Source organism: Mesonia ostreae, from assembly GCF_031845265.1.
In the GTDB taxonomy this organism is placed as follows: Bacteria; Bacteroidota; Bacteroidia; order Flavobacteriales; family Flavobacteriaceae; genus Mesonia; species Mesonia ostreae.
Genome location: NZ_JAVRBG010000004.1, coordinates 223,382 through 281,052 on the forward strand (window position 1 = coordinate 223,382; position 57,671 = coordinate 281,052).

General features: G+C 34.7%; 43 protein-coding genes and 1 tRNA gene (2 of these 44 running past the window's edge). 14 read left to right on the forward strand and 30 right to left on the reverse strand.

Annotation, left to right across the window (positions count from 1 at the left end):
* From lpxB to RLT85_RS05915, 3 genes are all read left to right on the forward strand, one after another.
* A protein-coding gene (gene lpxB, locus RLT85_RS05905; protein ID WP_311401110.1) for a lipid-A-disaccharide synthase crosses the window boundary here: on the forward strand, positions 1-811 show its 3' portion. The gene continues 314 nt to the left of window position 1, outside the view; 811 of the gene's 1,125 nt are visible here — the last part of the coding sequence; its start codon lies beyond the left edge, outside the window; its stop codon occupies positions 809-811.
* Complete coding sequence (locus RLT85_RS05910; RefSeq protein WP_311401111.1) at positions 804-1,304, forward strand: C40 family peptidase; 501 nt, start codon at positions 804-806, stop codon at positions 1,302-1,304. Before lpxB ends, RLT85_RS05910 begins: the two co-directional genes overlap by 8 nt.
* A 154-nt stretch (positions 1,305-1,458) precedes the next feature.
* Positions 1,459-3,384, forward strand: coding sequence for a ComEC/Rec2 family competence protein (locus RLT85_RS05915; protein WP_311401112.1), 1,926 nt, complete (start codon positions 1,459-1,461; stop codon positions 3,382-3,384).
* A gap of 28 nt (positions 3,385-3,412) precedes the next feature.
* On the opposite strand, the gene RLT85_RS05920 is transcribed toward RLT85_RS05915, so the two are convergent.
* Genes RLT85_RS05920 through RLT85_RS05935 form a run of 4 tightly spaced genes read right to left on the reverse strand, consistent with a single transcriptional unit; the run spans position 3,413 to position 9,809 of the window.
* Entirely contained in the window at positions 3,413-3,952 is a 540-nt protein-coding gene (locus RLT85_RS05920) for a thioredoxin family protein (protein ID WP_311401113.1), read from the reverse strand.
* Positions 3,953-3,995: 43 nt separating this feature from the next.
* Positions 3,996-5,777 carry a peptide MFS transporter gene (locus RLT85_RS05925; protein WP_311401114.1) on the reverse strand — a complete coding sequence of 594 codons (1,782 nt, stop codon included), beginning with the start codon at positions 5,775-5,777 and terminating at the stop codon, positions 3,996-3,998.
* A gap of 15 nt (positions 5,778-5,792) precedes the next feature.
* Positions 5,793-7,607, reverse strand: coding sequence for a peptide MFS transporter (locus tag RLT85_RS05930; protein WP_311401115.1), 1,815 nt, complete (start codon positions 7,605-7,607; stop codon positions 5,793-5,795).
* A gap of 24 nt (positions 7,608-7,631) precedes the next feature.
* Entirely contained in the window at positions 7,632-9,809 is a 2,178-nt protein-coding gene (locus RLT85_RS05935; RefSeq protein WP_311401116.1) for a S9 family peptidase, read from the reverse strand.
* Positions 9,810-10,081: 272 nt separating this feature from the next.
* Between RLT85_RS05935 and RLT85_RS05940 the strand changes: the two genes are divergently transcribed.
* Complete coding sequence (locus RLT85_RS05940; RefSeq protein WP_311401117.1) at positions 10,082-11,395, forward strand: hydroxymethylglutaryl-CoA reductase, degradative; 1,314 nt, start codon at positions 10,082-10,084, stop codon at positions 11,393-11,395.
* Complete coding sequence (locus RLT85_RS05945; protein WP_311401118.1) at positions 11,388-12,335, forward strand: GYDIA family GHMP kinase; 948 nt, start codon at positions 11,388-11,390, stop codon at positions 12,333-12,335. The genes RLT85_RS05940 and RLT85_RS05945 overlap by 8 nt, the downstream gene beginning before the upstream one ends.
* A gap of 637 nt (positions 12,336-12,972) precedes the next feature.
* Here RLT85_RS05945 and RLT85_RS05950 read toward each other — a convergent pair.
* From RLT85_RS05950 to RLT85_RS05975, 6 genes are all read right to left on the reverse strand, one after another.
* Complete coding sequence (locus tag RLT85_RS05950) at positions 12,973-15,084, reverse strand: peptidylprolyl isomerase (RefSeq protein ID WP_311401119.1); 2,112 nt, start codon at positions 15,082-15,084, stop codon at positions 12,973-12,975.
* Positions 15,085-15,181: 97 nt separating this feature from the next.
* The gene (locus RLT85_RS05955) at positions 15,182-16,471 is read right to left on the reverse strand and encodes a hemolysin family protein (protein ID WP_311401120.1); all 1,290 of its coding nucleotides are present in this window, start codon (positions 16,469-16,471) and stop codon (positions 15,182-15,184) included.
* A gap of 196 nt (positions 16,472-16,667) precedes the next feature.
* Entirely contained in the window at positions 16,668-17,231 is a 564-nt protein-coding gene (lptC, locus tag RLT85_RS05960) for an LPS export ABC transporter periplasmic protein LptC (RefSeq protein WP_311401121.1), read from the reverse strand.
* 5 nt (positions 17,232-17,236) lie between these two features.
* Positions 17,237-18,610: a hypothetical protein gene (locus tag RLT85_RS05965; protein WP_311401122.1), complete on the reverse strand. Its 1,374-nt coding sequence runs from the start codon at positions 18,608-18,610 to the stop codon at positions 17,237-17,239.
* Positions 18,611-18,637: 27 nt separating this feature from the next.
* The gene (bamG, locus tag RLT85_RS05970; protein WP_311401123.1) at positions 18,638-19,879 is read right to left on the reverse strand and encodes a BamG family beta-barrel-assembly machinery protein; all 1,242 of its coding nucleotides are present in this window, start codon (positions 19,877-19,879) and stop codon (positions 18,638-18,640) included.
* Positions 19,876-20,616 (reverse strand): type III pantothenate kinase, encoded by a 741-nt coding sequence (locus RLT85_RS05975; protein WP_311401124.1) that lies wholly within the window; start codon positions 20,614-20,616, stop codon positions 19,876-19,878. The genes bamG and RLT85_RS05975 overlap by 4 nt, the downstream gene beginning before the upstream one ends.
* Positions 20,617-20,713: 97 nt before the next feature.
* Here RLT85_RS05975 and RLT85_RS05980 point away from each other — a divergent pair.
* Positions 20,714-20,786 (forward strand) — tRNA-Phe (locus tag RLT85_RS05980).
* 183 nt (positions 20,787-20,969) lie between these two features.
* On the opposite strand, the gene RLT85_RS05985 is transcribed toward RLT85_RS05980, so the two are convergent.
* From RLT85_RS05985 to RLT85_RS06045, 13 genes are all read right to left on the reverse strand, one after another.
* Positions 20,970-21,641: a DUF6266 family protein gene (locus tag RLT85_RS05985; RefSeq protein ID WP_311401125.1), complete on the reverse strand. Its 672-nt coding sequence runs from the start codon at positions 21,639-21,641 to the stop codon at positions 20,970-20,972.
* 1,505 nt (positions 21,642-23,146) lie between these two features.
* Entirely contained in the window at positions 23,147-24,730 is a 1,584-nt protein-coding gene (locus RLT85_RS05990; protein WP_311401126.1) for a hypothetical protein, read from the reverse strand.
* 184 nt (positions 24,731-24,914) lie between these two features.
* Positions 24,915-26,117 carry a GIY-YIG nuclease family protein gene (locus tag RLT85_RS05995; RefSeq protein WP_311401127.1) on the reverse strand — a complete coding sequence of 401 codons (1,203 nt, stop codon included), beginning with the start codon at positions 26,115-26,117 and terminating at the stop codon, positions 24,915-24,917.
* Positions 26,110-28,080, reverse strand: a complete 1,971-nt coding sequence (locus tag RLT85_RS06000) for a DEAD/DEAH box helicase (RefSeq protein WP_311401128.1) — start codon at positions 28,078-28,080, stop codon at positions 26,110-26,112. Before RLT85_RS06000 ends, RLT85_RS05995 begins: the two co-directional genes overlap by 8 nt.
* A 159-nt stretch (positions 28,081-28,239) precedes the next feature.
* A complete protein-coding gene (locus RLT85_RS06005) occupies positions 28,240-29,880 on the reverse strand; it encodes an RNA/DNA-binding domain-containing protein (protein WP_311401129.1) in 1,641 nt (546 codons plus the stop codon).
* Between the two features lie 286 nt (positions 29,881-30,166).
* A complete protein-coding gene (locus RLT85_RS06010) occupies positions 30,167-30,418 on the reverse strand; it encodes a hypothetical protein (protein ID WP_311401130.1) in 252 nt (83 codons plus the stop codon).
* Positions 30,419-30,426: 8 nt separating this feature from the next.
* Positions 30,427-33,087 (reverse strand): class I SAM-dependent DNA methyltransferase, encoded by a 2,661-nt coding sequence (locus tag RLT85_RS06015; protein WP_311401131.1) that lies wholly within the window; start codon positions 33,085-33,087, stop codon positions 30,427-30,429.
* 74 nt (positions 33,088-33,161) lie between these two features.
* Complete coding sequence (locus RLT85_RS06020; protein WP_311401132.1) at positions 33,162-34,166, reverse strand: hypothetical protein; 1,005 nt, start codon at positions 34,164-34,166, stop codon at positions 33,162-33,164.
* Positions 34,167-34,379: 213 nt separating this feature from the next.
* Positions 34,380-34,529 carry a hypothetical protein gene (locus tag RLT85_RS06025; protein ID WP_311401133.1) on the reverse strand — a complete coding sequence of 50 codons (150 nt, stop codon included), beginning with the start codon at positions 34,527-34,529 and terminating at the stop codon, positions 34,380-34,382.
* Positions 34,530-34,680: 151 nt separating this feature from the next.
* Positions 34,681-35,004: a protein kinase family protein gene (locus tag RLT85_RS06030; protein ID WP_311401134.1), complete on the reverse strand. Its 324-nt coding sequence runs from the start codon at positions 35,002-35,004 to the stop codon at positions 34,681-34,683.
* 1 nt (position 35,005) lies between these two features.
* Complete coding sequence (locus tag RLT85_RS06035; protein WP_311401135.1) at positions 35,006-35,305, reverse strand: helix-turn-helix domain-containing protein; 300 nt, start codon at positions 35,303-35,305, stop codon at positions 35,006-35,008.
* Positions 35,306-35,420: 115 nt separating this feature from the next.
* Positions 35,421-36,299, reverse strand: a complete 879-nt coding sequence (locus RLT85_RS06040) for a hypothetical protein (protein ID WP_311401136.1) — start codon at positions 36,297-36,299, stop codon at positions 35,421-35,423.
* Positions 36,300-36,308: 9 nt separating this feature from the next.
* Positions 36,309-37,619, reverse strand: coding sequence for a phage integrase SAM-like domain-containing protein (locus RLT85_RS06045; RefSeq protein WP_311401137.1), 1,311 nt, complete (start codon positions 37,617-37,619; stop codon positions 36,309-36,311).
* 246 nt (positions 37,620-37,865) lie between these two features.
* Between RLT85_RS06045 and RLT85_RS15075 the strand changes: the two genes are divergently transcribed.
* Positions 37,866-38,048, forward strand: a complete 183-nt coding sequence (locus RLT85_RS15075) for a GIY-YIG nuclease family protein (RefSeq protein ID WP_375712337.1) — start codon at positions 37,866-37,868, stop codon at positions 38,046-38,048.
* Between the two features lie 372 nt (positions 38,049-38,420).
* Here the strand turns inward: RLT85_RS15075 and RLT85_RS06050 are convergent, their stop codons facing one another.
* Entirely contained in the window at positions 38,421-38,672 is a 252-nt protein-coding gene (locus RLT85_RS06050) for a hypothetical protein (protein ID WP_311401138.1), read from the reverse strand.
* A 213-nt stretch (positions 38,673-38,885) separates the two neighbouring features.
* Here RLT85_RS06050 and RLT85_RS06055 point away from each other — a divergent pair, with 213 nt between their 5' ends.
* The 6 genes from RLT85_RS06055 to RLT85_RS06080 all read left to right on the forward strand — a co-directional run bounded on the left by RLT85_RS06055 (position 38,886) and on the right by RLT85_RS06080 (position 47,708).
* Positions 38,886-39,923, forward strand: coding sequence for a ligase-associated DNA damage response exonuclease (locus RLT85_RS06055; protein ID WP_311401139.1), 1,038 nt, complete (start codon positions 38,886-38,888; stop codon positions 39,921-39,923).
* Positions 39,920-41,512: an ATP-dependent DNA ligase gene (locus tag RLT85_RS06060; protein ID WP_311401140.1), complete on the forward strand. Its 1,593-nt coding sequence runs from the start codon at positions 39,920-39,922 to the stop codon at positions 41,510-41,512. Before RLT85_RS06055 ends, RLT85_RS06060 begins: the two co-directional genes overlap by 4 nt.
* Positions 41,513-41,752: 240 nt before the next feature.
* Positions 41,753-44,236: a ligase-associated DNA damage response DEXH box helicase gene (locus RLT85_RS06065; RefSeq protein WP_311401141.1), complete on the forward strand. Its 2,484-nt coding sequence runs from the start codon at positions 41,753-41,755 to the stop codon at positions 44,234-44,236.
* 522 nt (positions 44,237-44,758) lie between these two features.
* The gene (gene pdeM, locus RLT85_RS06070) at positions 44,759-45,397 is read left to right on the forward strand and encodes a ligase-associated DNA damage response endonuclease PdeM (protein ID WP_311401142.1); all 639 of its coding nucleotides are present in this window, start codon (positions 44,759-44,761) and stop codon (positions 45,395-45,397) included.
* Positions 45,394-46,191: a TspO-related membrane protein gene (locus RLT85_RS06075; RefSeq protein WP_311401143.1), complete on the forward strand. Its 798-nt coding sequence runs from the start codon at positions 45,394-45,396 to the stop codon at positions 46,189-46,191. Before pdeM ends, RLT85_RS06075 begins: the two co-directional genes overlap by 4 nt.
* A gap of 545 nt (positions 46,192-46,736) precedes the next feature.
* Complete coding sequence (locus RLT85_RS06080; protein WP_311401144.1) at positions 46,737-47,708, forward strand: ABC transporter ATP-binding protein; 972 nt, start codon at positions 46,737-46,739, stop codon at positions 47,706-47,708.
* Positions 47,709-48,043: 335 nt separating this feature from the next.
* Here RLT85_RS06080 and RLT85_RS06085 read toward each other — a convergent pair whose 3' ends face one another.
* Positions 48,044-48,463 (reverse strand): CBS domain-containing protein, encoded by a 420-nt coding sequence (locus RLT85_RS06085; protein ID WP_311401145.1) that lies wholly within the window; start codon positions 48,461-48,463, stop codon positions 48,044-48,046.
* Between the two features lie 483 nt (positions 48,464-48,946).
* Positions 48,947-50,317 (reverse strand): dihydrolipoyl dehydrogenase family protein, encoded by a 1,371-nt coding sequence (locus RLT85_RS06090; protein WP_311401146.1) that lies wholly within the window; start codon positions 50,315-50,317, stop codon positions 48,947-48,949.
* 490 nt (positions 50,318-50,807) lie between these two features.
* Between RLT85_RS06090 and mfd the strand changes: the two genes are divergently transcribed.
* Positions 50,808-54,170 carry a transcription-repair coupling factor gene (gene mfd / locus RLT85_RS06095; protein ID WP_311401147.1) on the forward strand — a complete coding sequence of 1,121 codons (3,363 nt, stop codon included), beginning with the start codon at positions 50,808-50,810 and terminating at the stop codon, positions 54,168-54,170.
* Between the two features lie 568 nt (positions 54,171-54,738).
* Here mfd and RLT85_RS06100 read toward each other — a convergent pair.
* The 4 genes in view from RLT85_RS06100 to RLT85_RS06115 are tightly spaced (each overlapping or abutting the next) and all read right to left on the reverse strand, a layout consistent with a single transcriptional unit that may run on beyond the window.
* Positions 54,739-56,511, reverse strand: coding sequence for a DUF7619 domain-containing protein (locus RLT85_RS06100; protein WP_311401148.1), 1,773 nt, complete (start codon positions 56,509-56,511; stop codon positions 54,739-54,741).
* Positions 56,492-56,887, reverse strand: coding sequence for a BspA family leucine-rich repeat surface protein (locus RLT85_RS06105; protein ID WP_311401149.1), 396 nt, complete (start codon positions 56,885-56,887; stop codon positions 56,492-56,494). The genes RLT85_RS06100 and RLT85_RS06105 overlap by 20 nt, the downstream gene beginning before the upstream one ends.
* Positions 56,853-57,455 (reverse strand): BspA family leucine-rich repeat surface protein, encoded by a 603-nt coding sequence (locus RLT85_RS06110; protein WP_311401150.1) that lies wholly within the window; start codon positions 57,453-57,455, stop codon positions 56,853-56,855. The genes RLT85_RS06105 and RLT85_RS06110 overlap by 35 nt, the downstream gene beginning before the upstream one ends.
* Positions 57,418-57,671 carry the 3' portion of a BspA family leucine-rich repeat surface protein gene (locus RLT85_RS06115; protein WP_311401156.1) on the reverse strand. It continues 169 nt past the right edge of the window, so only the last 254 of its 423 coding nucleotides appear in the window; its start codon lies off the right edge, out of view — the gene reads right to left on this strand; the stop codon is at positions 57,418-57,420. The genes RLT85_RS06110 and RLT85_RS06115 overlap by 38 nt, the downstream gene beginning before the upstream one ends.

The window sequence follows — 57,671 nt, forward strand, 5'->3', positions numbered from 1 at the left end:
ACAGCAAGGTTTTCCTACGCATTATTATATTTCTCCCCAAATTTGGGCTTGGAAAGAAAACCGCATTAAAGCCATAAAGCGCGATGTGGACGAAATGTATGTTATTCTTCCGTTTGAGAAGGATTTTTACGAGGAGAAACATCAATTTCCTGTCCATTTTGTAGGTCATCCTTTACTAGATGCGATCAACCAGCGAGAAAAAATTTCTTTTGAACAGTTTATAGAAACCAATAAGCTTCCCAACAAACCCATAATTGCATTATTACCCGGCAGCCGAAAACAGGAAATCTCTAAAATGCTAGAGACTATGTTAAGTATTACGCCGCATTATCCCGATTATCAATTTATTATTGCGGGCGCACCTAGCCAAGATGAAGAATACTATCAACCGTTTTTAAAAAAGAATCAGGTTTTTCTTATCAGTAACAAAACCTATAATTTACTAAGTGTTTCTACCGCGGCTTTGGTTACTTCGGGAACGGCAACCTTAGAAACTGCTCTATTTAACGTGCCAGAAGTGGTGTGTTATAAAGGAAGTTCTATTTCTTACCAAATTGCTAAACGTATTATTAACCTAAATTACATTTCTTTAGTCAACTTGATTATGGATAAAGAAGTGGTGAAAGAATTGATTCAAGGAGAATTTAATCCGAAGAAACTGAAGCAAGAACTCGATCTTATTTTAAAAAATCCGAAAAGAGAAAATATTTTAAAAGCATATTTAGAGCTTAAAAAGAAGCTTGGCGGAGTTGGCGCTAGCGATACAACTGCCACTTTGATTTACGAAAAACTAAACCCATCTCATGATTAAAAAACTTTTATTTCTAGTATTAATAGCAAGCATGGCTTCGTGTGGCTCTAGCCGAAAAGCAGCCAGCGGTCAAATAAAAAACAGCAATTCTTATAAATATGATCCAGTACCTGAGGCAACTCGTATTGCCGATTATGCTTTAGGTTTTCAAGGAACTCGTTATAAATATGGAGGAACCACCAAAAGAGGAATGGATTGTTCTGGCTTAATTTACATTTCTTTCATGCAAGAAGATATTCAACTGCCACGAGTGTCTAGTGAGATGGCCAAAGAGGGATATAAAATTCATACCAACCAAGTGAATGTAGGTGACTTGCTTTTTTTTAGAACGAATAAGCGTAAGCGTTCTATCAATCACGTGGGCTTGGTGGTAGAAATAATTCCTGGCAAAGTAAGCTTTATACATTCTTCTACCTCTAGGGGCGTTATCGTTTCTTCTCTTAATGAAAAATACTGGAACTCTGCTTATGTGATGGCGCGAAGACTATTCTAATAGGATATTTCGTAGGTAAATAGATAAAAACCATTTTTTTTGAGTAACTTTAATCGTGAAGCTACTCAATACCCCTTTGATTATCATCTGCTTATTCCTTATTATAGGGATTTTATCGGGTCTTTACATTTCAGTATCTAAGGATGTTTTAATTATGATCATCGTTAGTTCTGGGGTCTTGCTAAGCTTGGCATTTCTCTATACCAAAATGCAGCTGGCTCGCTCGTATCTTTATATGATAGTCGCTGCGGTAAGTTTTATTGGATTAGGCTTTTCCATTTCTGGGATACACGTTTTGAGGCAACATTCTATTCATTCTGATTTATTTCAGGAAGAAAGCATGCTTCATCTAAGAATTAAAAAGTCATTAAAACCCAATCCGTATACCCATAATTATATTGCGGAAGTGATTCCGCAGAACCCAAACATTTCTTCTTTTAGCATACTTCTCACCGAATTTCACGGAGATTCACTGCTTCCACATTTACGCGTAAACGATAAAGTATTCCTTCCGAAGAAAATCGAATTAGTGAACGCGCCTAAGATACCCTATCAATTTAATTACAGAGAATTTTTAAAGCATCAGCATGTTTTCGGAAAAATTAACTTCACCCGAAACGAAATCGTCACTATTCCCACTACAACTATATCTTGGACGCAGGCTTCCGTAGATTTAAAACACCAGATTAGGGATAATCTATACCAATCTGGATTCCAATCGAAGCATATTGCCTTTATAGAGTCTTTGACATTGGGTAAAAAAGACCTGCTCTCTAAAGATACTTACCAAGATTTTTCTAAAGCCGGAGTTTTACACATTTTAGCCGTTTCAGGATTACACGTGGGACTTATACTGCTTATATTACTATTCTTCTTTCAACCTATATCAAAAACTAGAGCTGGAAAAATTTTCAGCAGTATTTGTATTATAGGTATACTTTGGGGCTATGCGTTTCTTGTTGGGTTTACGCCGTCTATTGTTAGGGCGGTTACGATGTTTAGTTTTTTGTCTTTTGCAAGAATCTCAAAACGCGACGGCAGTAGTCTAAGTTTACTCTTTCTTTCTGCCGTAGTCTTATTAGTTTACAATCCGTGTTTTGTATATCAAATCGGCTTTCAGTTGAGTTACGCAGCGGTATTTTCTATTGTGACCCTCTATCCTATTCTGCATAAAAAAATCGCTTTTAAGTACTACTTACCAAAAAAAGCGTGGAGTGTTTTTTGTATAACCTTAACCGCGCAACTTGGCGTTTTTCCACTTTCGCTTTATTATTTTCATCAAGTTCCTGGTTTGTTTCTAATTAGTAACTTACTACTCATTCCTTTTCTATTATTGATATTGGGAACTTGTATTGTTAGTATAATTTGGAGCTCTATCGCTATCATTCCCGCTGTATTTAAAAACGTTTTTGAAATTATTATAGAAGTGGTTTTAAAATTTCTGCACTTTATCGCTTCTCAAAATAAGTTCATCATAGAAAAGGTATATTTTTCCCCAAACATGCTGGTGCTTTCTTTAATTGCTTTACTCCTCTTTATTTTCTTCGTTTATCAGAAAAAATGGACTTATTTATGGCTTTTTAGCGGATGTCTATTTTTAATGGAGATAACATATGTCTACGAAACGGATACTTTACGGAAGCAAAAACGTTTCTATGTTTTTCACGAACATCAGAAAAGTGTGGTTGGGTTTCAGCGTGACGGGCAACTTACCTTAATTACTTCAGATTCTTTACGGATAAAAAATTATGAAGGATTACAAACTCAACAACACCTGAAAAATCTTCAAATTAAAAATCAGAAGAAAAATTACTATGCTGTTTTCGGCGGAAGCCTATTTATTATCGATAGTATGGGAGTTTATAATGTACCAGAAATAGCTCCGATTCAATACTTGATGCTGGTAAACTCTCCTAAAGTAAATTTAGAAAAAGTAATCAACGTGCTTCAACCCCAGCAAATTATTGCCGACGGAAGTAATTATTATACTTATATAAAACGTTGGAGAAAAACTGCTCTAAAAAACAAAATCCCTTTTCACCATACGGGTAAAAAAGGGACTTTTGTAATGGACTATTAAATATTTTGGCAGATTACCCTACTCAATATTAATTCTTAAATGTTCCTTTAAAGTTTTTTTGATACTTCTGCCAAGCTTCTGCCGTAGTAAGCTTTTTATACTCATCACTCACAATCATCTTTAGGTAAAGCTCTAATTGTTGCGGCGTATGATAACCCGCTACTGGAGAAATAACTTCTGAATTTTCATCAAAAAAAACCATGGTAGGATAAGCCGAAACCTTTAAAGCGTGAGCAAATAAATGCTGACTGTTTCTACCTTTACGCCCTTCCTTGTATTTTAGATTGGTGTAAGTGAAATCTTTATAATGAACTTCACCTTTTCCTTCGGCATTAAACTTTACTGCATAAAAATGCTTATTGATATAATTGGCTACATCTTCATTGGCAAACGTATTTTTATCTAAGAGTTTACAGGGACCACACCAAGTGGTGTACACATCCATAAAAATCTTTTTTGGTTCTTTTTGTTGAGCTTCTAAAGCTTCATTCATACTCATCCATTGAATCTCTTGCGCCGAAACACTCAATCCAATAAAAAGTATACACAAACTTATAAAATGTTTCATATTCATTATTTAAACAAAGATTGTTCCAAAAAATGCTTCTTCATTATTTTACTCCGTGCATTAATTTCTTCAGCAATGGGTTTAATACGGCTACCAATAGACCCGCCGCAATTGGTATGATGGTAAATATTAAAAAGAAGGTAGATAAACTATAATCTTCTTTAATTTGGTCTACCATTCCTCCAAGAGAAGCGGCAATTTTATTTCCAATAGCAATGGCCAGATACCACATTCCAAACATAAGCGCAATCATTCTTGCGGGCACCAATTTACTTACATAAGATAGTCCTACAGGAGATAAGCAAAGTTCCCCTAGCGTATGGAAGAGGTAAGCCAAAATAAGCCACACCATACTCACTTTTACACCTTCGGCTAAATCGTAAGATCCAAAGGCTAATAGACCAAAACCAAGTCCTACAAGAACAAGTCCTATTCCATATTTTAAAGCAGCAGATGGATTGTATTTACTTTCCCACCATTTAGAGAAAAATGACGCAAAAGCAATAATAAAGAAGGAGTTAAGAATACTAAACCAAGATACGGTGATCTCTACATCGCCTCCAGAGAATTCTCTAAAAAGCATCCATAACACCAAGCCCCAAATTCCTAAAAAGCAAATCATTAAAACAATATTTGCACCTAATATTTTTTTATGCGTCTGTTTCCATAACAAAATGAGTACCCAAGTGATAATTCCTAATGGAATAATGGTAAGTAAGGCATTTATAATATTAAAAGATAAAGCGCCAGCACCCGTAAGTTCTCTATCTACAGAATCTCTCGCAAATAAGACTAGGGAGGAAGCGGCTTGTTCGAAACACAAAAAGAAGATTACAGTAAAAAAGGCAAAAATTACCACGGCAATCATTCGGTCTCTTACTACTTTACTGTATCTAGAAATTCTCCCAATAACTAATACCAAGAATAAAAGCAAACCAACTAAAGCGTATCCAATAGATCCCGAAATAGGTTCTCCTCCAAAACTAAGGTCTACAAAGAATTTTTCTGGCAACAAGTCTACAGTCCCAATTTTTGAAACTGGATCGTTAATAAGGTATAAAAACCCAATAATAGAACTGGCAATGATTAAAACTTTATCCATTAAGGTAAACGGATTCGCTTTATAGTCTTTTTTCTCTTCTTCAGAAATCTCTATTTCTCTTCCTTTTTCTGGTACTCCACCAACTTTACCAAAAAGAGGTTTAGACAACCAAAACTGTAAGGTTCCCAATAGCATGAAAATTCCGGCTAGACCGAATCCCCAGCTCCAGCCAAGTCTTTCCGCTAGATATCCACAAAGTAACATTCCAAAAAATGCACCTGCATTTACTCCCATATAGAAAATGGTGTAGGCTCCATCCTTCTTTTCTGGTAAGTACTTATACATTTCAGAAATGATAGAGGTGATGTTAGGCTTAAAAAAACCAGTTCCTACAACCAAGAACCCTAAACCTAAGTAGAGCATAAACTCAGTTTCTATAGCCATAGCGGCGTGACCTAAGGTCATAATTAAAGCTCCTAGAACTACTGCCCAACGATAACCGATTAACTTATCGGCTATAATTCCTCCTACAATTGGAGTCAAATAAAGTAAACCTGCGTAGGTTCCAAAAAGTGCACCCGCATTTTCTGCAGACCAACCCCAACCTGGAAAATCTACACCCACAATTGCCATGGTTAGGAAATTGATAAGCAATACACGCATTCCGTAGAAGGAAAAGCGCTCCCACATTTCAGTAAAAAACAAAACAAATAATCCGGCTGGATGCCCTAAAACTTTACTCTTGAAAAACTCATCATGCTGAGCTGAACTTACTGTTGACATATCTTTATTCTGTAATTATTCTTTAATTTTCTCATCGGCTAACTCGTAACCTTCCTGCTCCAATTTCTCTACCTCGTGATCTTCTGCCCCGTGGGTAAGTTTCTTTAATTTCTTCAAGAAAAGAAGCACTAAAAATCCAAAAGCTACGGTAAATATAGTTAACCATAAAAAGGTTTGATATTCTTGCTCGTTTTGCTCTTCAGAAAGTACAAAAGAAACTCCGTAGTTTTTACCATCTCCTTTGTTTTCTATTTTCTGAGCTGCATCTGCATCTTTTTCAAAAGTTAAGTTGGCATGATAAGGTTTTTGCGGAGTAACTCCTTCCTCTTTTAAAGTAGCTTTTAAGTCTTTTTCTGCTTTTTTATCTAAACTGAAAATTGGGTTCAATATTTCATCAGACTCATAGCGTTTAAAAACCAAATCTCCGTCTTCTACAAATACAGTTGTTCTAATTGAGAAGTTTTTATCTTCATTAATTGGGTAATCATAAGTGGTTTCAATCTCCTTTTGATCATTCTTAAACTCAATGCTATCTTTTTCCATAAATGGAATCACCTGTTCTTTTGAATAAAGCATTTCACCATTATAAGGTTCTAGTTGAGCTGATTCTCCAATACTACCTGCCAATTTGTTTCCAAATCCTGTTGCTGCAAAAAATACTCCCATCATAATAGAAGCATATTTTAATGGCGCTAATTTGGTAATAAAAGATAAAGCTACTGGCGAGGTACATAATTCACCCAGCGTGTGGAATAAATATGCTAAGAAAATCCAATACATCGCTGCTTTCCCAAAAGTTTCTGAGCTAGCTTCTTGAGACGCAAACATCATAAATACGTACCCAAGACCCATAATTACCGTACCTATAGCCATTTTAAAAAGGGAAGAAGATTCTCTTCCTTTCTTTTTCCACCAGATCCAGAAACCACCAATGACAGTTCCAAAAATAATAATATAGGCTGCGTTAAGCGATTGGAATACGGCTGCAGGAATTTCTTCTAACCAGCTTAATCCAATAGTTCTATCAATTTTAGCATCGGTGTACAAGTTCATTAAACCACCAGCTTGTTCAAATGCGCCCCAAAATACGATGACGATTAAGAATGAAATCAGTAAAACAACAATTCTATCTTTTTCAATCTTACTAAGTGGTTTTTTGGCAGCTTCTTTTTCTTCAGCACTTACCAAAGAGCCTCCTGTAAATTCGCCAATCCCTTTCAAGAACTTTTGTCCCCAAACATATACTGCTTGCCCTAGTAACATTCCTATTCCTGCAAGCCCAAATCCGTAATGCCATCCGTAGTAATAGGCTACTAAACCTACCGAAATACTCGCAAGGAAAGCCCCTACATTAATTCCGATATAGAAAATGGTAAATCCACTATCTCTACGAATATCTCCGTCTTCGTACAAACCACCTACCATCGTAGAAATGTTAGGTTTTAAACCACCAACTCCTAAAATAATGAGAATCAAACCTGTAAAAAATGCCCAATTTTGTGGGATGGCCAAAATACCGTGACCTAGACAAAGAAGAATTCCGCCCCAGAGTACTGTTTTCTTTTGGCCTAAAAACTTATCGGCAATCCAACCGCCAGGAATAGAGGCTACATACACCAGCATGGTATACCAACCATAAAGCCAAATCGCATCTTTATTGCTCCATCCTAAACCAGGATCTACAGCGGTGGCCGATGCGGCGATGTATAAGGTTAAGATTCCGCGCATTCCATAATAGGAAAAACGCTCCCACATTTCGGTGAAAAACAAAATAAATAGACCTACTGGGTGTCCAAATAATTCTCTTCTTTCTCTAACTACTGTTGCCATATATAAGGAATTGTTTTTTTCTAATTATAAATTTTCTTTAATAAAATTGGTCATTTTGGTATACAAGTGAAGCCTTGTATTACCGCCATAAATACCGTGATCTTTGTCGGGATAAATTGCCCAATCAAACTGTTTGTTCGCCTGAATAAGAGCTTCTATCATTTGCATTGTATTTTGCACATGCACATTATCATCTCCTCCTCCATGAATTAAAAGATATTCTCCTTTAAGTTTGTCTACGTGATTTATGGGAGAATTTTCATCATAACCTGATGCATTTTCTTGAGGAGTCGTCATATAACGCTCTGTATAAATGCTATCGTAAAAACGCCAGCTTGTAACTGGAGCTACTGCGATCGCCATTTTAAACGTGTCATTTCCTTTTAAAAGTGCATTAGACGACATAAAACCACCATAACTCCATCCCCAAATACCAATTCTATCGGCATTTATATAGTCTCTATTTCCCAATAGTTTTGCCGCGTCAATTTGATCTTCTACTTCGTACTTTCCTAATTCGTTCTGGGTTAATTTCTTAAAATCTGCTCCTTTAAAACCAGTTCCTCTACCATCTACACAAGCAACAATATAGCCTTCATTTGCCAAAAGCTGGTACCAGTAATCGTTGCTTCCAGAAAATGTATTAGAAACCGATTGTGAACCTGGTCCAGAATATTGGTACATAAATAAAGGATACTCTTTAGTAGGATCAAAATTAGAAGGTTTGATCATCCACATATTTAAATCATTTCCGTTAACGGAAATGGTAGAAAATTCCCTTTTAGAAAAATCGTAAGGTTTTAATTGGTTTAATAACTCTTTATTATCTTTAATATCCCTTATTTTTTTACCGTTTTTTGCTTGATGCAGCGTAAACTCATTAGGCGTAGTTGCGCTGGTGTACGTGTTGATAAAATAGGTGAAATCTGCACTAAAGTCGGCGCTATTGGTTCCTCTTTTTTGTGTTAACTGCACTTTATTTTTTCCGTTAGAACGAATGGAAAATACATCTCTATTAATGCTTCCGTTTTCTGTACTTTGAAAGTAAATTCTACCCGTTTTAGGATCAAAACCATAATAATTGGTTACCTCCCATTCCCCATCGGTTACTTGGTCAATTAACTTTCCGTCTTTATTGTAATGGTAAATATGGTTCCACCCATCTTTTTCACTCGTCCAAATAAAGCTATTGTCATTTAAAAAAGTAAGATTATCGGTTACGTCAATATACGCATCGTCCTGCTCGTTTAAAATTACGTGAGATTCATTATTGCTAGCATTTACGGCAATAAGATCTAAGTTGTTTTGATGTCTGTTCATCGCCTGAAGCGTTAGAACATTCGCATCATTAGTCCATTTGATTCTTGGCAAATACTCGTACTCTTTCTTTAAATTTACTGCGGAAGTCTTTCCAGATTTTACATCATACATATGCAGACTTACATCCGAATTATTTTCTCCTGCTTTAGGATACTTAAACACTTCTTGGGTGGGATAAAGTTGCTTCCCGTAAGTTCCATACATATCCATAGAGAATTCTGGCACCTGCGTTTCATCAAATCTTAAGAAAGCAATTTTGCTTCCGTCTTTATTCCATTGGTAGGCCTGTACCAACATAAATTCTTCTTCGTACACCCAATCGGTTACTCCATTAATAATTTTATTATCCACACCATCTTTGGTTACTTGGGTAACTTTTCCCGAAGCCAAATCTTTCGTGTATATATTATTTTTAAACACATAAGCCACTTTATCTCCATTGGGAGAAAGCGTAGGTTCTTGTATTTTATCTTCAGAAATCTGAATCAATTTTTTAGAAGCCAAATCATACACATAAAAAACACCTTTGGTAGATCTTCTAAAAATACCCTCGATATTGGTTCCTAAAATTGCCTTTTCTTCCGTATCATTTAACGAATAGGTTTGAAAAATGTCTAATCCATCAATGGCGGAAGAAGAAATTAAGGTTCTCGTTTTTTTCCCGGTTTTATAACTGTACACATCTACATTCATCGTTTTTGCGCTACGATCGTAATCTTGCACCACATATTCCTCACCGTTATTTAGAGAACGTAAGGCCTGTAAATACTCTTGACGGAAGGCTCCGCCCCATATTTCTTCTAGAGTAACTTGTTTGTTTTGAGCGCTTAAAAGACTTGTAGTAGTTAGAAAAACTACCAATGCAAATTTGAAAATTTTCATAGATGTTGGAAATGGTATTTTTAGAGTTCCAAGTTTACTAAAAAATCCTTAAAAACGGACTCTTTTTAGTGTTAAATACTAAGAATATGTTAATATCTCGAATCTCTTAGTGACCCAAAAAATAGCTTCAATAGCCAGATTCAATTGAAGTTCGTTTCTCTCCAATAATATCAGCAGTTAAAAACTTATCTCTAGTCTTCCTTTACGGAATTACAAAAGCAGTGTCAGATTAAAAAATCTGTATCGTATATTTGCGGTTGATATCACAACCCATGAAGCAAATTTTAGGATTTTCTAAACTCAATAAAGAAGAAAAAATAGACTGGCTTACCCAAAACTATTTTAAAGATAAAGAAAAGGCAACTCAGGTTTTACAAAACTATTGGAATCCAGATGAGAACCTACAAAAGCTCCACGACGAATTTACAGAAAATACCATTTCTAACTACTACTTGCCTTTTGGGATTGCTCCCAACTTTAATATTAACGGCGAGATTTATGCCATTCCTATGGCGATTGAAGAAAGCTCTGTGATTGCTGCGGCAAGTAATGCTGCAAAATTTTGGGGTGATAAAGGTGGTTTTAAAGCCGAAGTAATCGACACCAGAAAAGTAGGTCAAGTTCACTTTTTGTTTACGGAAAGCTTTTCTAGATTAGAAAAATTCTTCTGCAAAACGAAACCTTTGCTTTTAGAACGTCTTCAACCGCTTACCAAAAATATGGAAAAAAGAGGCGGCGGAATTTTAAGTCTAGAACTGCGAGATAAGACTTCCGCTTTAGCGAACTATTATCAGATTCACGTAGAATTTGAAACTCTAGACGCGATGGGCGCCAACTTTATCAACTCATGCTTAGAAGAAATTGCTCTCAATTTAAGACAAGAAGCTGCAACATATTTTAATTTCAGCAATACGCAGCAACCGCTAGAAGTGATTATGAGCATCCTTTCTAATTATGTTCCTAATTGTCTCGCTAAAGCGGAAGTTTCTTGCCCCGTAAAAGACTTGCTTCCCACTAATGCGGAAGCCGAACATTTTGCTCGCAAGTTTGTAGAGGCTGTGAATATCGCCAAAGTAGAACCGTATCGCGCCGTGACCCATAACAAAGGTATAATGAACGGAATTGATGCGGTGGTTTTAGCTACCGGAAATGATTTTAGAGCAGTAGAAGCAGGTATACACGCCTACGCTGCAAAAAACGGACAATACAGCAGCCTTACTTCGGCTAGAGTAGTAGATGGTCAGTTTATATTTTCTATTGAAGTTCCATTGGCGCTAGGAACCGTTGGCGGACTTACAAATTTACATCCCCTAGTGAAATTGGCGATGGAAATGTTAGGAAATCCTACCGCTAAAGAATTGATGAAAATAGTTGCCGTTGCTGGATTAGCGCAAAATTTTGCTGCTATAAAATCTTTGGTAACCACAGGAATTCAAGAAGGCCATATGAAAATGCACCTTATGAATATTCTCAATCAATTTAACGCCACTCCCAGCGAAAAAGAAACGGTAAAAGCACATTTTAAAACACATACCGTAACCCATAGCGCTGTAGTCGAAGTTCTAGAACAATTGAGAAATGCCTAAAAACTATTACGCCCACGGAAAATTATTACTCACCGCAGAATATGTGGTACTCGACGGAGCGCGAGCTTTAGCGATACCCACGAAATTTGGTCAAAAAATGACAGTGGAAGAAATTGGCGAGCCCGTAATTAAATGGAGTAGCTATTTAGCCGATGGCAGTTTATGGTTTTCGCAGGAATTTGTTTTTACTAAAGAAAAAATTGACTACCAACTTGAAAAGAAAAATAACACGAATAAGGAGATTGTAAAAAATCTGGCTGAAATTTTACAAAAAGTGGCTACGCTTTCTTCCCATTTAGATTTTCAACAAGGCTTTAAAATCAATTCCTTTTTGGAGTTTCCCAGGGATTGGGGGTTGGGCTCCTCTTCTACTTTAATTCAGAATTTATCGCAGTGGGCAGAGATCAATCCTTACCAATTGCTAGAAAAAACTTTTGGAGGCAGCGGTTATGATATCGCTTGCGCGGAAAAGGATACTCCCATTATTTATGAAAGAAATAAGCTGGAACCAAAAGTAACTCCGGTATACTTTCAGCCTAACTTTAGCGATCAACTGTTTTTTGTGTATTTAAATCAGAAGAAAAATAGCCGAGAAGCGATTCGGCATTATCGCTCTTTGGAAGCGGAGAAAAAAGAAACTTCCATCGCAGAAATAAATCAGATTACAACTTCTTTATTAAAGCCAAATCTCACTTTATCTGAATTTGAAACACAAATCAATAGACACGAAGAGATTCTTGCTAAAGTTTTACAAACTGTAAGCATCAAAAATCAGCTATTCAGCGAATTTAAAGGTAGTATTAAAAGTCTTGGGGCTTGGGGAGGAGATTTCGTTTTAGCCACAGGAACTAAAGAAACGATGTCTTATTTTAAAGATTTAGGCTATGCTACTATCATTCCTTTTTCCGAAATGATATTTTATTCTAAACGCAAATGTTAGGTAAAGCTATCCTACATTTCAATCAAATACTCATCAAATTAAAACTTTCGTATTTTTAAATAAAAATTATGATTACAAAAACGAAATTAAAATAGCAAATTGAAAGTTTTCCCGAACAGTTTTCGATTGACGATTTAATAGAACGACTAATTCTAATGGAAAAAATCGAGCATGGAAAAATGCAGTCTGAAAATGGAGAAATTTTAAGCGAAAATGAATTTGATAAAGAAGTAGAGGAATGGTTCGAATAAATTGGACTTTTCGAGCAAAAAATGACTTAAAAGATATTGCCACTTATATTTCTAAAGATTCAAAACTTTAAGCTAAACAACAAGTATTTAAAATACGTAAACGAACTTTAATTCTGAAATCTCAAAATTACTTTGGACTAAAAGTTCCTGAATATCGAAACGGAGATATTAGAGAAATTTTGGAAGGTAATTACCGAATAATTTACCGAGTTGTAACTGAAAAATGAATTGATATTTTGACCATTCACCATTCTGCAAGAGATTTACAAAGAAGGAAATTGTAACAAAACCGAAAGGTTCGATTGCTTAATTGGCATTAAAATCTACAATAAAACAAAAAAGACCGCTAAAATAGCGGTCTTTTTTGTTTAGAGTTTCCTTTAAATCTAGTAAAAGGCAGCTCTATTATCTTCAATCTCTGCACTGCTCTTTAAAGCTTCTACTAATCTAGAAGTAGCTTGTGCAGCACGCTCTTTTGTTTTTCTTGCAGCAACCATTCTATAAGAGTTAAGTGGTGCAGCTTCAGCTCTATTAGTAACCTCTACCACATACACTCCTTTTACACCATCAATAGGCTTGCTCATTTTTCCTTTTTCTAAGAAAAACGCAGCACCTACTACTTTCGGTTCTGATGTTGCTCCTGGCAATACTGGACTTCCTAAGTTTACAGAAGAGGCATTCTCTACAGAAACATTTTGATTTGATGCAATCTCTGAAAGCGTACTTCCAGATATTTTATCTTTAATCATTTTAGCTTGTTTCTCTTTTCTAATTAAAGGAGTAACTTCTGGAGAAGCTTCTTCTACACTCATCAATCCTTTTTTGTTTTTAGCAGTTAATTGAGCAACCACATAACCATTAGGAAGGTCAAATCTTCTAATATCGCCCGTAGAGGTTTCTTCTTCAAAAGACCATTGTACGATTCTTCTTTGATTCCCAATTCCTCTTAAAGCTTCTTCCATCGCTTTAATGCCTTTAACTGGTCTTACTTCGTAACCGCTCTCTTTTGCCACCTCGTCAAAATCCTTCTTACCCGCGGCGATTTCAAATTTTGTAGTCGTAGAAAATAAGTCGTTTGTGGTTTTTTCTGAAGGCTCAATTTCCTTTCCTAAGTTTACCATTTTCACGGCCTTTTTAGGTGACTTTGCTTCTTCAATAAATACAACATGGTACCCATACTCTGTATCTACAACGCCGTATTTCCCTGAATTTGCATCAAAAATATAATCAATAAAAGGAGAAGAAGTAGTATTTCTATAATCTACCCATCCTAAGTCTCCGCCATTATCTTTAGAAGTAGTATCTGCCGAATAGTCTTTTGCTAACGATGCAAATAAAGAATCATTCGATTTTACTTGCGTTAAAATACTATCTGCTAATTTCTTGGCTTCTTCTTTAGTTCTGTCTAACTCACTTCCTACAGGACTGTCTTTATGCGCCACCAAGATGTGATTTGCTTTTACAGAATCTACCATTTGCTTTACTCCAGTCACTTTGGTTACTTTCCAGAAGCCACCTTCTTTGTAAGGTCCAAAAGTCTGTCCTTCTGATAAGTTAAAGATCTTGTCTGCATTATCACCTCTTAACTCATCTTTAAACTTAAAACGCTCTTCGTAAGGCAAATCTGAAAATTCATTTACAAATTCTTCGTTATTGCTGGTTTTGGAGAAACCATCTAATTTTTCGTTCGCTTGAGATACTTCATTGTACTCTTCACGATCTTTCATTAACTTTTCTAATTCTGCTTTTGTTTCTGCATCATCTGAAGTGGATGCTTTTTCTTCAAAAAACACATAACGAATATCTCTAGAAGCTTCTACTTCATACTTCCCCTTGTGATCTTTTAAGTAGCTTTTAATTTCATCTTTAGAAACTTCTACTTCCCCTACACTTTCGTAAGGAATCTTTACAAAGTTTAAATCGATGTTATCGTTTTCCATCTTGTAAGCCTGCTCTCCTTCCAGTAAAGTTGCTCCTACTCCAGCTCTCACCATATTATAGTAAATACCTGCTTTAGCTTGCTTTGCAGCACTTTCTTCTACAGCTAGCCATTGTTGGTAAGCTTCTGGAGAAGTTGCCTTAAGATTAGCCACATATTCTCTCATTACACCAAAATCAAACATTCCTGCTTCATTAGTGAAGTTTTGATTTCCTGCGAACTGCTGTCTTAAAACATTGTTGATTTGGCCTTGACCTACTTCAATCTCCAACTCCTCTAACTGCTCGTCTAAAAGAGTTTCTCGCAACTTATTGTCCCAAACTCTATTTACAGCTTGTGCGGTAGTAACGTTTCCTTGGGCGTTACGCTGAACAGACTCTACTTGTCTAGCAAAATCTTCTCTAGAAATCTCATTGCCATTCACTACACCAACACTGCTCTGATTTTTTGAAAACCCACTGTTTCTAATTACATCTGCTAATACAAATGAAAACAATGCCAATGCAATGATTACGATCAAAAAAACTGAACGTTGTCTTATTTTATTTAATACTGCCATCTTTAATATTGATTTGTCTAAATAATAGTGGGCGAAAATAAGATAATTACCGAAACAATAAAACAGAAACTCCTTAAAATGTTAAAGAAGACTAAAATTAATCTTCTTCTATCGCCTGAATTTGTACCAATTCTATTTTTGTATTGGAAACATCTAAGATCAATACCTTAAATCCGTCAATAACTACCTGTCCGTTCTTTTCGGGAATTTCCTCTGTATGGTGAACGATGAAGCCTCCTAAAGTTTCGTAATTTTCTCCTTCGGGGAGGTTAAGCTTGTAGGTTTCATTGATATAGTCTATTTCCATTCTTGCCGAAAATTTATACATCCCTTCTCCTAAATCTTCTTCAATTAAAACTACGGCATCGTGTTCGTCTTCAATTTCCCCAAAAAGCTCTTCTACAATATCTTCTACAGTCATAATTCCGCTGGTTCCTCCATACTCATCAATCACCACGGCTATACTTTTACGCTTTTTGATAAGAATATTCAAGACATCTTTTACCAACATGGTTTCTGGCACATAAAGTACGGGCATCATAATCGTTTTAATATCTTTTGGCTTTTTAAATAAATCAAAAGAATGAATGTAGCCTACGATATCATCATTGGTTTCTTTATAGACCAAAATTTTACTCAGCCCTGTTTCCGTAAAGATGTCTATTAAATTTTTAGGAGATTCTGAAATATCTACCGCAATAATCTCTGTACGAGGAATCATCACTTCTCGTGATTTTACTTCAGAAAATTCTAACGCATTTTTAAATATTTGTATTTCAGAATCAATATCATCGTCTTCTTCTACGGAGTCCATTTGCTCGTTGATATAATTTCCCAGCTCTACCTTACTAAAGGCGAGCTGCACTTCATCACCATCGGTTTTGAAGAAAGATTTTAATACCAAATCAGAAATCCAAATCACAAAAGAGGAGATGAAAGAAAAGAATATGTAAAAGAAATAGGCGGGTAGCGCGAAAAACTTGAGTAAGCTATTGGCGTAAATTTGAAAAAATACTTTAGGAAGAAATTCCGCAGTAAAAAGAATTACTAAGGTAGAAATGATAGTTTGACTAAGAATAAGTCCGTCGGTTAACCAATAATTAAGAAATGCATTTTCTAAAGGAACCTGTGCGGTGAGCAGATCTACCAACAGGTCTCCCATAAAAAAACCATAAATTACTAAAGCGATATTATTACCCACTAGCATCGTTGCAATAAACTTAGATGGTTTTCTAGTGAGTCGCGCCAAGATATTAGAAAGAAAACTGCCTTGCTTTTTCTCTATTTCTATATGAATTTTATTGGCCGAGACATAGGCGATTTCCATACCAGAGAAAAACGCTGAGAATATTAAGGAAAGAACTATTATTAATATGTTTACCTCCATTTATGGTTTTTTACTTTGCTCTATCTTTTTCCTAAATCTTCTTTTAAAGAAATACATAAAAATAGCCAAGGCTACAAAGAAAATAAAAATATAGGCTCTATCTCTTTCGCTACTCCAAATTCTATAGGATTCGAACGCAAAAAAAGCTGCTATAACGAGGTAGGCGTACTCAAAGTATTTAAAAAATTTCATCATATCATTCGTTCTCTTCTACAATTTGCACTCCTTTATTGGATCTAGATATGAATTTATCGAATTTTTCGTTAGCATCAAAACCTTCCCCTTCATTTAAAGCTCCATTATTTAATTTGATATTGTAGTTAATATCAGAAAATACCCAACCTCTCTTTTGGTCCCAGTACAATTGATTGGCGTTGAGCACGGTACTATCTGCTGTGGTAATTACCACATTTCCTTGCAAATCTACCAAATCTGTCTTTTCGTACATAATTCCGTAGTCTGCAATAATAGTATTCTTTTTATTCTGATCGTCAAAAAAATCTAATTCTAATCCCTCTGGAAATTCTCTATAAGCAAATTCTAAATGGGTAAAATCATGCATCAAGGGAGTTCTTAAATTGGCTTTTACTGCTCCGCTATCGGTATAAAAAAGATTGATTCCTTTTCCTGCAGTTTGAGGTTTTCCTTCATCCACGTCCCATTTTCTCACTTCATTAAGCCGGTCTTGACAAGAAAAAAGCATTGTCGTAAAGAGGATCACGACAATGCTTATTCTATGATTTCGGTATGTTTTTAACATTCTAATTATATGGCTGGTACTCTAACGTTTTCTCCAATCCAACATCCAATTTTAATGGTGGATCCCTCTTTTACTCCTTCTTGAAAAATATCTGATTTCTGCGGAGCTAAACCTCTATAACTACTAGCTGATTTGCTTGCGGTTGATTTGATAGATGGATCTACTCTTCCTGCTCTATCTGCATAATCTGCAGCTAACCAATATACGGCTCTTTTATTAAAAGACGAATCTCCACAAGAGTTAACGCTAGAAGCATACATACTTGCAATTTGTAAGTAAGCAACTCCTAAAGAAGGCTGCGCATTTAAGGCTTTTTTATAATAGTTTCTCGCTGTAGATAAACTACCTTTTGACTTATAGTTTCCTGCGATTTTCATATAAACTCTCGCTTTATCTAAGTTGTTATCTTCTAACTCAGCACTTTGATTATAATATTCCAAGGCTTTTGCAGATTTTCCATCTTTATCAGCCAGTTGACCTAAGTAAAGTGCAGATTTTGCAGAAGGATCTGAAGTATGTAACGCCTCCACTAACTTAAAGAAAATTGGATCGTCTGTACAGTCTTTAGCCGAAAGTCTTTTTGCAGCTCTTTTTAACCATTCTACATCGGTTTTCTTTGCATCAAAATCTTTATTATATAATGGAATCAAATTTTCACAATCTGCTCTTTCTCCTAACAATCCATTAATTCCAGCTTTAATTTTACTAAAGTTAGACAAATAGATTTCAGAATTATTAAGTGTTCTTGTATCGTCTGAGTTTAGTTTCTCTCCTTCTTCTTGCTTCTTCAGCAAAGGCTCAGCCTGCGAAGCACGGTAAACCTCTTGCTCTTCCACTTGCTTGATTACATTGTCATATAGGTTAAAAACATCTTGCAATTCTTTTTTACCCTCATCTTGTAATTCAACCATAATATTGAAGTACACATACAATGATCTTGGCGCATCAAACGATTCTTTATCTTCATTCCAAGCCTTATCAAACATTGCTAATTGCTCCTCTTTCGTACCAATATTATTGTCATACATAGCCTCACCAATCTTCGCGTAGGTTTCTCCTACTTCGGTTTTACCTGGGAAGCATTTAAGTCTTTTCTTATAATTTTCAATCAAAGCTTCTGCAGCAGCTTTTTTCTTAGCTTCTGGAGCGTTTTTAGCGTAATGTTTAAACATACGTTCTCCATATTGGTAGATAGCCAAATTGCTAGCTTCACAATTTTTTATAAGCTTTTCGTAATGTGGCTTTGCCGCATCGTAATCTTTTATTTTTGCACTTTGAGTGAACAAGGCCAATTCGGTATTACAATCTACCTGCTGTGCATGTATAGCTCCTGTAGTTAAAAAAATTCCTGATAATAAGATGAAGAATTTAGTTTTCATAATTGAATATAGTTATTATTTTATTTATTAATCGAATCTTCTTTGGATAAACCATTTGTCGTTTAAGGAAAGGCTTAAAAACACGTTCACAAATTGTTCTTTTACCAAATTATTACTTGTAGTGCCTCTTTCACCATACTCAACTCCTAGATTAACATTGGTTAGAAAGTTTCCTGCTGGTAATCCCACTCCAAAAGATATGCCAAACTCATTTACATCCTCTGTATTAATATTTAACCCTGTCTCTTCATATCTAAAACCTGCTCTATACACAATACGCTGAAAGTAGCTTGTAATATCATTATAATTAGGAATATAATAGCCTCCCAACTTATAACTGCTAGCATCTGTATAGTTCACATTATTTAATTGAAAAGACCTATTGGTGAAATCACTAGAAGATTTTCTTCCATACTCAACTCCTGCAAACCACTTTTTAGGTTGCCCTATTCCACCTCCCACTTTCAGTTCAGAAGGAAGGGTCAATTCGGTATCTTCTTGCTCAATGTCTCTAATGTCTGCTAAAATTTCGTCATTATTAGAATTTAAAATTAGCGTTGCCAATTGTCTTTGATTTTCAGCATTTATTTTTGTGGAAGGAGAAAAACTAGCCGAACCTGAAAGCTGTAAGCCAGATTTTAAATGCTTCTCATATTGGGCTCCAAAATTGACTTTAAATCCGCTAAGGTCAGATCTGTTGGTTTCTCTTGTTCCAAACTGAAGTCCGTTTTGAAAAAGGAAGTTCTTATTTTTGATATTTCCAAAGTTATAACTTCCTTCTACTCCCACACGCAATTCTTTGGTTACTTCATAACCTACCGCCAAAAATAGCTTGTTTAAACCTCCACTACCACTAAACCTACTGGCGCTTTCACTAGTAATATCTTCCATCTCATAACCTACAGAACTATATGGAATTACTCCAAGTCCAAAACCTAGCTTTCCTGCAGGAAAAGCCATCGCTAAATAATCAAAAGTAGAAGAAGAGGCTTTATCTGAAGCGCTTGAACTTTCAATTTTTGTCGAAGAATGAGAACCTCCTAAGGTATAAGCTGTTAAACCTAAAGCTCCATAACCCGCGGGATTTTGAAGGTTGATATGAATACTATCTGAGACAATTCCCATACCAGCCATCGACCTGTTTTCTGCCGTTCCGTTGAATTTATTGATTCCTACTCCAAAAAAAGAATATGGAGAAGAAGTGTTTTCTTGTGCATTTACAAATACTGAACAAAGCAGTACTATAAAAAAAAATGTTTTCTTAATCATTTAGTTGTATTAAATTCCAAAATATGGTTTAATCCCTTCAACAGAAAATTGTAGGGCGCAAATATGCCATTTTTTACTTTCTTAGACAACAGTTGACTATCGCCACCTGTTAAAATAACTGTTAAATCTTGATATTGAAGTTTATAACTTTCTATAAAGCCATTTATTTCTAATGCAGCCCCCGTTAATGCGCCTATCTCTAAGTTTTCTTGGGTGGTTGTACCTATAAATTTGGCACTGGTTTCTTTTTCTATACGAATTAACGGCAATTTAGACGTAAAATTATGCATCGCCTCCAAACGCATATTCACTCCTGGAGAAATAGCTCCTCCAATATATTCGTGCTCTTTTGTTATCATATCGTAAGTAATGCAGGTTCCCGCATCTATTACCAACACATTTTTATTAGGATATTCACTTATCGCCGCCGCCGCTAAAGCGATTCTATCTATCCCTAAAGTATGCGGTGTACCATATAAATTACGAAATGGAACTGGAGTTGTTGCAGTTAATTCTAGAATGGACTCGTTTTTTAATGCATTCTTTACCTTTTCTTTATGGCTTCCGGTTACAGAAGCGATGATTGATGTAGAGATATCAGGATGATTCACCCCTACTTCGCCCAAGACGAATAAAATATTTTCTGCGGAAGTAATCTTGAATTCTAGCAACCTACTATTCTCAAAAACAGCTAGTTTCACTAAAGTATTGCCTATATCTATTGCTAAATTCTTCACTTCAAAGGGATTTTCAAAAAGACAAATTTACTTTTTTTATTAATTTATTTGGCAGATATTAAAAATGAATATATATTTGCCACCGCTAACAAGCACTGGTGCCTTAGCTCAGTTGGTAGAGCAAAGGACTGAAAATCCTTGTGTCCCTGGTTCGATTCCTGGAGGCACCACCGCAAAACCTCGATCTCACGATCGGGGTTTTTTGTTTTAAGTCCTACTATACTTGACTTTTGAGGGTTTTTCGTGAATATTTTATACTATCTTTTTTTAATGAAGGTACAAATAAGGGTACAATTAAGAGCAAAAAAAACCGCTCCAATTTGAAGCGGTTAAAGCAGTATATATTTTTTTCCCTAAGCAACCGTACCAGACCCTAAATATATACTGTTGGATAATTCTGTTTCATCCTCTGAAATAAAGGCCATAAACAGCTCTAAATTATCTCCTGAGTACGATGATGGTATAGTGATTATTTCTGCACCTGCATCTCTCTGAGCACCATTTAAGACCGAAATTGACTCTCTTTTCAAAGGGTTATAAGCTAAAAGCATTGCTTTATCGTTTTCATTCGCATTACCTTCAGCCGAGTTATCATCCCAGTTAAATGTAATTTGCCCTGGAACAGTCAGGTCTGTTGCCGCATTTAGTGGTTCAGATAAAGCACCCCTACTTAATTTAGCATTCTGATAATCAATTTCAAAATTTGGCTCAATCCCTGTAATCGCATTATTTAAAATAAATGACATTGCAGCATTGAATTCTGTTTTTTTTATGGCTAATTTTTTATAACCGACCTTGATGAAAGGTTTTACCGCTTGTAAAAACTGAAGTGTAACTGCAAATTTTGTACGTTGATTAACTTGCCCCTTAGTTCGCGGGTTTGCTACACTAGATGGCTTAATTCTTAAGTAATCGATGCCCTTCCAGCTACCACCAATTACATTTCCGACCTTTCCAGATAATCCACCTAGAATTCCTTGATTAATTTTTCCCATTTTATTTATAATTTTTAGGTTAATACGCATTTAATTAGGAGTTGGCACGGAGAAAATTCGGCTTAGAATACTTATTTGCAAATATCGGCATAAAGAGTCTTTTTAGTTTACTCTTGGTTGCTATTGGCATTATGTCTCATCAGAAGTCATTTTACTTAAAAATTGCTATTTAGAGTTTAGGAGGAAGTTAAGACAGAAATAATGCAAATTGATTAATTCAAGGTTTTTAATAGATTAAAAAAAAGAGCCCCCTAAAATGGGAGCTCTGAAAGACAAACCTCTAGCCAAAAAATGCGTATAGAAAGCTCTTTATAGCCTTTATAATTTACATTAAAGCCAAAAGGACTGCCTTTTGAACGTGTGCCCACGTGCAACCACCAGTTGCAGATGTGAGCTGTATATAAAATATTAAACATATTGCCTTTAAACAGGAACGGTGCGATTGGTGCAAGGGCTGTGAGTGAAAATACTACCCGCAAGGGTGGAGATTTTTGCTCAACAGGCGATAGCGTACCCTTGTGGCTCTCGCATCCGCACGCCTGTACCTTTGCTTTATGTTTGAGATTGTTATATAATTTATTTTGATTTATAATCGGTAAATTTTTAATTGAACGTTTTTATTATTCGGCAGGTAATCTAAAGGCGCGAGCCGACTGCGAGTTGAACAACGGGTGTACTAGCTAGAGGTATGTAATACCGCTAGTGCTATGTTTACACTGGTTTGGCGCAGTAATTGAATCGGTTGGGGAAGGAAAGGGCTGTTTTGCAACGGAATGAAAAGCTTCGGAGCTTGCACGTTTTAAAATGAATTTTTATCCTGTTTATTTGCCTTATTAAACATAACTGGAAAGATATATTTAACTATTGGTTAGTGCAGGGCGTAGTGCTTGTAATGAAGTGTAAAATCAGCTCTTTTGCGCGGTTTGCAATAAGGCTTGTTTTTTTATGAGCATCGGGAATAAAACAAATAAGCTTTATGCAAATATGGATGTTTCAATTACTGTGACGAACCTATCAGCCCGTTGTGATCGCAGGCTCGCACATTATGAAGCAGCGGTTGCACCCAACTTATATACTTGCGTAGCATATCTTTATGGGTTTGGGTGCAAGAGTAGCTGCGGGTGCTGTAGGAATGGCGTGTGTGTAATACTACAAATGAATAGCTTTTGAAGCCTGAGGACGGAAGGCGTAGAAAGCGTATGAATGGTAGATGCAAGGTTTATTATGTTGTTTGCTTAAAATGTGTTGAATAAGCTATTTTTAGGTGGTTTTTATTGATAATCTAAAGACCTTGCAGCTATGTATTATGAAACAAAACAGAATGACGGAAGCTCTCCTTATTACCTGCCACGGATTTTGTTAGTTTGTAATAAATATTGTTTTGAAAACGAGATTAAAAGCGCAAAGGCAAAAAGTAAGGGCTGAAATACTGTAATTTATGGAAGTATTTTAGCTTTTACTTAGCGGAAAGCAAAATAGGTATAGCTGTAATGCAATGGAAGTTATACTTATTTGCTTGGGGAGGATAAAATTTATTAAGCGTAGAATTTATTTATTATAGACTCTAAATTTTTAAAATCATTATCTAAGAGAAAATCAAGTAACTTCTTCCTGTCATAATACATATCCATTTTTTTAGGTTTAAAAATGCCCTCCTGTAATTTTTCTAAATCTTCTATTGCTTCTTCGCTAAAATCACAAGACGCAATATAACAAGCCCTAAATCTATAATCACTTTTTAATTCTGTTTGAAATCTCTTTTTAACGAACGGTAAAGTTCTCTTGAAGAACCAATTTGTTGTATATTTTGATTCGTAATCTCCTAATTGTATTTCGTAAGTTGATTTATAACCTTTAACCTCAACAACTATAATTTCTTTTGGGTTTGATGATTTGATTATAAAATCATATTCATATCTTTCTTGAATATTGTTCTTATTTATTCTTGAATAGTTAAAATTAGGAAGTATTTCTGCGGTAGAGTAAATGTGTTTTAAAACTTGATACATCATAATTTCAAACAAAGTGCCTTTTATTGCTTTTAGTTGGTCACCTTGTCCAGAAATATTAATAGTTTCTAAAGTATCTTTAATGATCCTTTCAAAATCATCTTCCTCCAACAACTTCTTATTGATCTGAAGTTTAGATAAATTTTCTAAAACACTAAAAATATTAGAACCATAAACTGAACCAATGTCATAACTCAAAAAACCGAGACTTTTAATCTTATTTAGAATTGAGCTTTTGCAATTTCTATAGACAATTATAGGTATTACTTTTCGTTTTCCCTGTGAAACTGAATTTAGGTTTATTTGAATACGTTTTAAGAAACCATCCAAGTCAATTTGTTCATAATCTCTACTTAATAAAATATCTAACACAACTAAAGTTTGTTTAGCCGGCACATTAGATTCTATAGCTAGCGATGGATTTAAGCCTGTTGTTTTCGTATAACCAAATGCATCCCAAATTAAGTTATTATGTTTAGCTCCTTTTGATGGGTTATTTTTATTTCTATAAATAATGTTCTTATTATCTATCAAATTAGATTTTATCAACCAATCTATTATATCCCTTACAAAAACTGTATCCAAAGACATTTTAGAAAAATGAAGTTGCATTAAATTTTCCTCTTCTTCATTCTTATTTTTTAAAATAATGTACTTTACTAAATTTTTATCTACTTTAATATAAACTACATCCAAATCTAATAACAATGAAATCAAATCATTTAGATAATCAACTTTGGAAAATCCTTTGGTAAGTGGTGAGGCAGTAATTTTTAATGCTTCGTAATATGATAAAATGCCCTCATTTATATCTAAGCCCACAAGTAAACGATATAATGTTGGTCTATGATTTCTACAAACTGATTTTATTCTGTCTTTCGTGAAATTTGTGGTAGGCTTACAGTAAGCGTATTGCCCCTTACCAAAAGTTAAAGGCGTTGAGGATTTTATTATTCCTTTTTGAGTTGCTCGCTGTATTATTTTACGAGCGTAACTATTTTGAATTTTAAAATGATTTTCTAAAAGTTTGCATAATTCATTACTGACTTTTACTTTTTTGTCATCAAGATTTTTTAAAATAAACGAATTGTATTTATTTAAGCTAGTCATAGTATTTGTCACACTGCACTTATATTATTTAATTATTACATTTCTTTACACGCCTAAATTTTCAACTACATTTACATATATATTTTTAATCACTGATAATCAGTTAAATAAAATTCCAATAAAAGCGCTTTTTGTTAATTATAATTCATTTAAAATTATTCTTTGTCACAAACAATTATAATTATTAGCTGTTTTTGGTAATTCTTTCATTATGAAAATCGTAGTGGTAATTGATAATTTCACCAGTATTAAATAAACCTATTGCTCTTTCTATTATTGGATAAGGAACCACAAACCATTCTCTTGGAGTAATTCTATTTTTATTTTTATCGTAAATATCTATTTGTAGTTGTGCCTGACTAAAAAAGCGGTGGATTAAATTTTCAAATTTTTGTGTGTTTACATTAACGCATTTAAAGGTTGCTATTACTTCTACTTCTGCATTTAGATAGGTAGCTTCATTTCTTGCATTAATCACTCTTTTTTGAACGGGCACGGTAGAGAAACCTATTTTATATAAGTTATTAAGCTTACTAATTTCTGGGTGAGTTGATTTAGATTTCAGCACGTAAATCCAGCCTGTTTCGTTATCGCCTTCTTCTAGTTGTTCTACATTTGTAAATAGCTCTTTCTCGCTGTCTTCTTCTAAATCTGTTACTACTTTACCATTATTATATAATTGTTTTGCTAAAGACCGATAAAGCATATTACTGTAAGTGCCATTATCAAAAACAGTCCTTGTTCTTACGTCTTTACGGACTCTATCCCCTAATTCTCTAACTGCTTCCGAAATATCACCCACTTCTAAATACAATAAAACACCATCAAGAATATAGTACTTATCTTCTTTTAAGTTTTTTTCTGCATTTTTAAAGGATTTTAAATTACGTAAGCCTAATTTAATTTCTTGGTGTACTTTTTTAAACTGCTTATCATATTTTTCAAATTCCGAATCTGACATTGCTTTACGTTGCGCCACAAAATCGGTTTCTTTTTTATCTTTTGGGGTATGTTTGAAATCAAAAATACTTGTACCTTCTTCATCTTCCGCTAACAAACCGAAATCATCATCTTCTAAAATATCGGCTACAGATTCAACTTTTTTAGGCTCAAACAATAAATTATGCCTATCAACATCTTTTAATGCAAATTTCTTTTTATCATTTTCTCTAAAGCCTTTTAAGCGTAAATACAAACGCATTTCTGAAATACCATTACCTTGCTCCGGTTCTCTTTCTTTTTCATCTACAAAAGCATTGATTTCTTCAAAAGATTCTATTAAACGCTGATCTGTAGATTTTACGTTAGACTGCTTAGAAGTATCTTTTAAAATACCTAAATCATCATCTTCAAAAATATCTTCTATGCTTAACTTATCTTTAGACATTTTGTTTTTGTTTACGCTTTAGTTCTTTTAAGAAAATAACTGCTTCTGCCATTCTTTTTTCTTTTGGCTCTAAAGATTTTATATCTGGGTTTTTTCCTGTTTTTTGCACCCAAGCTTTTATTTTAGGCCACAAGAGAATAGCTTCCTCTTCCGTCATTTGAATTCTGGACGCATCTATGGTTTCTTGGATAGTTCTTAAAACAGGCGCTGTTACTGATTTGGATAATATTTCAAATGCTTTTTGAAACGGGTTTACACTATCTATTAAATCTATATGTATTTCATCTATATTGACAAAGGTATCTGCCATTTTGATAAAACGCCTATCACCTTGTTCTTCTATACTTCCGTTTTTAATAACTGAATCCACTACAATATGTTGTCTTACTTCTTCTACTTCATCATCTGAAAGTTCAGGATAGGTTTCTTTAATAATTTTAGGTATCAAAACTTGATTGATAACCTCTGGCTCCAAAGTCTCACTCGGCATTGCTTTCAGCATATCATTATCTTGAAGAATCTTTGCTTTTAAATCATTCAAATCTGATTCGATAATTTGCTCTACTCTTGCTGTTGAAGGTTCTTTAAAGCCTCTTATATGAATAGTATTTGGATCTTCATTTACTTGATTATTCCCCTCCTTGTTATCCTCATATTCATTATCATCTTCTTCTGGATATTTTGCTTTAAATTTAAAGTTTGGAGCTAAAACTTGTTCCATTAATAAAGAAGCGGTAATCGCCTTTAGCATATTATTCACTGAAAGTTTTACCTCATCATCTTGGGCATCTGGTTGAGCAATTAAATTGGTAAATTGAGCGTGTGTTTTATTATTGCTATCTCTTGTAGCTCTACCTATAATTTGAATAATCTCTGTTAATGAACCTCTATAGCCTACCGTTAAGGCTTGCTCACAATATGGCCAATCAAAACCTTCTTTTGCCATCCCTAAAGCTATGATAATATCGATATCTTCTGGAGCATTTACATTACGTAAATAGTTTTGAATTTTATCTCTTGATTTTTGATCATCATTTACCAAATCGGCTACTTTTATAAGATTACCTGTTTTATGTGATTTAACGTAAATAACTCCTGTTTCTGAGTCTTGGTATTCAATTTCACCCAGCGTATCTATTATTTTGCCTACCTCTTCATATTTTTCTTTGGTAGATTCCCCAGAATTTACACTTGGAATATGAATAATGGTTTTTTTATTTTCATCTAAAATTTCGTGAATTGCTGTTGTGTATTTTCTTTGGTAAAAATGATAGCCAATCCCCAAAGATTTCAAATACTCATACCCATTAAGTTGTTCGTAATAATCATATTTTACTTTTATAAACCGCGCTTCTACTTCGGGTAACAAAATAGGAATACTATCTCCTCTAAAATAAGAACCCGTCATTGCAACAATATGAGCTGTTGACTTTGCCATTATAGAACTTAATACACTACCCAACCTATTTGTACCTTCGGCTGATACGTGATGAAATTCATCTATAGCAATTAATGTATCATTAAAATGCTTTTCTTCTATGGCATCAAAAGCAAAACGAAGTGTAGCGTGTGTGCAAATAAGAATTTCTTCTTCACTATTCATAAAATTAATGAAGGCATCGACTTTTGATTTTTCACCGCCAGGCGTACAAAGATTATATTTAGGGTTTGGTTGCCAATCTTCAAAAAAACCGTATTTTTTTAATTTTGTTGGCGCGAAAGAACTACCTATAGAACGTTCAGGAACCGCTACAATTACTTTTTTAATATCTTGGTTACGCAGTTTATCTAAGCCAATAAACATTAATGCTCTAGATTTACCTGATGCAGGAGGAGCTTTTATTAATAAATATTGTGCTGTTCTTGCCTCAAATGCTCTTTCTTGCATTTCTCGCATTCCTAGCGCATTGGTTTTTTTACTCTTACCTGTCTGTTTATAATTGACTTTTACTAAATCTGGCATTTGTTTTTTTATTTAATTAACTAGAAAAACTATATTAAGTTTATCTAACCCCTAAAATTAAGAATGTTTATAAGAAACTCTATTACAACAACTAACAAAAAGTTTATCTAAAAGTTTATCTAAAAGTTTATCTAAAAAAAGACTTCTATCGTTAGTTAGTTAAACTTTTTTCCAAATAGGTTTTCTATTTGTACCTGTATTAGTAATAGAAACATCACGCTTAGACATTGCATAAATAATGTTTCTTAATTTATTCTTTTTTTGATCTTCATCTAAAACATTAGGAAGAATATCTAATATTAATTTATCTAAATCTTTTTTACTAGCAGATTCATATTCTTGTAAATAATCTAAAATCATTTTTTTATAATGATCATCTTTAAAACCTCGCATTTTTATATACTCTTCTTTTTCTCCAGTAGCCTTAGCTACTTTCGATGATATATGTAGATTAGGCCGTCTACCTTCTACTAATTTTTTATCTTTTAAATATTTTCCTTCATCGCTTGTAAGTGTTTTATTTTTAGCAACTTTATCTAACAAAATAATTTCATTTAGTGATAAACTAGGTAGTTGAGCTAATTTTCGCGCATAATCTATATCTAAAACTTTCCCTGTAATGGTTACTTTCACTTTTTGATTTCCAAATTCATAATCTGGTAAGGGAAAGAATTTCTTACTTTGAATTTTAAACATTCTTTTAATACCACTCCCAATGGTATCGATCATATTAAGACCTACCATTGCATTGGTTAAAAAGGCATTTCTATAATTTTGCTCAGGAGAATCAGCATTGATGACTGCTTCGATACTTTGCGGAATAAAATCGCCTGAATTTGAAAAAACCAAAGTAGAGTTTTCATTTTCAACCACTACTATTTTACCACCTAACGTGTAATCTTGATGGGCAATACAGTTATTTAATGCTTCGCGTATAATATAAGGATCATACTGATCTACTTCATCTGGAAATAAGGAATCATCATTAATATATCGATATTTAAGGTTTCTTATTTTCTTCCCGATTTCTACTACGTTTAATAATAAAGGACAGGTAAAATGCTCATAATCTTTTTCTATATTATCTGCATCTTTTAAAATCCAAGTTACCGTAGCCCTTGAAGGATTAATGTAATGTTCAGCTTCAGGTTTACCGAGTAGTAAAATTGCTGTATTTGTAATTTTACCTTTTATTGTAATTTTTGCTTTGTTTAGAAAAACCTCATCAGACCAAGATTTAACTTCTTCGGCTAAACTTTTATTCTTTTGAATAAAACGCTTTCTAGCTTCTTTTATCGCTTGGTTTGACAAATCTGTAATACTCGCTTCTTTAATGATTTGAGCACTCCAATCTGTTTGCTTTACTTGATTTTTTATACGATCGTATTCATTATCGTTTAAAGCGCCTAAACTTTCACCATCTCGACCATATTTGAAACCCTTCCAGCTAACAGGCATACCCTTTGGAGCGGCAGGAATTTCTAAAACTACTACTACTTTACCTTCGCGAACAAATCGATTAGTGGAAATAAACCCTAATTTCGGAGAAGTGTGATCGGCTATTTCTTTTTTATATTCATTAAGCTGTTTTTCTGATATATTAGTACCTACTATGGTTTGATTATCTTTTACTCCAAAAACCAGATAAGCCGAAGTTTTATTTTCTAGGTTTGCTTCATTGGCTAAAGCAGAAAAATACTTACCAAGCTTATTTCTATCGTATTGCTGTTTAGCTTCTTTAAACTCTACCACTTCATTTTCTGAAGGTAAACCCAATAATTCGTCTAATATATCTTTCATTTTATAATGCATAAATCAGTATTGCAAAATATCACTCATTATTACAATAAGAAAATATTAAATGTAGAAACAAATGATAAACTGCAAAAAGCGATTAACCAAACAATTTTGAGTTTATAATAATACTTGTAACTACATTACTTAGCACATCACTTCGAAAACTTTTAAGTTTCTCAAAAATAGCTTTATTATCTTTTATTAATCTATTGGTTTATGTGGTTTTACATTATAAATAAAACATTTCTATTAATATACCTTCTTATAATATCAAGTATAAAATGTCGTGTTATTCTTCAAATGCTTTATAACATTCTTCCAATTCTTTTTTAAATCCCAATTGTTTGAATATCTCTACTAAAATAGCTAATGCGTAATCTTTGCTATAATCTATGTTGTGATCTTTTAAAAACTTAATTCTAAAATACCGCCATTCTATTAATCCCTCTTTAAATAGCTCTTTATCTTCTGATGCACTATATTCTTTTACATATTTTCGAACTATTAATTCATCTCTCGGTCTTAATTTAATCTTAATCATAAGCTATTTTATTTACCCTTATTCTCCTTCACCATTTTCTCATACTCTTTAAACAAATATTCTAAACGTTGGGTGTCGTTTTCGAAAGGTTTGAGGCGGTAGCAGCGTTCTACGGCGGCATCTAGGTCTTTATGGGCTTGGCGTAAGCCTGCTGGCATTTTATCGGGGTCGTAGAGTTGTGCCATAGTTTTTTCGGGGTGTTTTTCACGCTCTTCTAACACTGCAAAAACATTTTCTTCTATTTGTGCTTTTCTAACTTTACTAATAGTTGGAAAAGGAAAGGTGTTGTAGCAAATTTTAGCTGAGTAACGGTAATCTGTTTTTAATTTACCTCCTATTGCCCTAACCCACGCCATATGCATTTTAGAGGAAATCACGCCAAATATCCAAGGCTCTGCATCGTAAATAGCTAAAGCAGAATCTGCTATTATTGTAGATTCATCAAAAAGACCTATTGGGATATACTCCCTCCTTTCCGAGGAATGTCTAGGTATAAGAATAGATTCCGTATTTTTATGAGGAAAAAAGTAGAAACTATGTGGTTCTTCTGCGAGCTTCCTTGTACTAGACTCACTACTTGCCTTCCTTTTTTCTTCAACTTTTATTAATCTTTTTTCTATAATAGGAATTTTTCTAGCTAAAGAAAGTTTAGAATTTTCAATATTTAAACAATACCTTTCAATACTGTTTAAAAAATCTCTTGCACCCACAAATCTCTTGATAAAATTTGAAGCTTTTGGAAACGAAGAAATAAGTTCTTTTTTTTGTTCAGTATCTAATAACAAATTACCACCGTCGTTTGGCATATTGCCGAATGTCAATTTAGGAAAATTAGATAGGGATGAACTTCTACCCTTAATAAAGATTTCTTTAGCGTCTGCTAAATATGCATTTATATGATTTACCTTCTTTTTAATCCCATCAATAAAAAGCATCTTTTGTTTTGTCTTGCTATTACGAAGAGCTACAATTATAACAATTACCCCAGCATTGCCCTTAGCATTATTTTCCCATTTAAAGGATTGATAAGCAAAACCGATTTCAATACCTTCTTTTAAAATTCTAGGCCAAGTTTTGGTCACTAGATCCCCTTGACAAATTGAATTGGTTGAAACAAAAGCTAATTCGGCATTTATTCCTCTAACAAAGTTAGCTCCTTTATAAAACCAAGCTGCAACATAATCTAAACTTTTGTAATCTTTTTTAAAAAGAGCTTTCATTTCCTCTTTTTGTTCTTTCTTCTGATTACGCGAACCCAAATACGGCGGATTCCCTAACAAATAAATTTCATCGCCTTTTTGTTTTGGGCAAACAGTTTCCCAGTCTATGCGAGTGGCGTTGGCGCAGGTGATATTACCAGATGCTTTTAAAGGTAAAATGGGGTTAGACTTCCCGAGTTCTAGTTGGTTTTCGAAATATTTATTCATTTGGTGTTCTGCCAACCACAGGGATAGTTTGGCAATTTCGTGGGCAAAGTCGTCTATCTCTATGCCGTAAAACTGGGTGAGTTCTATTTTAGAATAAATAAAACTTTGTTGGGGTTCGGTTTCTAAAATTTCTTGCCAGATCTCTATTTCGAGTTTACGGAGTTCTTTATAGGCAATAATTAAAAAATTACCGCTACCACAGGCAGGGTCAAATATTTTCAGTTTACTAATCCGCTCTACTAGTTTACGTAGCTTTTTAGATTTACCTCTGGCGTTTTCTAATTCATCATACAATTCATCTAAAAACAAAGGTTTGATCACCTTCATTATATTGGGCACAGAGGTGTAATGCATCCCGAGATTACCACGTTGGTCTGGGTTAACCACCGCTTGAATCATAGAGCCAAAAATATCGGGGTTAATATGGCTCCAATCTAACTCACCGCTTTCTTGTAGAATGTCTCTAGCCTCTTTGTTAAACTGCGGTACGCTTAATTTGTCTTTAAACAAACCTCCGTTTACATAAGGGAATTGGTTTAAATGTGCAGGCACATTTTTTCGCTCGGTTTTTTTTAGATTTAACACTTGAAAAAGCTCATCTAAAAAATGATTTACATCGCGCCCATCTTTTTGGGTGTGCTGCATTAAGGTATTGGTAAACATTCCCTCTACAGGGAAAATATCGGTATCTTCCGCAAAGAAGCAAAACAGCAAACGCGAGAAAAACAAGTTGAGGTCGTGCACGCCGTTTTCTAGAATGTTTGGATTTTCTTCAATCAAAATATCATAGAGCTTTGCCATACGATAAGAAGCTTTACGGTCGGCTTCGTTCTCGTTTGTGGCTTCGTAAACTTCTTGGCCTGCCCAAGGCAAGAAAAAACTATGGTTTTTAGGCAAGTCTGCAATGGGGATGTGTAAATTTTTACCAGTGCGTGTATCTTTGGCTGCTATTTCTTGGTAATTGGTGGTAATGATAAACCTAGGGTTATGCTTTAGGTTTTCATCTTGGCTTATATCTTCTACCAATGCCATTAGCTTATCTCCCTCTGCTTCTTTAAAAAAGAGTTTCTTTTTGTATAGGATTTCGCCTTCATTTTTGGCAAGGTTAAAATCTCCTTTTTGTAAGCGTGTAATAGATGATTTTGAGATGCCATAGGCACGCAATAAATCGTATATAAAAGTTTCAGGATTAAAGTTGTTTACCAACTCCTTTACTTTTTCTTGAATTTCGGTAGAGGTCATTCTTTAGAATTGATGTATTTGAACCAAATTTAAGATTTTTTAAATCATTCTATTAGCTAAACCTTTTTTGTTTATTACTCCCACACTTCAACTTTAAGTATAGGAGTAAAATTTAAGGCTTCTGCGAGGGTTTCTTTCATAAATAGATGTAGCTCATCAATATTATCTTCGGTGGTTATTAAACAGTCGTGAAGCGTAAATAACGGCATCTTTCCCTTAAATATTTTATTGAATTTCCTAGCTAGAACTTCTAGCATAAAATAACTTTCCAACTGTAAGGTTAAATAAGAGAAAAATTGGTGTCTTGGCTTTTTGAATGTTTTTATCCATTTTAGAATGCTTGGGAAATACATACCAAAAACTGCTTCTTCGTTTAAGTAATGTTTTGGTTTTGCATTAAACATTGCTAGAATCTTTGTTTTCATCACTTTTCTTAAATCTCTTTCATCACCATCAAATTCGTGGCCGCAAATTTCACGCACATTTTTAAGGAAATATTCATCTTGTTGTAAACTTGTATCGAAATGATGAATGGTATGCATATCCTCAATAAACATTTCATAAAACTTACCCGATAACACTTTTTGAACGAAAAGTTCAATCTCACTATTTATAGGCGTTACCGCCTTTTTACAGAACATATAATGACGATAATAATACTTACTAGAATTAATTACATTATCTAGATGAATACTTCCCTTATCCATATTCATTAATAAATAGTTAACCATTGTAGGAACAGATGCTGACACATCACATTCTGCTAGTTTTTTGCTGTCGTATCTTAAGAACTTTCGAAATGGTTTTGAGAGCCTTGTTAATTGGTGGTGTAACCTACCGTCTGACCTTTCAGTATATTTTATAGAAAATTCTTTATTTGCGATATCACAAATTTGTACGGCATTAAACAGGTGCTTTCTGTAATCAAACTCGTTACCGAACAGGGTTTTATTTTTCTTGCTCGCTTCGGTGGTTTGAATAGTCAACTTTTCATTAAAATACTTACCTAAAAAGTTGTAGCTTTTTTTGAATATATTATTGCTATTTAGACAATCATCACGTCTTAAATATTTGAGCAATTTTTTATCGGTAATTTTTATAATTTCAACTTCCTCACCGAAAAAATACGGTGATAACCTATAGGAATAACAGCTGCCTTTAGTGTATTCTTTTCTAAAAAGTACATTACCAACACTAGGAAAATTCTCACATAAATACCTTAAATGATCCCGATAATGACAAGGATGCTTTTTTGAAATCGTAGAACATAACGGCACCCATATTTCTTCTTCTTAACTTTCTAATTTATAGGCTGTCTTTCTTATGATTTCACTAATTAACCATAGAGCATAATCTTTACAGAATTTAAAATTGGGCGGAAATTTTTCTAAACGTTGTTCAAGGTTTAAAATACTGGGTTTTATAATATAATATTCTTTCATTTTTTATTTGAGTTTAGACAATACACAGCCTAGCGATGATTTACATCGCTTTGCGGTATTGATATTAATTAAAGGAAATAGCTTGCCTGATTAGGCTAACTTTGATGTATATATCAGGTTTTTAAAACCCGACAATTTTGATTATAAAAGTTTAAGAATTATCTATTTTCCTACTATTTATAATTTGTTTCATTTTAGAACGTGGCTCTTCGTAGTATTCTTGGTAAAGATTAATTACGTCTTGCATTGTGTAAAAAATATTACCACTAATTTTCGAATACCCGATTAGATTTAGGTCTCGCCAACGCTGAGCAGTTCTTGAGCTTATTTTAAAGATTTTTAGCAACTCTGCATTATCAATAATAATAAGTTTGGGATCGTTTTGTATTGCACTTTTAAGTTGCTGCAATAATTTTTCTAAGTCTGCCTTAATTTGCTTCCATTCGTTGATGGAAAATTCTTCTAACTTTCCCATACTATTGCTCTTGATTTATTTGAACCATAGCTTCTTCTAACTCACTCTTCTTATAGCGAATTAAATTACCTAAACGGTACGGATTGAGAATTCTCTTTTTATTCCAATCGGTAATTGTGACTAAGGAAATTTTGAGCATTTCAGCTGCTTCTTTCCTTGTCAAGAATTCTTCTTGGGGCTTGGTAAAAAGGTTAAGTTTTTCGACTAGGTTTACTAGTTCTTTTTTTACATCGGTTAAGATGCTTTCTTTTAATTCTTCGGGTGAGATTCCGTGAATTTCTGTCATAATTTTCTGCGACATAGTTGTATGATTTTTAAATTCTATCGCAAGAAAATAAATTAGTTATATGCAGAAAATATGGAAGGTATGCGAGATGTGTGAAGAAATATGCGGTTTGTATGCGCTCTAAAAATAACTAAATAGAAGATAAATACTCATCAACTCTATTCGTGTATTTTTTACCAGAGGACATAGAACGTGTCTCAAACTCTGAGTTATAATTTTTATTTAAAAAAGCTAAATATTCTGGCTTTTCAGTATGTTTCAAAAATAGCTTTTGACCATTATTACTTTGCCATATACCATTGAGTTTTGCTTGGTTATTCCGTGCGTTGATATTATCTAGTTTTATCTCCATAAACTCAGCAAGTGAAATAAATTTTTGATAGCATTCATAGGATTTAAAAATTGGAGGATACTCATTGTTTTCTAAATCTTGTTTTTGTGATTGGGATTGAGAAGTTTTTACATTATCACTTCCAGACTTATTTTGAAGTTTTTCTTTAAGAAAGCCTATTTTTTTATTTTGATGCAAATCAAGAATATGTGTATCTTTCTCTAGATAATGATGATAGGAGATTTTATTTTGCTGACTATTTAAAAAATATCTGTTAGATTCTGGGTTTACGAAATAATTAATTTCTGACTTAAAAAAATCTTTCTCTTCAAAACCAGGATATTTTTTTAAAAATCTTTCTTTTTTAGCATCTAATTCTTTAGCATATAGATCAAAACGTAAGTCAAAATATTCTAACTCAAATTTTTCGTAATCGTACATTTTTATTAGGCATTTAGTAACAGTAGATTTGCTCTGTTTAAAAAGTTGCTTTTTTTTATATTCTCGATTTACAGAATCTACTCTTTTTTTTAAATTATTGGAAGGTATTTTTATTACTGCGCTATTACTCCTTTCTGTTACGTTAATTATTTTAGTTACGTATTCAGAATTTTGGTATCTTATAATTGCATTTAGAACACCTATTTTTAAGCCATTAATTAATTTCTGATCTGTCATAGAGTTATTTTAAACATTAAAAAAACCGCTTTTTAAGATATGTGTAGCTCGTTCTTCATCTTTAATTCTAATATACTTATAAAATTCCTTTTCGGTGGTATGTCCTGTAAAATGCATAATATCATATACTGGCATACCTACTTTATATTTGTTTGTTGCAAAGCTTCGTCTTGCCGTATGTGATTTTACTAAGTTGTATTTTTTAATGTAGTCTACCTCTTGTACTCCTGCCTTTGTATATTCACATTTAATTTTCACTTCTAAAGAATCTAATTCTAGCATCTGCCCTATTTGTTTAATGTAGTCGTTTAAATCTTTATCGGGTATTCTTTTTGGTGGTTTGCCTTTATGGCGGCTATTCATAATATGCTTGATTTCTTTTGTTATAGGACAGTAAACTTTACGACCTCTTTTTTTGTTTTTCTTTTGAACAATCACAAAATATTCTTGACCATTAATCGTTTGAATATCTTCTTCTTTAAAGCTATTGTAATCACTTACTCGTTGACCCGTGTAGCAACCAATAAGAAAAATATCTCTAGCGTGTGAAAGTTTAGGATATTTAGATAAATCTTTATTATAAAATGCCTGAATCTCTTCATCAGTTAAATAAACCTCTGTGGTAATTTCTTTAGTTACCTTGAAATCTGAAGATTTGAATTTTTGATTATTGGTGTAACCTTCACTTACTGCATAGTTCATAAAGGTCTTAATCGTTTTGAAATGCTTACCTATGGTGTTTTTACTAAACTGTTTTTCCTTCTGAAGGTATTCGGTAAACTTTTTATGAAATGAAGAGTCTATTTCATCGAGTTCTAATTTCCTACCTAATTGCTTTTCGAAACTTAAAATATGAGACTTAGCTTGTTTGTAGGAGCGCAGAGTAACCTCTGCGATATTGCCATCTTTGTAATCAATAAATTTTTGAATTAATTCTGAAAAAGTAAGTTTTTCTTGACTTTTACCAGGAGCTTCTTCATCCCTTAATTTAAGTTCTAAGCGGTTTTTAAGAAACTGCGGAGAAATACTATCACTTTCTTCTTGAAGCTCTTCATAAACTTCCGTAATAGCGTTTTCAAGCTTATTAAGTTTACTATTGTAATGATCTTTAAACTTAACTGTATTCTTATTTTTTACTCTTTGCTTATTGAAATCCCAATCATTAAATCCTACTTTAATACCCGAAGAGTATTTTAGTCGTTTATTGCCATAAGTAAAAAATAGGTAAATAGTAAAATTTTCCTTTTTGTTTTCTTCTGCTTTTCGCTTACTTTTGAATGCAAATCTAACCGTACCCTTTGCTCTTTCTACTGCTATCATAATGATTACCTTTACTATAAAGATACAAAAAAGGGTACAATTTAGGGTACAAATAAGTGTTTATTTATACATTACTTAGTTAATTATTTCTAATTACAAAAAACACAATAACCCTTATAAATAGAGGTTTTGCATAAGATACAAGTAAATTTAATATGTTTTAATTAAGACTTAAACAGTACTGGAGGCACCACCGCAAAACCTCGATCTCACGATCGGGGTTTTTTGTTTTAAAATAAGATATACATTTTACATAGCGCTACTTTAAAAAAATTCTACACAGGAGAAACTAAAGATATTCGAGAAAGACTGAAAATGCACAACAGGCATAGTTTTAAAAATGCATTTACAAAAGCAGCAAACGATTGGTGTCTAGAGCTTACCTTTGAATGTAAAAACGGATCAAGTCAAAAAGTTGTGGGATTTTAGAAGAGGAAAGAAAACAGAATCTATATTCTAGACTTTAGACAAATGACGTTTTACAATTTTCTGCCATCCTAAAAAATTCAATTCTAAAAAGCCTTTTGTTCAGAATATCTTAGTTAAGAAAAAATGCAAAGCAAAAAATTTATTTTAAAAAAAAATATACAAAAACCAAATATCTTAGACCATATTCTTAGCAAAAAATAATGCGTGACTCTCCCCAAAGGTTACAGACTTAAGGCACCACCCATAAAACCTCAAATTAAAAAAGTCGTAGGTTTTAGCTTCTTGTATGTTATAAGCATATTTACCATGAACCATTTACATTAAATAACCTTGAACTTACTTTGAATCAAAAAAACATCTGCTCGCCTTAAATCATGTATAGAGTAACTCAAATCCGCTGTAATTTATCTTAAGAGTACCTTTCTTTTTTTTCTTTGGCTTTTTACCTTCTGTTTCTTTAGCGGTTAAGATACTTTTATCAAAATGTTCTCCATCTCCACGCACGTCTGATAATAAGTATTCATCTTTCTTTTCATCTTTCTTTTCATCTTTCTTTTCATCTTTCTTTTCATCTTTCTCTTCATCTTTCTCTTCATCTTTTTTCTTTAAGCTATTCGGATTCATAATTTCTTAGTTTTTATCAAAAAAACTTATTAAATAAAAACAGAAGTGCATAATAATCAAAGCTTAGCTTACTTTAACATATGTTAGGGTTTATGTGTCTTGATAAAAGCCAAAAGATCATAAAAAACCATTTAGAACTTGCAAGTCATAAAATTGCGCTAAGATTTTAGCTTTTAAAAAAGGCTTACCAAAGATTTTTTTAACTTGTAAGCTATGAAGACACCGCTACTCCATTTTAATAACAAAGGTATTTACTGTAAACAAGCAGATGTATATCTCGATCCTTGGAAACCTGTTAAGAATGCCATTATTTCGCACGGTCACGCAGACCATTCGCGCTGGGGACATCAAAATTACATCACCCAACATACCAACGTGCCCATCATTAAACATCGCTTAGGTGACATTAATGTTTCTGGGGTTGATTGGGGAGAAACTTTTAGTATAAATGGAGTAATATTTTCGCTACATCCTGCGGGTCATATTATTGGTTCGGCGCAAATACGTGTAGAATATAAAGGAGAAGTTTGGGTGTTTACTGGCGATTACAAGACAGAAGATGACGGCATTGCGTTACCTTATGAGGTGGTAAAATGCCACACTTTTATTACTGAATGTACTTTTGGGCTGCCTGCTTTTAAGTGGCAACCTCAACAGGAAGTCTTTCATGATATCAACACCTGGTGGCAACAAAATAGAGATGATGGAAACACTTCTGTTTTATTTGGGTATTCGCTTGGGAAAGCACAGCGATTATTAAAGCATTTAGACACTTCGATTGGGAAAATCTACACCCACGCCGCAATAGAAAATATGAACGAAGTCATTCGGGAAATCACTCCCCTACCAGACACGCATAGAATTACCAGAGAAACCAAAAAAGAAGAGCTTAAAGGAAATATGGTGATCGCACCGCCTAGCGCTCACGGTTCGCCGTGGATTAAAAAAATGGTGCCTTATGTTACGGGTTCGGCAAGTGGTTGGATGACCTTTAGGGGTGCGCGAAGACGTAGAGCAATAGATAAAGGTTTTGTACTTTCAGACCATTGCGATTGGCAAGGTTTGCTTTCTTCCATAAAAGCCACGGGAGCAGAAAAAATTATTTGTACCCACGGTTATACCGATATTTTTTCGCGCTTCTTAATAGAACAAGGTTATGATGCCCGTACTGAAGAAACCCAGTTTGAAGAAGAAAATGCAGAAGAAAAGAAAAACAACTCTCAAGAAAAGACTCCTAAAAACGAGGTATGAAAAATTTTGCAGCACTCATAAAAACCTTAGACAGCACCAATAAAACCACTTTAAAAGTAGCGGCACTTGCGCAGTATTTTAAAACGGCAAGTGATAAAGATAAGGTATGGACTATTGCTATTTTATCACATAGAAGGCCGCCAAGACCTGTAAATACTACCTTGATGAGGGAGTGGGCATCAGAGTTGTCTCAAATTCCTTTATGGCTGTTTGAAGAATCTTATCATATTGTAGGCGATTTGGCAGAAACGATTGCGCTGGTGATTCCGCCTTCAAATGAAACTTCAGAAAAAAGTTTACACCAATTTTTAGATGAAATTATCACTCTTAAGAAGAAACCCGAAGAAGAGAAAAAAGAATATTTATTCGAGAATTGGTTAAGTCTCAATTATTACGAGCGTTTTGTTTTCACCAAACTCATTACGGGTAGTTTTCGCATAGGGGTGAGTCAAAAACTAATGACTCGAGCTTTATCTAAAGCCACCGAAATTGACGAAGACATCCTCGCCTACAAACTCATGGGAAATTGGGAGCCTGCAACCACCACTTATACGAGTCTCATTCTAGAAGAAAATGAAGCCGATTACCTCTCTAAACCATATCCTTTCTATTTGGCATATGCTATCGAAAATGAACCTCAAGATTTGGGTGATGTAAAAGATTGGTCTGCAGAGCATAAATGGGATGGCATAAGATCGCAAGTCATCATTAGAAAAGGAGAATTATTTGTATGGAGTCGCGGAGAAGAATTGGTAACCGATAAATATCCAGAGTTTGAAGCCTTTACGGAAGTGATTCCGGATGGAACCGTATTAGACGGTGAAATTTTGCCTTTCCCAGACGGAGAAATAGGCACTTTTAAAGATTTACAAACCCGAATAGGAAGAAAAAATGTGAGCAAAAAACTGCTGGAAAAAACGCCAGTTATTCTAAAAGCTTATGACGTATTGGAGTGGGAAGAAAAAGATATTCGAGAAAAGCCTTTTAATGAGCGAAGACAGATTTTAGAAGGTTTATATCAGAAAGCTCAATCAAAAGACATTCCGTTACATCTATCTGAAACGATTTCATTTTCCAATTGGAAAGAAGCTGCCAAAGAACGCGAACGCAGCCGCGAAGTAAAATCTGAAGGCTTAATGCTGAAACGTTGGGACTCGCCTTATTTAGTCGGAAGAAAAAAAGGAGACTGGTGGAAATGGAAAGTAGACCCCTTAACTATAGACGGTGTACTCACTTATGCAATGCGAGGTCACGGAAGACGAAGCAATCTATTTACCGATTATACTTTTGGATTGTGGGATGATAAAAAAGAAGAATTAGTCACCTTTGCAAAAGCTTATTCTGGACTTACCGATGCTGAATTTAGAAAAGTAGATGCCTGGATTAAGAAAAATACTTTAGAACGGTATGGTCCAGTGCGCAGCGTAACACCCCATCACGTTTTTGAAATTGCTTTTGAGGGCATAGCCGAATCAAAACGTCATAAAAGCGGTGTGGCAACAAGGTTTCCTAGAATTTTGCGCTGGCGACAGGATAAAAAAATTGAAGAAGCCAATACGTTGGAAGATTTGAAAAATTTAATTCCTTAATATAAAATTTTACGTGGGTACAACCACCCCGTCTCAACACGTTGAGTCACCCCTCCTTTTTTAAGGAGGGGAGCTTTTAAAATTAGAAATTGAATTATTTTTGTTAAGTCAATTGATTAAAAGCTCCTTCCCTAATTTAGGGAAGAGCCTGTGCTGAGCGGAGACGAGGTATGGATTCTGCAGCCAAAGCTGTAGAAGACGGAAGGGTAATCAACGCAAGTATTATTAATATTCTAAAACATGAACAGAAAGCAACTTTTAGATACCGCCAACACTTGGTTTGAAGGGCAAAATTGGAAACCTTTTAAATTTCAAAAAGATTCTTGGAAAGCTTATTTAAAAGGGAAGAATGGTTTGCTTAACGCACCAACGGGAAGCGGAAAAACCTATGCGCTTTGGGTGCCTATTGTTTTAGAAATTATTCAGCAAAATAGTAAAAAGAAAAAGCCAAACAAAGGTTTAAGAGCGATTTGGATCACGCCCTTGCGGGCACTTTCGGCAGAAATTGAGCAAGCCGCAATGCGTTTTGCCAAAGATATAGATCCAAATTTAACTATTGGCATCCGTACAGGTGATACGCCACAAAAAGTGCGTGCGGCACAAAAACGTAAAATGCCAGACTTACTCATCACCACCCCTGAGAGTTTGCAACTCTTACTTTCTTCCAAAAATTACGATAAAAACTTTAAAAATTTAAATGCCGTGGTGGTTGATGAATGGCACGAGCTTCTAGGCAGCAAACGTGGCGTACAAATGGAACTCGGTCTAAACCGACTTAAAACCATTTCTAAAAACTTAAAGATTTGGGGGATTTCGGCAACTATTGGCAATTTGGAGCAAGCACGAGAAGTCTTGCTGGGACCGCAAACGCCTCAATTTGAAAACTCAGTATTGATTAAGGCCAATATTAAAAAGAAGATAAGAGTACAGTCGGTTATTCCCAAAGTAATGGAGAAATTCCCTTGGCGGGGACATTTGGGTTTGCATTTAATTGATGAAGTGGTGCCCATTATTAAAAACTCTAGAACCACTTTATTGTTTACCAATACGCGCTCGCAATGCGAATTGTGGTTTCAAAAATTAATGGATAAATATCCCGAATTTGCGGGGGAAGTAGCCATGCACCACGGTAGCATTAATAAAGAAACTCGTTTGTGGGTAGAGCAGGCCATTCGTAACGAAGATTTAAAAGCAGTGGTTTGCACATCAAGTTTAGATTTAGGAGTAGATTTTGCTCCGGTAGAAACTATTGTTCAAATTGGGAGTCCGAAAGGTGTGGCTCGGTTTTTACAACGCGCAGGAAGAAGCGGTCACCAACCGGGTAAACTAAGTGTAATTCATTTTTTACCCACACACGCCATGGAACTTATTGAAGCTTCTGCTTTACAAAAAGCAGTAAAAAAACAAGCCGTAGAAGACCGAGTGCCATACTTACAAAGTTATGACGTGTTGTTGCAGTATTTAACCACTTTGGCCGTTTCAGATGGTTTTTATCCCAAAGAAATTTATCCCGAAGTAAGCTCCACATTTTGTTACCAGGGTTTAACGCAAGACCAATGGGAATGGTGCTTAAATTTTATTACCACGGGTGGAGAGAGCTTACATACCTATGATGAATACCAAAAAGTAACGGTTGAAGAGGATGGCAAATTTAGCGTTACCAGTAGAGCGGTGGCCATGCGACACCGACTACAAATTGGCACCATTGTAAGCGACGCCGTTTTAAGCGTTAAATACATAAAAGGCGGCTTTATTGGCAGTATTGAAGAATTTTTTGTCTCCAAGTTAAAACCAGGGGATGCTTTTATGTTTGCGGGTAGAAATTTAGAGTTTGTGCGTATTAAAGGGATGCAAGTACAGGTAAGAAAATCTAAGAAAAAAACAGGAAAGGTGCCTAGTTGGGCCGGAGGCAGAATGAGTTTTTCGGCACAAATGAGCGAGCTGCTTCGGGAAGAAATGTATGCAGCGGCTGCCAGCGCAGATCCCAGCTTAGCATTAGAGCTGGGCATCACCACAAAATCTCTAGAATTAAAAGCCTTGCAACCTATTTTTGAGCGGCAATTGCTAGATTCTATTATTCCCACGCAAAACGAATTTTTAATAGAAACTTTTAAAACTCGCGAAGGTTACCATGCTGTTTTTTATCCGTTTGAGGGGAGGTTTGTTCACGAAGCGCTGGGCAGTTTATTGGCGTATAGAATAAGTTTGTTAAGCCCTATCTCATTTAGTATTGCGTTTAATGACTATGGATTTGAGCTGCTGTCTGATCAAGAATTAGATATGCAACAGGTGTTAGATAATAATTTATTTTCTAGCGAATTTGTAATGGACGATTTGCAAAAAAGTTTAAACGCAACTGAAATGGCACGCAGAAAATTTAGAGATATTGCCGTGATTGCGGGTTTAGTTTTTACAGGCTATCCCAACAAACTCATTAAAAGTAAACATCTACAAGCCAGTTCCCAACTGTTGTTTGATGTGTTTAGAGACTATGAACCTGGAAACTTGTTGTTTTTGCAAGCCTTTACCGAAACTTTTGAGCATCAATTAGAAGAAGGCAGGTTGCGATTGGCTTTAGAGCGTATTCAGCGGCAAAGAACCGTTTGGAGAAAATGTGAGAAACCTACGCCATTCTCTTTCCCAATTATTACCGATAGACTTCGGGAAAAATTATCTTCAGAAAAATTGGAAGATCGTATTAAGCGGATGATTAAAAGTTTTTGATCGCGGTGGCAAAAGCTTTAGAAGCTAGACCGCTGCGCCCCTAGAGGCTAGACTTTTGTCTGATTGGGAGAAGAAGCTAGACCGCTACGCAGTTAGATTTAGGCCTTAACTCTGTTAAGAAGAAGCGCTAAGACAATTAAGAAATAAGACTGCCAAGATAATTTAATCCATAGTTACTTATAAATAATAGTAGTCTGTGAAAAAATCTAATAAATTCATTGTTCTGAGGTAAGGTATAGATTTCAAAAAAAATAAGAATTTCTAACTATTCCATGATCTCTTCAATTTATATCCTTGTAGTTTTACTTAAAATATACATTATTAGAAAATTTCTCTAAAATAATGCAGATGGAGTTTTTGGAAACGGAACAAGAAAAAGTTTCGGCTAGCAGAAATATGATAGGGAAGATTTAGTTTACAATTATCCCAAAAACAATTCCGCGAAAGCGTAAAAAAGAAGCTTAAAATTCTCCGTATTCGCTTCATAAAACCTTTATTTTGCAGTAAGAAAAACAGTGTGATTTGAGAGTTAATCTACAACAAGAAAATTTTATTTTTGATCCTAGTGGTGTGGCATTTTGGGAATCTAAGCGTATATTATTAATTGCCGATGTGCACTTGGGAAAAATAGCGCATTTTAGGAAACACGGCAGCGCAGTACCGCAAAAAGCGATTTTAAATAATTTTGTTCAGCTTAAAAAAGTAGTGGATGCTTATGCGCCTAAAAAAATTTATTTTTTGGGCGATTTGTTTCACAGCGCTTTTAATATGGAATTTGCTTATTTTAAAACTTGGGTGCAAGAACAGCAGGCAGATTTGGTACTGGTGGTAGGAAATCACGATATTATTTCGCCCCTACATTTTGAAAATTTGGGGATTGTAATTAAAAAAGAAGTTTGTTTAGAGAAGTTTCTCCTCACCCATCACCCCGAAGAACGCGAAGGTTTCTTAAATATTTGCGGACATATACATCCTGGGTTTCGCTTACGCGGAATGGGACGACAGCACGAAAAATTGGCGTGTTTTTTTAAAAGCAAACATCAACTAATTCTTCCTGCTTTTGGTACCTTTACAGGAAAATACTTGTTGCAAGCGTCAAAAGATGACCAAATTTACGTTTGCACAAAAACCGAAGTCATCCCAATACCACAAAAACTATGAAACCAAAATTACTGGCTGTTCTTAATTTTATATCGGTGCTCCTAGCGATTGCCACAAGTTATGCTAACCCAGCTTTTCAGCTGAATGGAAATACCATTGGCAGTTTAAGCAAACAACCCGAATATGCCAATTTGTTTACACCGGCGGGTTACGCATTTGCCATTTGGGGCGTTATTTATTTGGGTTTGTTGGCGTTTAGCAGTTACCATATTTATCTAGTTTTTAAGAAAAAAGAAGTGAAAGATTTCTTACAACAAACGGGACTTTGGCTCGTAGTGGCTAATCTCGCAACCTCAGCTTGGGTGGTGGCTTGGCTGTATGAATATACAGGCTTATCTGTACTATTTATGCTTTTGGCGCTAATTTCCTTAATCAAAATTATTGTCAATACAAATATGGAGCGTTGGGATGCTCCTTTCAAAACTATTGCCTTTAGCTGGTGGCCCATTTGTTTATATTCTGGGTGGATTGCTGTGGCTACGATTGCCAATATTTCGGCGTATTTGGTTAAAATAGACTGGCAGCCTTTTTTATTTACTGAAGTACAATGGACCATTATTATGGTGGTAGTAGCAACAATTTTAAATCTTGCGATAATTTATTTTAGAAATATGCGCGAGTTTGCCGCTGTGGGCATTTGGGCTTTAGTCGCCATTTACATAAAACAGCAAAATAATGTAGAAAGTGTCGCTTACACCGCTCTCATTGGAGCAATTCTTATCGGATTATACGCAGCGTATCACGGGTTTATAAATCGAAAAACCAATCCTATGTTTAAGATGATGAATAAATAGTTGTGGGTAGTTAGTCATGAGAAAAAAGAACGTAAAACTCTTTCATTTTAAGATGAATCGGAATTAGAATCTAGAGAATAGACGGCTAGAATATAGACCGTTAGAAAATAGACTTTGGAGGTAAGAGGCTCTACTCACTTTTAATCTTACACTTTTAGTTTTTCTCTTTTAACTTTTCACTTTCAACTTTCCACTTATGTCTCGACTTCCTCACAGTTTCATTAGGGCAAGTGCATCAAAGTGAATATATTTAGGTTAAATCGCATCTTGTTAGGATTATAAATCATTAGTGTCCGATAAAAACATTACAGAACTTTGGTGTTTCATGTATAATAAGGGTTTCAAACTTATTAATGAAGTTACAGCTTGCTATTGCGTTGTGCATTGAATCTAGCAAATAATAAATACTTTTAATTAATTTTATCTAATTATCAAGCTATTTCGAATCAAGTCTTAGGTCTTATGTCTTTTAGCGAAGTAGTCTAATATCCTAATCGGACACGACTAATTATAAATATTCTATCTTTGGATAAAACCCGAGATGCATGCTTAAAGTAGATTCTATAAATTTTGCTTACGCGGAAAAAGAAATCTTGCAAAACATAAGTTTTGAAGTCAAAAAAGGAGAACATCTGGGCATTATTGGCGAAAGTGGCTGCGGAAAAAGCACACTTTTAAAAGCGATTTACGGTTTGTTGGATCTAGATGGTGGCAAAATTATTTTTAAGACTGAAAAAGTTTTAGGGCCAGCTTATAACTTGGTTCCAGGAATGCCGAAAATGAAATATCTCGCTCAAGAAGAACAATTAATGCCTTTCACCAGTGTATCTGAAAATATCACCACTCATCTAAGCAGACAACATCTTAAAGAGAACCAAGAACGCTTAAATCTTTTATTGCAAGTGGTAGATATGCAAGACTATGCCAATACTAAAGTAAAGCTTCTAAGCGGAGGCCAAAAACAACGTGTGGCGTTAGCACAAGTTTTAGCTAAAAAACCAGAATTTTTATTATTGGACGAACCATTTAATTTTATAGATAATTTTAGAAAAAACCGTTTAAGAAGGAGGCTGTTTACCTATTTGCAAAACGAAAATATTACCTGTTTGTTTGCTACCCACGATGCCACAGATATTTTAGGCTTTGCAGACCGCGTGCTCGTTATAAAGGAAGGGAAATTATTGACCGACCAAAAGCCAGTAGATTTACTGGAGAATCCGCCTAATTTTTATACGGCTTCTTTATTGGCTGAAGTCAATAAAATTGAGGCTAAAAATTTGAAAACATCAAATGAGGGCCATTATCTTATTTATCCGCAAGAGCTTCATATCTCAAAAGATGGTTTTTTAAAAATACGTGTTATAAAAGCCTATTATAACGGCTTTAATTATTTTATAGAAAGTGCAATTAAAAACAGCGAAGACAAGGTTTATTTCTATTCAAATCACTTTTTAGAAAAACACAAAATGCTTCGGCTAAGCTTTCCTGAAAGTCTTTTGAAAAAGCGATTAAGATAAACTTTTTGGACTTTTGGAAGCACGACTTTTGGAAATACGACTTTCTAAGATATAAAACTCATTCGAAATCCTAGAAATTATAAAAAAAGTTACTATTTACTCCCTTCCCTCGGGGAAGGCTTGGGGATGGGATGCGAATCTTAATTACGTCTTTTGGATGGAGGACGATTGGAAACACGATCGTCTGACACACGACTTTCTAAAACGCCATACGTAAGAGGGGAACATTTTTTGGAAAGTCCTCAAATATTCCCCTCTCAATCCAATTTCCTAAGTCTGAATTTTCCTAAATTTATCATTTAATCCAGACCAAATTATTCTTAGTCAATACTAATCTAAAACTGATCAATCAAATATTTAATTAAATCTGTAGTAGTTACAATTCCTACCAACTTATGATTATCTACCACTGGCAAAGCGTGAAATTCCTTTTCGGCTAAGATTTCGGCTATTTCTTTTATGGTATCATCTGGTTTTACTGTAATTACATTACTTACCATTACCTGCTCAATACTAAACATATCATAAACCGTAGTTTCAATTGTTTCTTCATCTTCGTCTACGGCGTCGGCAAAACTAATTCTTAATAAATCTGTGTAACTCAACATTCCTATAATTTTGTCGTTTTCAACCACGGGAATGTGTCGTATTTTATTTTTCTTAAATAAACCTTCGGCGGTAACCAAATTATCTTTTGTAGTTAAAGTAAGTACCTTTTTGGTCATAATAGTAGAAACAGGCGTGCGCTTTTTCATCAATAATGGTTTTAAAAATTAAACTATCTAAAGATACAAAATAAGGAAATATTGAAAACTGATATTAATCAGTCGAAAATCAATTCTTTAAATAGACCTAAGATGAAAAAGGCATAAGACGTAAGAGGTGTCCGTTTCAAAAAAAAAAAATTGGTATTAGAGCCGAGAGACTAGACTACTAGAAAATAGACCTCAGATAAGAAAACTGTGTATTAATTTTGTGAAGCAGTTTAAATCTAATTAAGAACACCCTAAGTATAAGATCCTGAAATGAATTCAGGATGACAAATCGCTTGGAACGTTAGCTTAATAAATTGCTAGAAAAGAGATAAGGTGAAAAGACGCTTTCCTCACTATCCTTTTTCACTTTTAGCTTTTCACTCACCCCTCACCACTCACTACTAATTTATCTTCAGGTTCAAGTTCAAGTTCAGGTTCAGTTTCAACTTTAATCACCTCTCACTACTAAAATGTTAATACTAATTACTCAATACTATTATCAAACCATCCCCTTAAGTCATTCCCCCAAGTAGGATAAGTAAAAAGCATATTTTTTAAGTCATCTGTTGTGAGTTTGCTGTACATAGCCATGGCAAATAAATTAATCATTTCGCCAGCTTGCGGACTTATAATATGGGCTCCTAAAATTCTATTGGTTTTTTTGTCTACAATGGTTTTATAGCCATAATGTTTTTCGTTTATGCGTTTGGCATTGAACCAATTTAGATTCTTTTTTTCTTCAACCACAATTTCATAGCCTTGCGCTTTTGCTTCTTCTTCTAAAAGACCTACAGAAGCCAATTGCGGACTCGTAAACACCACCGAAGGCTGTGGGAGATAACTTATTTCTTTATTATTTTTATCCTTTAAAAGTTGAGCAATCACTGTTTTTGGCTCAAAAGATGACAACGGAGTTAACGGCAAACCTTCACTATCTGAAACATCGCCACAGGCATATACATTTTTATTGGTAGGGTTTTGGAGATATTTATTGACGCTTATTCCTTTTTTAGTAAAACTCACCTTCCCTTTCTCTAAGTCTAATTCGTCTATAGAAGGTACACGTCCTGCGGTATTAAAAATCATTTCGGCTTTAGCTTCAATAATCTTATCTCCTTGTTTTGCGCTTACGCGGAAGTATTTCTGCAACTTTTCAATCTTACTCGCACCTGCATTAAAAATAAAATCAACATCAAGCGCTTCAAAAGCTTCGATTAAAGGATCTACAATGGCTTTCTCAAAATTGGTAAGCGGTCGCGATGCCATATCTATCATGGTTACTTTTACGCCCAAACTGGCGGCCATATGGGCAAACTCCATTCCAATATAGCCTGCGCCAATAAAAATCATACTTTTAGGAAGTTTTGGAAGGTTTAAAAAATCTTCGCTTAATAAAGCCAAATCTATTCCTGGAATATTTAGTTTTAAAGGTTTATGGCCCGTAGCGATAACCACTTTTTTCGCTTTTACCGTTTTCCCTTCTACAGAGAGCGTATTCTCATCTAAAAACATAGGAGATTGATGGTACATAGTAATGCCCAATTTCTGTAAATCTTTTTCTGTCGCAGCAGGAATAGCGTCTACAAATTTCTTTTTATAGGCTTGCAAGTCTTCCCAGCTAAATTCGGGCATTTTAATAATTCCTTTTCCTTGCATTTTTCGAGCACTATCCATTATTTCAGAAATTCCTAATAACACTTTTTTGGGATCGCAACCTCGGTTGGGGCAAGTGCCTCCAAACTCTCTGTTGTCTGCAATAGCTACTTTTTTTCCAGCTTCGGCACAAGCTTTGGCCACGCTTTTGCCTGCTGTTCCTGTTCCTATTACAAATACGTCATACGCTTCAATTCCCATAATCTTATTTTTAGGCAAAAGATACGGGTATTACTAGGCTTTGGCTGTTATGGAAATGGTAAAATCAAAAGAAGCTCGATTAAAGAGTTGCTAACTTGATAATATATAGCTTTTATTTTTTGCTGAAGCTACTACTCATAATCATTAATATATGGTTAAAAGTAAAGTTGATAACCCTTTTGGAAGTATGAAATCTAATAGGATTATACAGTGAATATTTTGTTTTTTGCAACTAATTTCAATGCGAGCGAGAGCAGGATTTTATCTTAAACTACAGCTGTAAATCCGTTACTTACGATTGACCCCAGTCTTTGCTGATAAGCAGGTTGATCTTTAATTCTAAAAATACGGTCACATTCATCCTACCAAAACAATCAAATCTGTTTGAAATTAAATACCTCCAAATCTTAAAGCAGGAAACCCACCAACAAAGCGTTAAAAATAATTGGTGTTCTTGTGAACTATGTAATAACCAATTACCTTTGCCGTAATGAATTTATCTAAGATTACCGAGAAATTTTCACAGCTCCCGCAGCAGCAGGAACTGGAGAAAGCTATTGCCCAGCCCAAAGAAATTACTGCCAACATACACGCCAAAGGTTTAATAGGTTCTGCCCTTTCTTTTGTTGTAGCCAATGCGTTTAGGGCTTCAGAGAAGCCTTTTTTATTGGTGTTTAATGATAAAGAAGAAGCGGCGTATCACCTCAACGATTTAGAGCAACTTATAGGCGAAAAAAACGTGTTGTTTTATCCCGGCAGCTACCGCAGGCCTTACCAATTAGAGGAAACCGATAATGCCAATGTGCTTTTACGTGCCGAGGTGCTCAACCGCATCAATTCGCGTAAAAAACCAGCGGTGATTGTTACCTATCCAGACGCCTTGTTCGAAAAAGTGGTGACCAGAAAAGAACTGGACCGCAGTACGCTTAAAATTAATTTGGGCGATGAACTTTCTATAGATTTTGTGAACGAGGTGTTGTTTGAGTACAAATTTAAACGCGTAGATTTTGTTACGGAACCTGGCGATTTTTCGGTGCGAGGCGGTATTATAGATGTGTTTTCTTTTAGCAACGACGAACCTTACCGCATAGAATTTTTTGGTGACGAGGTAGATAGCATTCGTAGTTTTGATGTAGAAACTCAACTTTCTACAGACAAGGTGAAGAAAATTTCGGTGATGCCTAATGTAGAAAGCAAACGCTTAGAAGAAGTACGGGCTGGTTTTCTAGAGTATATCGCCAGTAAAACCGTAATTTTCATTAAAAACCTCGATTTATTAGGCGCCGAACTCGATAAATTATTCAACAAGGCCGAAGAAGCTTTCAGCAATTTATCTAAAGATATTCAGCATCAGAGTCCGCAGGAATTGTTTTGCCATGCGACAGAATTTAAGCAACAGCTTAAAGGTTTTTCTTCCGTAGAAGTTGGAAGTCAGGCGTTTTTAAATCCGCAGCAGCGTATAGAATTCCATACCAAGCCGCAGCCTTCCTTTAATAAGAATTTTGATCTACTCATAGAAAACCTTCGGCAAAATCATTCCGCAGGATATACCAATATTATTTTTTGCGTAAGTGCGCAACAAGCCAAACGCTTTCACGATATTTTTGAAGACCAAGAAGAGCAAGTACATTATAAAACGATTGTATTTTCTATGTTTCAAGGGTTTATAGAAGAAAATACAAAAACCGTTTGCTATACAGACCATCAAATTTTTGAGCGTTACCATAAATTTCATCTTAAAAATGGCTATGCTAAAAAACAAGCCATCACTATAAAAGAATTAACCAATCTAGAAGTGGGCGATTATGTAACGCATATTGACCACGGAATTGGAAAGTTTGGCGGACTTCAAAAAATTGATGTCGAAGGAAAACAACAAGAAGCCATTAAGTTGATGTATGGCGAGCGCGATATTTTATATGTGAGCATTCACTCGCTTCATAAAATTTCTAAGTTTAACGGAAAAGATGGCAAAGCGCCTAAAATTTATAAGCTTGGGAGCAAAGCTTGGAAAACGTTAAAAAATAAAACCAAAGCTCGCGTAAAACATATTGCCTATAATTTAATTGAGTTGTATGCCAAAAGACGACTAGAAAAAGGATTTGCTTTTGGTCCCGACACCTATTTGCAACACGAGTTGGAAGCTTCATTTATCTATGAAGATACGCCAGACCAAAGCACGGCTACCCAAGCGGTAAAAGAAGATATGGAAAGCGAGCGCCCTATGGACCGTTTGGTATGTGGCGATGTAGGTTTTGGAAAGACAGAGGTGGCAATTCGAGCAGCATTTAAAGCGGTAGACAGCGGCAAGCAGGTAGCGGTTTTGGTACCTACTACCATTTTAGCATTTCAGCACCATCAAACTTTTACAGAGCGTCTAAAAGATTTGCCCGTAACGGTAGATTATCTCAATAGATTTAGAACGGCTAAAGAGCGTAAACAAGTGCTCGAGGAGCTAGAAAATGGTAAGATAGATATTGTTATTGGGACGCATCAATTGGTAAACAAAAACGTTAAGTTTAAAGATTTAGGCCTGCTTATTGTTGATGAGGAGCAAAAATTTGGCGTGGCCGTAAAGGATAAGCTAAAGACTATTAAAGAGAATGTAGATACCTTAACGCTAACCGCAACGCCCATACCGCGTACGTTGCAGTTTAGTTTAATGGCAGCTAGAGATTTAAGCACCATTAATACAGCGCCTCCCAATCGTTACCCCATAGAAAGTCATGTGATTCGCTTTTCTGAAGAAACCATTAGAGATGCGGTTTCGTATGAGATTCAGCGTGGCGGACAAGTATTTTTTATTCATAACCGTATCGAAAACATCAAAGAGGTAGCTGGCATGTTGCAGCGTTTGGTTCCTGATGCTAAAATTGGCGTGGGTCACGGGCAAATGGAAGGGAAAAAGCTAGAAAAACTGATGCTGAATTTTATGAACAATGAATTTGATGTCTTGGTTTCTACCACTATTGTAGAAAGCGGATTGGATGTAAGCAACGCCAACACCATTTTTATTAATAATGCTAATAATTTTGGATTGTCTGATTTGCACCAGATGCGAGGCCGTGTAGGCCGAAGCAATAAAAAGGCTTTCTGCTATTTTATAACTCCGCCTTATTCGGTGATGACCGATGATGCCAGAAAACGTATTGGAGCTTTAGAGCAATTTTCTGAACTGGGAAGTGGTTTTAATATTGCCATGAAAGATTTAGAAATTCGCGGAGCCGGAGATTTACTAGGTGGCGAGCAAAGTGGTTTTATTAATGAAATAGGCTTTGATACCTATCAAAAAATATTAAGTGAAGCTATTGATGAATTAAAAGAAAATGAGTTTAAAGATTTGTATGCAGATCAAGAGAAGCCAGAAAATAAAGTCTTTGTAAAAGAAACCCAAATTGACACCGATTTTGAAATTCTCTTCCCCGATGATTATGTAAACAACATTACCGAACGTTTAAATTTATATACTAAACTGAACCAATTAACTACGGAAGAAGAACTGCAAGAATTTGAAGTGGAACTAAAAGACCGTTTTGGAGAATTGCCTACCCAAGTGGTAGATTTATTAAATAGCGTACGTATAAAATGGATTGCTTCGCAGATTGGGATTGAAAAAATCATTTTAAAAAAAGGTAAAATGGTGGGATATTTTATTGCAGATCAGCAATCGGCTTTTTATCAAACCACCACATTTACTAGAGTTTTGCAATTTGTTCAAAGTCATCCGCAGCAATGCATCATGAAAGAGAAAGAAACCCGCAAAGGCTTACGACTTTTACTCACGTTTGATAAGGTGACCACGGTAGAAAGAGCTTTAGAAGTTTTACAGCCGCTACAACCAAAGAAGTTGTAGCAGAAAAGGTTTAATTTTTCTTTACGGAAGTGTTTAAAGGTTGAATAGAAAGATTTATTGAAAATTGGTTGCGTCGTATTAAGATACAAGATCCGCCCGTACCTAAGCGTTACGTTCGGGCGTATCGCTTTGCTATAAGACGTAAAAGATTAGACTTGTTTCATAATAGTTTAATGATCAAGCTAACTAAAAATAGGTATTCGCTTTATAATTTACAATGCGCAGCATCATAGCAAGGGCCTTAAAATATTTGGAGACGACATTTTGCTTGTAATACCAAAAATCAATTATATGTTATTGGGACATTAATAATTAAAAAACGCTTTAGATTAAAAGCGTTTTTTTTACTTGAATTCGACCTAAGAAAATCGTGTCAGTTCGAGTGAAATTTTGAAAAAATTTTGTATCGAGAATAACGGTTTTCGTTCAAATACTTGTTCTCGATATAATTTTTCTAAGAAAAATCACCCGCCTGTACTTTTCGGGCGGGCTCGAACTGACACGATTTGAACTTTATTAGAATTAGATCGAACTCAGGTTTTTATAATCTCGAATAATTAAACCGATATTATTCCATAATAAATTGTCGGTTAATTATTCCTCGATCTGTCTCCATTTTTAAAATATACATCCCAATACTAAGCTGTTTCAGGTTTAGCGTTTTTAAGTTTTGTTTAAAGCTGAGCAACTCCCTTCCTTGAAGGTTATAAACGGTCACGCTTTTCAACTGAATATTCTTGCTGGTTTCAATATGTAAGAAATCTTTGGTTGGATTGGGGTAAATGCTGATTAAATTTTCTAACCTCTTATTTTCAATCCCAAGACCATCTACAATTTCCGTGGAAACCGTATTGGTGATAATCGGAGCATTAAAATCAAAGTAAATAGCCGCATTCCCAGTAATTACGTCTCCAATGGCGACGTTCGCTTTTGGTTTAATTTTGTAGGCAATAAATCCGTGGCTAGCTGGTTCATTTTCATCTTCAAAAGGCAGGTTGATATCGTCAAAAATAAACTCTACGTGATTGCCATCGGTTATTTCTACTCGGTAATCATCGCTGGCGCTAATGGGTTGTATAGTATTCCAGTCTAATTTTGGATGTAAAGTATCTAAAATACGAACGTTGATTGCACTGGCCGTTCCTGTATTCTGAAATCGAATAAGATAATCTAAATATTGATTGGCGTTGTCTATATGCACTTCCTCCCCTTGTAAAACTTGTTTATCATTAGGATCAAAAGAATTGACTATTCCTTGTTCGTAATCAAACGTATTGTCTTCTGGGGTATAATCATTGGTATTTGGAGTAATCGATGCCGAAAATACCAAAACATCCTCTCCTGTTACGGTTGGGGGTTGAAAGGTTTGCATCCCGAAAGGAGGTAAATCATTTAACTCAAAAGTTAAACTATTTGTCGTTTCAGTTGTGGGACTTTCACTGGCTGATATAAAGCTTTGTTTGGTGTCGTCAAAATTTAAGGTGATGCTTCCCGTAGCAAGAGTTTGCGTTCCCTTATTTTCTACTACTAATTGATAATCTGCTTCAAAACCGGGGCGAGCTTCAGAGATTGGGAATAGTGTAATGTTCAAATCCTCGATGGTTTGGTTGGCGGTAATGCAGAAATCGAGTTGTTCTTGTGCACCAGCACCGGTAAAATTTAAAGTGGTTGTTTCAGGATTTACCGCATAATATTCTGGTACGTTATTTAAGGTAAGCGTATAATCACCTTCCAGTAATTCTAAATTGTAAGTTCCGTCTGCAAAACTAAAAGTACCAAAGTCATAAGAACCATTATTGGCCTTTATAAAAAAGTTTTCTGCGGGCATATCGTTAATATCACATCCATCATTATTTTCATAGTAATGAATATTTCCTATCACGTAATTGAAAGCACAATCTTCAGCTATGCTATCGCCAGTAATGGACCACCCAAGATTATTTATCAATTCATTTCTAACACCAACATTACAATATTCTAGATTGTCTGCGACTAGGATTTTATTTTCCAAATCTAATTCTTCAAATCGAGCTAAAAGTGCATCATAGTTAAAAGGATCTAAACCGCTGTTTTCTATAAAGCCTATGTCACCTTCAAGGGAATCATCATAAGTAAAATCAACATCAAAAGCAAAATTCCAATTAGACAAATCTTGATTAAAATTTATGCCGTTTTGAAACATTCCACCCATAGTCTCAACATTAGAAACATCCCAGTTATCAAGTGGTTGATCGAACAGACTGGCATTTACAAACATAGCGGACATATTTGTAACATTAGAAACGTCCCAATTGTTTAAAGGTTCGTTAAATTTATAAGCCCTAAAAAACATTTTTTTCATATGTTGTAACATTGCTAACATTCCAATCATTTAAAGATTGGTTAAAATCTTGAGCGTTATTAAACATATAAAGCATATTGGTAACATTTGAAACATCCCAACTGTTTAAAGGCTGATTAAATGATGTTGCTCCCTTAAACATATAGTGCATATCAGTTACATTAGAGACATTCCATTCATTTAAAGATTGGTTAAATTTCCTAGCACTATAAAATAAATTATTCATGACAGTTACATTAGAAACATTCCATTCATTTAAAGGTTGATTAAAATTCCTAGCGTTATGAAACATATAGCCTATTTTGGTTACATTGGATACATCCCAACTATTTAAAGGTTGATTAAATAACTTTGCACCCTGAAACATAAAAATCATATAAGTGACATTTGAAATTCCAATTGTTTAATGATCGATTGAAACGGGCACAATTATCAAACATAGCATTCATATTAGTTACATTGGAAACATCCCAATTGTTTAATGGCTGATTGAAATATGCTATAGTACTTGAATTTAAATCTTCTACTCCAAACATTTTTGACATATTTGTAACGTTGGAAACATCCCAATCATTAATATTATTATTTAAATGAATGCATTTGTTAAACATATTACTCATATCAGTCACTTGGCTTAAATCTGGATTGTCGGTAGCATTAATTCTTAAATATAAACAACCTTTAAATGCATTTTCCATAGATTGCCACTCTATATCACCCCATTGCTCAATACTTTTTAATTGAGGCTCAAATTCACCTTGGGAGCTTTCATATAAGTTTTCAAATCTAATTCTAGGGAAATCTCCAGAAATACTTACATTATAAGTTCCCTCTTGAGCATATGTATGTGATATGTCACCAGTTACATTAGTATTTACTGTTCCATCTCCAAAATTAATTGTGTAATTATAACCTTCTCCCCAGGTTGGGATAACTATCTCCATCACTACTATCAACTTGCCATCTAGTTACAAATGCACCTGAAGGTAAGGGTGTATTACAATTTACTAGGTGGTCATCATCATATATATACCAGCCTAAATCTTCAGTAAGAATATCTCGAACAATTACATCGCAATATGTTAAATTATGAGCACCTAATTGTTTGTTTTCTAATCCTAAACTCTGGAATCGTTCTAATAATAAATCATAATTTTCAG

Coding starts and splice junctions, on each gene's coding strand:
- RLT85_RS05910 (WP_311401111.1), top strand. CDS start 804: ATGATTAAAAAACTTTTATTTCTAGTATTAATAGCAAGCATGGCTTCG.
- RLT85_RS05915 (WP_311401112.1), top strand. CDS start 1,459: ATGATCATCGTTAGTTCTGGGGTCTTGCTAAGCTTGGCATTTCTCTAT.
- RLT85_RS05920 (WP_311401113.1), bottom strand. CDS start 3,952: ATGAAACATTTTATAAGTTTGTGTATACTTTTTATTGGATTGAGTGTT.
- RLT85_RS05925 (WP_311401114.1), bottom strand. CDS start 5,777: ATGTCAACAGTAAGTTCAGCTCAGCATGATGAGTTTTTCAAGAGTAAA.
- RLT85_RS05930 (WP_311401115.1), bottom strand. CDS start 7,607: ATGGCAACAGTAGTTAGAGAAAGAAGAGAATTATTTGGACACCCAGTA.
- RLT85_RS05935 (WP_311401116.1), bottom strand. CDS start 9,809: ATGAAAATTTTCAAATTTGCATTGGTAGTTTTTCTAACTACTACAAGT.
- RLT85_RS05940 (WP_311401117.1), top strand. CDS start 10,082: ATGAAGCAAATTTTAGGATTTTCTAAACTCAATAAAGAAGAAAAAATA.
- RLT85_RS05945 (WP_311401118.1), top strand. CDS start 11,388: ATGCCTAAAAACTATTACGCCCACGGAAAATTATTACTCACCGCAGAA.
- RLT85_RS05950 (WP_311401119.1), bottom strand. CDS start 15,084: ATGGCAGTATTAAATAAAATAAGACAACGTTCAGTTTTTTTGATCGTA.
- RLT85_RS05955 (WP_311401120.1), bottom strand. CDS start 16,471: ATGGAGGTAAACATATTAATAATAGTTCTTTCCTTAATATTCTCAGCG.
- lptC (WP_311401121.1), bottom strand. CDS start 17,231: ATGTTAAAAACATACCGAAATCATAGAATAAGCATTGTCGTGATCCTC.
- RLT85_RS05965 (WP_311401122.1), bottom strand. CDS start 18,610: ATGAAAACTAAATTCTTCATCTTATTATCAGGAATTTTTTTAACTACA.
- bamG (WP_311401123.1), bottom strand. CDS start 19,879: ATGATTAAGAAAACATTTTTTTTTATAGTACTGCTTTGTTCAGTATTT.
- RLT85_RS05985 (WP_311401125.1), bottom strand. CDS start 21,641: ATGCGTATTAACCTAAAAATTATAAATAAAATGGGAAAAATTAATCAA.
- RLT85_RS05990 (WP_311401126.1), bottom strand. CDS start 24,730: ATGACTAGCTTAAATAAATACAATTCGTTTATTTTAAAAAATCTTGAT.
- RLT85_RS05995 (WP_311401127.1), bottom strand. CDS start 26,117: ATGTCTAAAGATAAGTTAAGCATAGAAGATATTTTTGAAGATGATGAT.
- RLT85_RS06000 (WP_311401128.1), bottom strand. CDS start 28,080: ATGCCAGATTTAGTAAAAGTCAATTATAAACAGACAGGTAAGAGTAAA.
- RLT85_RS06005 (WP_311401129.1), bottom strand. CDS start 29,880: ATGAAAGATATATTAGACGAATTATTGGGTTTACCTTCAGAAAATGAA.
- RLT85_RS06010 (WP_311401130.1), bottom strand. CDS start 30,418: ATGATTAAGATTAAATTAAGACCGAGAGATGAATTAATAGTTCGAAAA.
- RLT85_RS06015 (WP_311401131.1), bottom strand. CDS start 33,087: ATGACCTCTACCGAAATTCAAGAAAAAGTAAAGGAGTTGGTAAACAAC.
- RLT85_RS06025 (WP_311401133.1), bottom strand. CDS start 34,529: ATGAAAGAATATTATATTATAAAACCCAGTATTTTAAACCTTGAACAA.
- RLT85_RS06030 (WP_311401134.1), bottom strand. CDS start 35,004: ATGGGAAAGTTAGAAGAATTTTCCATCAACGAATGGAAGCAAATTAAG.
- RLT85_RS06035 (WP_311401135.1), bottom strand. CDS start 35,305: ATGTCGCAGAAAATTATGACAGAAATTCACGGAATCTCACCCGAAGAA.
- RLT85_RS06040 (WP_311401136.1), bottom strand. CDS start 36,299: ATGACAGATCAGAAATTAATTAATGGCTTAAAAATAGGTGTTCTAAAT.
- RLT85_RS06045 (WP_311401137.1), bottom strand. CDS start 37,619: ATGATAGCAGTAGAAAGAGCAAAGGGTACGGTTAGATTTGCATTCAAA.
- RLT85_RS06050 (WP_311401138.1), bottom strand. CDS start 38,672: ATGAATCCGAATAGCTTAAAGAAAAAAGATGAAGAGAAAGATGAAGAG.
- RLT85_RS06055 (WP_311401139.1), top strand. CDS start 38,886: ATGAAGACACCGCTACTCCATTTTAATAACAAAGGTATTTACTGTAAA.
- RLT85_RS06060 (WP_311401140.1), top strand. CDS start 39,920: ATGAAAAATTTTGCAGCACTCATAAAAACCTTAGACAGCACCAATAAA.
- RLT85_RS06065 (WP_311401141.1), top strand. CDS start 41,753: ATGAACAGAAAGCAACTTTTAGATACCGCCAACACTTGGTTTGAAGGG.
- RLT85_RS06075 (WP_311401143.1), top strand. CDS start 45,394: ATGAAACCAAAATTACTGGCTGTTCTTAATTTTATATCGGTGCTCCTA.
- RLT85_RS06080 (WP_311401144.1), top strand. CDS start 46,737: ATGCTTAAAGTAGATTCTATAAATTTTGCTTACGCGGAAAAAGAAATC.
- RLT85_RS06085 (WP_311401145.1), bottom strand. CDS start 48,463: ATGAAAAAGCGCACGCCTGTTTCTACTATTATGACCAAAAAGGTACTT.
- RLT85_RS06090 (WP_311401146.1), bottom strand. CDS start 50,317: ATGGGAATTGAAGCGTATGACGTATTTGTAATAGGAACAGGAACAGCA.
- mfd (WP_311401147.1), top strand. CDS start 50,808: ATGAATTTATCTAAGATTACCGAGAAATTTTCACAGCTCCCGCAGCAG.
- RLT85_RS06100 (WP_311401148.1), bottom strand. CDS start 56,511: ATGAAAAAAATGTTTTTTAGGGCTTATAAATTTAACGAACCTTTAAAC.
- RLT85_RS06105 (WP_311401149.1), bottom strand. CDS start 56,887: ATGATTTTTATGTTTCAGGGTGCAAAGTTATTTAATCAACCTTTAAAT.
- RLT85_RS06110 (WP_311401150.1), bottom strand. CDS start 57,455: ATGGAGATAGTTATCCCAACCTGGGGAGAAGGTTATAATTACACAATT.